At 63.9% G+C, this 53,685-nt stretch carries 46 protein-coding genes, 1 tRNA gene and 3 pseudogenes (1 of these 50 only partly in view); 21 read left to right on the forward strand and 29 right to left on the reverse strand.

Annotated elements, in window-relative coordinates; translation table 11 throughout:
• From ileS to murJ, 3 genes are all read right to left on the reverse strand, one after another.
• Positions 1–2,797, reverse strand: partial view of an isoleucine--tRNA ligase gene (ileS, locus tag BZL41_RS03620; protein ID WP_095598032.1) — the 5' portion only. Its footprint begins 35 nt before the window's first position; the window shows 2,797 of its 2,832 coding nt (coding positions 1–2,797); the start codon lies at positions 2,795–2,797; its stop codon lies beyond the left edge, outside the window.
• Between the two features lie 14 nt (positions 2,798–2,811).
• Complete coding sequence (ribF, locus tag BZL41_RS03625; RefSeq protein ID WP_095598033.1) at positions 2,812–3,753, reverse strand: bifunctional riboflavin kinase/FAD synthetase; 942 nt, start codon at positions 3,751–3,753, stop codon at positions 2,812–2,814.
• A gap of 100 nt (positions 3,754–3,853) precedes the next feature.
• Positions 3,854–5,392, reverse strand: a complete 1,539-nt coding sequence (gene murJ, locus BZL41_RS03630) for a murein biosynthesis integral membrane protein MurJ (RefSeq protein WP_095598034.1) — start codon at positions 5,390–5,392, stop codon at positions 3,854–3,856.
• 228 nt (positions 5,393–5,620) lie between these two features.
• On the opposite strand from murJ, the gene rpsT reads away from it, so the two are divergent.
• Positions 5,621–5,899 (forward strand): 30S ribosomal protein S20, encoded by a 279-nt coding sequence (gene rpsT / locus BZL41_RS03635; protein ID WP_084335540.1) that lies wholly within the window; start codon positions 5,621–5,623, stop codon positions 5,897–5,899.
• Positions 5,900–5,991: 92 nt separating this feature from the next.
• On the opposite strand, the gene BZL41_RS03640 is transcribed toward rpsT, so the two are convergent.
• The 5 genes from BZL41_RS03640 to rplU all read right to left on the reverse strand — a co-directional run bounded on the left by BZL41_RS03640 (position 5,992) and on the right by rplU (position 9,581).
• Positions 5,992–6,447, reverse strand: a complete 456-nt coding sequence (locus tag BZL41_RS03640) for a CreA family protein (protein ID WP_095598035.1) — start codon at positions 6,445–6,447, stop codon at positions 5,992–5,994.
• Between the two features lie 17 nt (positions 6,448–6,464).
• Complete coding sequence (gene proB / locus BZL41_RS03645; RefSeq protein WP_095598036.1) at positions 6,465–7,583, reverse strand: glutamate 5-kinase; 1,119 nt, start codon at positions 7,581–7,583, stop codon at positions 6,465–6,467.
• Between the two features lie 64 nt (positions 7,584–7,647).
• Positions 7,648–8,871, reverse strand: a complete 1,224-nt coding sequence (gene cgtA / locus BZL41_RS03650) for an Obg family GTPase CgtA (protein WP_095598037.1) — start codon at positions 8,869–8,871, stop codon at positions 7,648–7,650.
• A 105-nt stretch (positions 8,872–8,976) separates the two neighbouring features.
• Positions 8,977–9,234, reverse strand: coding sequence for a 50S ribosomal protein L27 (gene rpmA, locus BZL41_RS03655; protein WP_095598038.1), 258 nt, complete (start codon positions 9,232–9,234; stop codon positions 8,977–8,979).
• Positions 9,235–9,269: 35 nt separating this feature from the next.
• Positions 9,270–9,581: a 50S ribosomal protein L21 gene (rplU, locus tag BZL41_RS03660; RefSeq protein ID WP_084335535.1), complete on the reverse strand. Its 312-nt coding sequence runs from the start codon at positions 9,579–9,581 to the stop codon at positions 9,270–9,272.
• A 244-nt stretch (positions 9,582–9,825) separates the two neighbouring features.
• On the opposite strand from rplU, the gene BZL41_RS03665 reads away from it, so the two are divergent.
• Positions 9,826–10,794 (forward strand): polyprenyl synthetase family protein, encoded by a 969-nt coding sequence (locus BZL41_RS03665; RefSeq protein WP_095598039.1) that lies wholly within the window; start codon positions 9,826–9,828, stop codon positions 10,792–10,794.
• 190 nt (positions 10,795–10,984) lie between these two features.
• Entirely contained in the window at positions 10,985–11,230 is a 246-nt protein-coding gene (locus BZL41_RS03670; protein WP_095598040.1) for a hypothetical protein, read from the forward strand.
• A 129-nt stretch (positions 11,231–11,359) separates the two neighbouring features.
• Here the strand turns inward: BZL41_RS03670 and BZL41_RS03675 are convergent, their stop codons facing one another.
• The 6 genes from BZL41_RS03675 to BZL41_RS03700 form a co-directional block, all read right to left on the reverse strand.
• Positions 11,360–11,977: an FKBP-type peptidyl-prolyl cis-trans isomerase gene (locus BZL41_RS03675; RefSeq protein WP_095598041.1), complete on the reverse strand. Its 618-nt coding sequence runs from the start codon at positions 11,975–11,977 to the stop codon at positions 11,360–11,362.
• A gap of 86 nt (positions 11,978–12,063) precedes the next feature.
• Positions 12,064–12,369 (reverse strand): DUF6482 family protein, encoded by a 306-nt coding sequence (locus tag BZL41_RS03680; RefSeq protein WP_095598042.1) that lies wholly within the window; start codon positions 12,367–12,369, stop codon positions 12,064–12,066.
• A 125-nt stretch (positions 12,370–12,494) separates the two neighbouring features.
• Positions 12,495–12,983, reverse strand: coding sequence for a TIGR00645 family protein (locus tag BZL41_RS03685; protein ID WP_095598043.1), 489 nt, complete (start codon positions 12,981–12,983; stop codon positions 12,495–12,497).
• A gap of 215 nt (positions 12,984–13,198) precedes the next feature.
• Positions 13,199–13,540, reverse strand: a complete 342-nt coding sequence (locus BZL41_RS03690) for a hypothetical protein (RefSeq protein WP_084335529.1) — start codon at positions 13,538–13,540, stop codon at positions 13,199–13,201.
• 195 nt (positions 13,541–13,735) lie between these two features.
• A complete protein-coding gene (locus BZL41_RS03695; protein ID WP_095598044.1) occupies positions 13,736–16,237 on the reverse strand; it encodes a Lon protease family protein in 2,502 nt (833 codons plus the stop codon).
• 86 nt (positions 16,238–16,323) lie between these two features.
• Positions 16,324–16,647: a TraR/DksA family transcriptional regulator gene (locus BZL41_RS03700; RefSeq protein WP_095598045.1), complete on the reverse strand. Its 324-nt coding sequence runs from the start codon at positions 16,645–16,647 to the stop codon at positions 16,324–16,326.
• A 177-nt stretch (positions 16,648–16,824) separates the two neighbouring features.
• On the opposite strand from BZL41_RS03700, the pseudogene BZL41_RS03705 reads away from it, so the two are divergent.
• Positions 16,825–18,659 (forward strand): annotated as a pseudogene (locus BZL41_RS03705) (DUF4105 domain-containing protein).
• Between the two features lies 1 nt (position 18,660).
• Here the strand turns inward: BZL41_RS03705 and rtcR are convergent.
• Positions 18,661–20,280, reverse strand: a complete 1,620-nt coding sequence (rtcR, locus tag BZL41_RS03710; RefSeq protein WP_095598046.1) for an RNA repair transcriptional activator RtcR — start codon at positions 20,278–20,280, stop codon at positions 18,661–18,663.
• Between the two features lie 281 nt (positions 20,281–20,561).
• Between rtcR and BZL41_RS03715 the strand changes: the two genes are divergently transcribed.
• The 10 genes and pseudogenes from BZL41_RS03715 (at position 20,562) to BZL41_RS03760 (ending at position 29,125) form a co-directional block, all read left to right on the forward strand.
• Positions 20,562–20,630 (forward strand) — tRNA-Ser (locus tag BZL41_RS03715).
• Positions 20,631–20,929: 299 nt separating this feature from the next.
• Complete coding sequence (locus BZL41_RS03725; protein ID WP_095598047.1) at positions 20,930–22,075, forward strand: slipin family protein; 1,146 nt, start codon at positions 20,930–20,932, stop codon at positions 22,073–22,075.
• An 86-nt stretch (positions 22,076–22,161) separates the two neighbouring features.
• Positions 22,162–23,382 (forward strand): RtcB family protein, encoded by a 1,221-nt coding sequence (locus BZL41_RS03730; RefSeq protein WP_095598074.1) that lies wholly within the window; start codon positions 22,162–22,164, stop codon positions 23,380–23,382.
• 4 nt (positions 23,383–23,386) lie between these two features.
• Positions 23,387–24,730, forward strand: a complete 1,344-nt coding sequence (locus BZL41_RS03735; protein WP_095598048.1) for a HEAT repeat domain-containing protein — start codon at positions 23,387–23,389, stop codon at positions 24,728–24,730.
• 10 nt (positions 24,731–24,740) lie between these two features.
• Positions 24,741–25,358, forward strand: a complete 618-nt coding sequence (locus tag BZL41_RS03740) for a hypothetical protein (protein WP_095598049.1) — start codon at positions 24,741–24,743, stop codon at positions 25,356–25,358.
• A 50-nt stretch (positions 25,359–25,408) separates the two neighbouring features.
• Positions 25,409–25,486: pseudogene (locus tag BZL41_RS28965) on the forward strand (hypothetical protein); the annotation flags it as partial.
• A gap of 35 nt (positions 25,487–25,521) precedes the next feature.
• Positions 25,522–26,545, forward strand: a pseudogene (rtcA, locus tag BZL41_RS03745) (RNA 3'-terminal phosphate cyclase).
• 60 nt (positions 26,546–26,605) lie between these two features.
• Positions 26,606–26,962, forward strand: coding sequence for a hypothetical protein (locus tag BZL41_RS03750; RefSeq protein WP_095598050.1), 357 nt, complete (start codon positions 26,606–26,608; stop codon positions 26,960–26,962).
• Between the two features lie 132 nt (positions 26,963–27,094).
• Positions 27,095–28,021, forward strand: coding sequence for a D-alanyl-D-alanine endopeptidase (pbpG, locus tag BZL41_RS03755; RefSeq protein ID WP_095598051.1), 927 nt, complete (start codon positions 27,095–27,097; stop codon positions 28,019–28,021).
• 138 nt (positions 28,022–28,159) lie between these two features.
• Complete coding sequence (locus BZL41_RS03760; RefSeq protein ID WP_095598052.1) at positions 28,160–29,125, forward strand: SRPBCC family protein; 966 nt, start codon at positions 28,160–28,162, stop codon at positions 29,123–29,125.
• Positions 29,126–29,181: 56 nt separating this feature from the next.
• Here BZL41_RS03760 and ettA read toward each other — a convergent pair whose 3' ends face one another.
• Positions 29,182–30,846 (reverse strand): energy-dependent translational throttle protein EttA, encoded by a 1,665-nt coding sequence (ettA, locus tag BZL41_RS03765; RefSeq protein WP_095598053.1) that lies wholly within the window; start codon positions 30,844–30,846, stop codon positions 29,182–29,184.
• Positions 30,847–31,033: 187 nt separating this feature from the next.
• Between ettA and BZL41_RS03770 the strand changes: the two genes are divergently transcribed.
• Together BZL41_RS03770 and glyA are read left to right on the forward strand one after the other, a co-directional pair.
• Entirely contained in the window at positions 31,034–35,299 is a 4,266-nt protein-coding gene (locus tag BZL41_RS03770; RefSeq protein ID WP_095598054.1) for an EAL domain-containing protein, read from the forward strand.
• A gap of 151 nt (positions 35,300–35,450) precedes the next feature.
• The gene (gene glyA / locus BZL41_RS03775) at positions 35,451–36,707 is read left to right on the forward strand and encodes a serine hydroxymethyltransferase (RefSeq protein WP_095598055.1); all 1,257 of its coding nucleotides are present in this window, start codon (positions 35,451–35,453) and stop codon (positions 36,705–36,707) included.
• A 68-nt stretch (positions 36,708–36,775) separates the two neighbouring features.
• On the opposite strand, the gene BZL41_RS03780 is transcribed toward glyA, so the two are convergent.
• Positions 36,776–37,282 carry a DUF3015 domain-containing protein gene (locus tag BZL41_RS03780; RefSeq protein ID WP_084335514.1) on the reverse strand — a complete coding sequence of 169 codons (507 nt, stop codon included), beginning with the start codon at positions 37,280–37,282 and terminating at the stop codon, positions 36,776–36,778.
• Positions 37,283–37,404: 122 nt separating this feature from the next.
• On the opposite strand from BZL41_RS03780, the gene BZL41_RS03785 reads away from it, so the two are divergent.
• Both BZL41_RS03785 and BZL41_RS03790 read left to right on the forward strand, forming a co-directional pair.
• The gene (locus BZL41_RS03785; protein ID WP_095598056.1) at positions 37,405–37,866 is read left to right on the forward strand and encodes an isoprenylcysteine carboxylmethyltransferase family protein; all 462 of its coding nucleotides are present in this window, start codon (positions 37,405–37,407) and stop codon (positions 37,864–37,866) included.
• 106 nt (positions 37,867–37,972) lie between these two features.
• Positions 37,973–38,341, forward strand: a complete 369-nt coding sequence (locus BZL41_RS03790; RefSeq protein WP_084335512.1) for a PilZ domain-containing protein — start codon at positions 37,973–37,975, stop codon at positions 38,339–38,341.
• Positions 38,342–38,443: 102 nt separating this feature from the next.
• On the opposite strand, the gene radA is transcribed toward BZL41_RS03790, so the two are convergent.
• From radA to katB, 5 genes are all read right to left on the reverse strand, one after another.
• Entirely contained in the window at positions 38,444–39,802 is a 1,359-nt protein-coding gene (radA, locus tag BZL41_RS03795) for a DNA repair protein RadA (protein ID WP_084335511.1), read from the reverse strand.
• A gap of 57 nt (positions 39,803–39,859) precedes the next feature.
• Positions 39,860–40,132 carry a YdcH family protein gene (locus tag BZL41_RS03800; protein ID WP_095598057.1) on the reverse strand — a complete coding sequence of 91 codons (273 nt, stop codon included), beginning with the start codon at positions 40,130–40,132 and terminating at the stop codon, positions 39,860–39,862.
• Positions 40,133–40,199: 67 nt separating this feature from the next.
• Positions 40,200–40,457 carry a YdcH family protein gene (locus tag BZL41_RS03805; RefSeq protein WP_095598058.1) on the reverse strand — a complete coding sequence of 86 codons (258 nt, stop codon included), beginning with the start codon at positions 40,455–40,457 and terminating at the stop codon, positions 40,200–40,202.
• Between the two features lie 111 nt (positions 40,458–40,568).
• On the reverse strand, positions 40,569–41,114 hold the full coding sequence (locus tag BZL41_RS03810; protein WP_095598059.1) for an ankyrin repeat domain-containing protein: 546 nt from the start codon (positions 41,112–41,114) through the stop codon (positions 40,569–40,571).
• Between the two features lie 102 nt (positions 41,115–41,216).
• A complete protein-coding gene (katB, locus tag BZL41_RS03815) occupies positions 41,217–42,752 on the reverse strand; it encodes a catalase KatB (protein WP_095598060.1) in 1,536 nt (511 codons plus the stop codon).
• 299 nt (positions 42,753–43,051) lie between these two features.
• Here katB and mscL point away from each other — a divergent pair, with 299 nt between their 5' ends.
• Entirely contained in the window at positions 43,052–43,468 is a 417-nt protein-coding gene (gene mscL, locus BZL41_RS03820; protein WP_095598061.1) for a large-conductance mechanosensitive channel protein MscL, read from the forward strand.
• 18 nt (positions 43,469–43,486) lie between these two features.
• Here the strand turns inward: mscL and BZL41_RS03825 are convergent, their stop codons facing one another.
• Together BZL41_RS03825 and BZL41_RS03830 are read right to left on the reverse strand one after the other, a co-directional pair.
• A complete protein-coding gene (locus BZL41_RS03825; RefSeq protein WP_095598062.1) occupies positions 43,487–44,263 on the reverse strand; it encodes a ferredoxin--NADP reductase in 777 nt (258 codons plus the stop codon).
• A 122-nt stretch (positions 44,264–44,385) separates the two neighbouring features.
• Positions 44,386–45,375 carry a TRAP transporter substrate-binding protein gene (locus BZL41_RS03830; protein WP_095598063.1) on the reverse strand — a complete coding sequence of 330 codons (990 nt, stop codon included), beginning with the start codon at positions 45,373–45,375 and terminating at the stop codon, positions 44,386–44,388.
• 327 nt (positions 45,376–45,702) lie between these two features.
• Between BZL41_RS03830 and BZL41_RS03835 the strand changes: the two genes are divergently transcribed.
• Positions 45,703–46,833, forward strand: a complete 1,131-nt coding sequence (locus tag BZL41_RS03835; protein WP_095598064.1) for a class I SAM-dependent methyltransferase — start codon at positions 45,703–45,705, stop codon at positions 46,831–46,833.
• Here BZL41_RS03835 and BZL41_RS03840 read toward each other — a convergent pair whose 3' ends face one another.
• Entirely contained in the window at positions 46,834–47,406 is a 573-nt protein-coding gene (locus BZL41_RS03840) for an NTP transferase domain-containing protein (protein WP_095598065.1), read from the reverse strand. It abuts the gene before it with no gap.
• A gap of 344 nt (positions 47,407–47,750) precedes the next feature.
• On the opposite strand from BZL41_RS03840, the gene BZL41_RS03845 reads away from it, so the two are divergent.
• The gene (locus BZL41_RS03845) at positions 47,751–48,995 is read left to right on the forward strand and encodes an MFS transporter (RefSeq protein ID WP_095598066.1); all 1,245 of its coding nucleotides are present in this window, start codon (positions 47,751–47,753) and stop codon (positions 48,993–48,995) included.
• Here the strand turns inward: BZL41_RS03845 and BZL41_RS03850 are convergent.
• The 4 genes from BZL41_RS03850 to BZL41_RS03865 form a co-directional block, all read right to left on the reverse strand.
• On the reverse strand, positions 48,990–51,197 hold the full coding sequence (locus BZL41_RS03850; protein WP_095598067.1) for a xanthine dehydrogenase family protein molybdopterin-binding subunit: 2,208 nt from the start codon (positions 51,195–51,197) through the stop codon (positions 48,990–48,992). The two genes, BZL41_RS03845 and BZL41_RS03850, sit on opposite strands and share 6 nt — an antisense overlap.
• A complete protein-coding gene (locus BZL41_RS03855) occupies positions 51,194–52,180 on the reverse strand; it encodes a xanthine dehydrogenase family protein subunit M (RefSeq protein ID WP_095598068.1) in 987 nt (328 codons plus the stop codon). The genes BZL41_RS03850 and BZL41_RS03855 overlap by 4 nt, the downstream gene beginning before the upstream one ends.
• Complete coding sequence (locus BZL41_RS03860; protein ID WP_095598069.1) at positions 52,177–52,695, reverse strand: (2Fe-2S)-binding protein; 519 nt, start codon at positions 52,693–52,695, stop codon at positions 52,177–52,179. Before BZL41_RS03860 ends, BZL41_RS03855 begins: the two co-directional genes overlap by 4 nt.
• Before the next feature lie 173 nt (positions 52,696–52,868).
• Positions 52,869–53,420, reverse strand: coding sequence for a DJ-1 family glyoxalase III (locus BZL41_RS03865; protein ID WP_095598070.1), 552 nt, complete (start codon positions 53,418–53,420; stop codon positions 52,869–52,871).
• Positions 53,421–53,685 lie beyond the last annotated feature (265 nt).

The following is a 53,685-nucleotide window of genomic DNA, read 5'->3' on the forward strand; positions in this document are numbered from 1 at the left end:
TGTTCTCGACGCAACGGCCACAGATTTCCGGATGGGCCGGGTTGACCCCGACGTCCTCGCGGTGGTGCCAGCAGCGGCCGCATTTGGCGTGCTCGGACTTGCGCACCAGCAACTTGAGTCCAGCCAGCTCGCTGGCTACCGCATTGGCCGGCGCATCGGCCAGCGGCGCCAGGGTCGCCGTCGACGTAATCAAAACGAAGCGCAATTCATTGCCCAGTTTGGCCAGATTCGTAATGAGCGACTCTTCGGCGTAGAGAGTAACCTCCGCCTGCAGGTTGCCACCGATAGCCTTGGCGGTACGCTGATTCTCCAGCTCCTTGTTCACGGCGGCCTTGACTTCCATCACGCGCGCCCAGAAATCTCGGCCCAGCTCTGCATCGCTCGGCAGCGAGCCAAGCCCCTGGTACCAAGTATTCAGCATCACCGACTCGTTACGCTTGCCTGGCAGATACTGCCAGATTTCCTCGGCAGTGAACGCCAGGATCGGCGCGATCCAACGCACCAGCGCCTCGGCGATATGGAACAGGGCCGTCTGGCAGGAGCGCCGGGCGACGCTGTCGGCCGCCGTGGTGTATTGACGGTCCTTGATGATGTCGAGATAGAAGCCGCCCAACTCCTGAACGCAGAAGTTATGGACCTTCTGATAGACGTTCCAGAAACGGTAGCTACCGTAGGCCTCTTCGATCTCGCTCTGGAGCAACGCCGCACGGTCCACGGCCCAGCGGTCCAACGCCAGCATGTCATTGGCCGCGAGTAAATCCTTGGCCGGGTCGAAGCCGTTCAGGTTGGCCAACAGGAAACGCGCGGTATTACGGATACGCCGGTAGGCATCCGCACTGCGCTGCAGAATTTGCTGGGAAACCGCCATTTCGCCGGAGTAATCGGTTGCCGAGACCCACAGGCGCAGGATGTCCGCCCCCAGGCTATCGGTGACTTGTTGCGGGGCGATCACGTTGCCCAGCGACTTGGACATCTTGCGGCCGTTCTCATCCACGGTGAAACCGTGGGTCAGCAACGCCTTGTACGGAGGATGCCCGTCGATGGCGCAGCCGGTCAGCAATGAGGAATGGAACCATCCGCGATGTTGGTCGGAGCCTTCGAGGTAAAGGTCGGCACGCGGCCCCTGAGCATGACCGAGCGGGTGCGAACCACGCAGTACATGCCAATGCGTGGTGCCCGAATCGAACCAGACATCCAGGGTGTCGCTGATCTTGTCGTATTGCGCAGCCTCATCACCGAGCAACTCGGCGGCGTCGAGTTTGAACCAGGCTTCGATACCCTCTTTCTCGACACGTTGGGCTACCGCCTCCATCAGCTCCGGCGTGCGCGGATGCAGTTCGCCGCTGGCCTTATGCAGGAAGAAGGGGATCGGCACCCCCCAGTTGCGCTGACGCGAGATACACCAGTCCGGACGGCCGGCAATCATGCCCTGCAGACGCGCCTGGCCCCAGGAAGGAACGAACTCGGTCTGCTCGATGCCGGCCAATGCACGCTGACGCAGGGTATCGCCCTGGTTCGGCTGCTTGTCCATGCCGACGAACCACTGCGCCGTTGCGCGATAGATCAGCGGAGTCTTGTGGCGCCAGCAGTGCATATAGCTGTGGCTGATGCTTTCGTGTTTCAGCAGGCAACCGACCTCGGCGAGCTTCTCGACGATCTGCGGGTTGGCCTTCCAGATGAACTGCCCGCCGAAGAACGGCAGGGAATCGACATAGACACCGTTGCTCTGCACCGGATTGAGGATGTCGTCGTTATGCATCCCATAGCGCTTGCAGGTGACGAAGTCGTCCTCGCCATAGGCCGGCGCCGAGTGAACGATCCCCGTACCGGCATCCAGCGCCACGTATTCGGCCAGGTAAACCGGTGACAGACGCTCGTAGAGCGGATGACGGAAGTTCAGATTCTCCAGGCGCTCGCCCTTGGTCGTGGCGACGACCTGCCCCTCGAGGCCATAGCGTTTCAGGCTGGCCTCGACCAGCTCAGCCGCCAGCACCAACAACTTGTCGCCGATGTCCACCAGGGCATAGTCGAATTCGGGGTGCGCATTTAGCGCCTGGTTAGCCGGGATGGTCCAGGGTGTGGTGGTCCAGATCACGATGCAGGCGGGCTTGCCCAGGGAGTCGAGCCCGAATGCCTCTGCCAGAGCCTTGTCGTCGGCACTTGGGAACGCCACGTCGATGGCATCGGACTTCTTGTCCTGATATTCGACCTCGGCTTCCGCCAGTGCGGAACCGCAGTCGAAACACCAGTTGACCGGCTTCAAACCTTTGAACACGAACCCTTGCTTGACCATCTCAGCCAGCGCGCGGATTTCCCCCGCCTCGTTGGCGAAATCCATGGTCTTGTATGGATTATCCCAGTCGCCGAGCACACCGAGACGAATGAAGTCGGCCTTCTGCCCTTCGATCTGCTCGGTCGCGTAGGCACGGCAAAGTTCGCGGGTCTTGTCGGCGGGCAGGTGCTTGCCGTGGGTGGTTTCCACCTTGTGCTCAATGGGTAGGCCATGGCAGTCCCAACCCGGCACGTAGGGTGCATCGTAACCGGCCAGAGTCTTCGAACGGACAATGATGTCCTTGAGAATCTTGTTGACCGCATGACCGATGTGAATATTACCGTTGGCATACGGCGGGCCGTCGTGCAGGACGAACTTCGGGCGCCCCTCGCCGATCTGCCGCAGCTTCCGGTACAGGTCAATGCTGCTCCAGCGCTGCAGCATCTCCGGCTCGCGCTGGGGCAGGCCGGCCTTCATCGGAAACGCCGTTTCCGGCAGGTTGAGGGTCGCTTTGTAGTCGGTCATGTCGTTCAGGCTCTTTATTGAAGCGGTTGACCGAGCCAGTAGGCCCGGGCGGCGGCGATGTCCGCATCGATCGCCGTCTTCAGCGCCTCCAGGGAGGCGAAACGCTGCTCGTCTCGCAGCTTGTGGTGGAATGCCACCGTCAGGCGACGGCCATACAGGTCGCCGGCAAAATTCAGCAGATGTACTTCCAGGTGGGCCTGTCCGTCGCCCTTCACGCTCGGGCGGACACCGATATTGGCCACACCCTGCAGGCGCCGCCCATCGTCCACCCTGGCACTGACCAGATAGACGCCGGACAGCGGAACCCGGCAGCGCTTGAGCTGCACGTTCGCAGTCGGTGCGCCCAACTGACGACCGAGCTTCTGGCCATGCAACACCCGTCCAGTGATGCAATACGGCCGGCCCAGCAAGCGCTCGGCCAAGACGAAATCGCCCGCCGCCAGCGCTTGGCGGACACGTGTGCTGCTGACACGCTCGCCATCCAGTTCGACGGTTGCCGCCGCTTCGACCGTGAAACCCTCGCCAGCGCCGGCCTGTTGCAGAAACTCGAAATCGCCGGCACGATCGCAACCGAAGCGGAAATCGTCACCGACCTCCAGATGCTTCACTCCCAGCCCCTCCACCAGCACCGCATGCACGAACTCGGCCGCGCTGAGTTCACGCAAACGTCGGTTGAAAGCCAGACATAGCACCCGATCGACGCCCTCGGCAGCCAGCAGCTCGAGCTTGTCGCGCAGGCGCGTCAAACGGGCCGGAGCGCTATCCGGAGCGAAGTACTCCCGCGGCTGAGGCTCGAAGATCACCACGCAACTGGGCAAACGCAACTCCGCCGCACGTTCGCGCAGTCGCTTAAGGATCGCCTGGTGACCACGGTGCACCCCATCGAAATTACCGATGGTGGCAACACAGCCCCGATGCTGGGGAAGCAGGTTATGAAGACCTCGGACCAGCTGCATAACACGCATCTTGCTCACAAAGTGGCCGATTATACGCACACCCGAGGCCCGGTAACAGTTCGGCCGGACCTCGCATCAAGCAGGCGCTGCCGCGCGCAGGTCAGGAAACCGCTCGCCGGGAAAAATCCCTGAGCCGGAAGCCCAGTAGCAGCAACATACCGAAGTAGGCGAATACTCCGACCGTCACCAGTCCACCGAGACGCAACAGGCGTGTCAGCATCACACCCTCGTCCCAGGCCGGCATGACCTGCATTAACCCGAACAGTGCCGCAGCCATGACCAGCACCGCCACAACCAGCTTCGTCAGGAACAGAACCCACCCCGGCTGCGGCTGGAACAGCCGCTGCGCGCGCAGTTTCCAGTAAAGCAGGCCGGCATTCAGACAGGCACCCAGGCCAATGGCCAGAGCCAGACCGGCATGCTGCAAAGGAAAGATCAGCGCCAGGTTCAGCAATTGCGTTACAACCAGGGTGAATACAGCGATACGCACCGGTGTCCGGATGTTCTGCTGAGCATAGAAGCCCGGCGCCAGCACCTTGACCAGAATGATACCCAGCAGACCGACCGAATAGGCAATCAGGGCACGCTGGGTCATCAGGGCATCGTGGGCCGAGAACTTTCCATACTGGAACAACGAAACCGTCAGCGGCTCGGCGAGCAATGCCAGAGCGACCGCACAGGGCAACACCAACAGGAAGCACAGCCGCAGGCCCCAATCGAGCAGCCGCGAATATTCCTTGCGGTCCTGGCTGGCATAAGTCTTGGCCAATGACGGCAGCAGAATGGTGCCCAGCGCCACCCCCAGCACGCCGGATGGCAGCTCCATCAGGCGATCGGCGTAATACATCCAGGATACCGAGCCGGCCACCAGAAACGATGCGAAGATGGTATTGATGATCAGCGAAACCTGGCTGACCGAAACCCCCAGGATAGCTGGCAACATCTGCTTCAGAACACGCCAGACGCCCGTATCGCGCAGATTTAGTCGAGGCAGGACGAGCATGCCGATCTTCTTCAACGACGGCAGCTGATACAAAAGCTGGAGCAGCCCCCCGGCCAACGCAGCCCATCCCAGCACCATGACGGGAGGATCGAAATAGGGCGTTAGGAAGAGTGCGAAACCGATCATGCTGACATTCAGCAGTGTCGGTACGAACGCCGGCACGGAAAAACGGTTCCACGTGTTGAGGATAGCGCCGGCCAGCGACGACAGCGAAATCAGCAGAATGTAGGGAAAGGTTACCCGCAGCAGCGAGGTCGTCAGTTCGAACTTCTCCGGCTCGTCAGCGAACCCCGGCGCGCTGATCCAGATGATCCAGGGAGCCACAAGCACGCCTAGCAAGGTGACCAGAGCCAGCACGAGCGTGAGCAGGCCGGACACATAGGCGATGAACGTACGCGTCGCCTCCTCGCCCTGCTGGGTCTTGTATTCCGCCAGGATGGGCACGAATGCCTGGGAAAACGCCCCCTCGGCAAAGATGCGCCGCAACAGATTGGGCAACTTGAAGGCGACGAAGAAGGCATCCGTCGCCATGCCGGCACCAAAAATACGGGCGATGATGGTATCGCGCACGAAGCCCAACACCCGCGACAGCATGGTGATGGAGCTGACGGCTGCCAGCGACTTGAGTAGATTCATGGCATTGATCGCTACTGTATTTTCTGGCCACTCGGTCGACGGCAAAGATGGACGTCGGAGCGAAGCCGCCGAGTGTAGAGGCCGCCCGCGAATAAATCATCCAGCGCCAGCGGACACGCTCGTCGAACGGCGCCTGAGAAGAATGCCGCCACCCTTGACAAGCCAGGGGGAGGTCGGCATGATTCGCGGCCTTATTTGTTTGTATCCCTGTTTTCGAGGAGCTTGACGGTGGCCAATACACCTTCTGCCAAAAAACGCGCCAAACAGGCTGAGAAGCGTCGTAGCCATAACGCCAGCCTGCGCTCCATGGTTCGTACCTACATCAAGAACGTGGTCAAGGCGATCGACGCCAAGGACCTGGAAAAGGCTCAAGCCGCCTACACCCTGGCTGTGCCGGTAATCGACCGCATGGCCGACAAAGGCATCATCCACAAGAACAAGGCAGCTCGCCACAAAGGCCGTCTGAATGCCCACATCAAGGCACTCAGCGAAGCCGCTGCCGCCTAAGCGCAACGGATGCTGCACAAAAAACCGGCCAAATGGCCGGTTTTTTATTGCCTTCTTCTTTGCGGATCGTCAGCGACAACCCGCAAAGACCGTTACTTCCAAGGCAGGATCGGAATGGCCGTCACCGCGTTCTGCGGACTACCCTCTATTACCCGGTCGCTATAGACCAAATAAACCAGGGTATTGCGCTTTCGATCGAAGAATCGCACGACCTGCATGGTCTTGAAGACCAGCGAAGTGCGCTCCTTGAACACTTCCTCCCCTTCCTTCAGCTCGGCTCGAAAGCGGATAGGCCCCACCTGACGACACGCAATGGAGGCCTCCGCACGATCCTCGGCCAGCCCAAGCCCACCCTTGACACCACCCGTCTTGGCACGGGACAGATAGCAGGTCACGCCTTCCACCTTGGGATCATCGAACGCCTCGACGACGATTTTGTCGTTCGGCCCCACCCACTTGAATACGGTGGACACCTCACCTATCGGCTCGGCCGCCGCCACGAGCGGAAACAGTAGCACACCACACAGCAATCCTTTGAACGCCGGCATTACAAACTCCCGAGAAATCAGACCAGAATCAGATTGTCGCGATGAACCAGCTCCGGCTCATCCACATAACCCAGCAACTTCTCGATGGCATCGGAGGGCTGCCCGATAATTTTCTGAGCCTCGACGGCACTGTAGTTGGCGAGACCCCGCGCAACTTCGCGACCATCCGGCCCCACGCATACCACCATTTCGCCACGCCGGAAGTTACCCTGCACCCCCTTCACTCCGACCGGCAGCAGGCTCTTACGATCCTGCACCAGCGCCTTCACCGCGCCGGCATCCAGAGTCAGCGTGCCGCGAGTCTGCAGATGCCCCGCCAGCCACTGCTTGCGTGCCGCCAGCAGGCCCCGCTCGGGCGCCAGCAAGGTTCCCAGGCGCTCGCCCGATTTGAGCCGATCCAGCACTCGCTCGATCTGCCCACCGACGATAATGGTGTGCGCCCCGGAACGCGCCGCGAGGCGCGCCGCACGCAATTTGGTCTGCATCCCTCCCCGCCCGAGCGCACCACCGGTACCCCCCGCCACTGCATCCAGCGCCGGATCATCGGCACGCGCCTCATGGATCAGCTTCGCATCGGGATTGCTTCGCGGATCGGCATCGAACATGCCGTCACGATCAGTGAGGATGACCAACAGGTCCGCCTCCACCAGGTTGGCCACCAGCGCCGCGAGGGTATCGTTGTCGCCGAAGCGGATCTCGTCGGTGACGACGGTATCGTTTTCGTTGATCACCGGAACCACCCCCAGCTCCACCAGGGTGCGCAGGGTGCTGCGTGCGTTCAGGTAGCGCTTGCGATCGGACAGATCGTCATGGGTCAGCAGGATCTGGGCGGTATGCTTGCCGTGCTCGGCGAAACTGGATTCCCAGGCCCGGATAAGACCCATCTGGCCGATTGCGGCAGCAGCCTGCAATTCGTGCATCGCCTTCGGGCGAGCCGTCCAACCCAGCCGACTCATGCCCGCCGCCACGGCGCCGGAAGACACCAGCACCAGCTCGACGCCCGCTTCGCGCAGGGCCACCATCTGCCGGACCCAAACCGCCATGGCCGCCCGGTCCAACCCGCGCCCATCGGCGGTCAGCAGGGCACTACCGATCTTGACTACCCAGCGCCGCGCGCCGGTCACCTTGTCCCGCATTTCTCAACCCCAAGCCAGTCAGAACAACGCCGCTATGAAAGCGGCGCTGAACGATACCTCATTGTCAGTCACGGACGTAGATGATCTCGGGACCATCTTCGTCATCCTCGAAGTCGTCATCCCAATCGTCATCACCGATATCGTCGACACTCTTCAGGCCAGCGCGACGCAGGGCACGGCGATCATCCAACGCCTGTAGGCGTGCACGCGCCTCGTCTTCGATACGCCGATCCAGTTCGATCAACGCCTCGGCGTACGCAGGATCTTCAGCCTTGCGCAGTTCACGCTCATCGAGATAACGCATGATCGCCTGCGAGAGCGCTTCGGTCCCTTCGCTTTCCAGCGCCGAAATCACATGGACAGGGCCTTTCCAATCGAGCCGCTCGACCACGGAACGAACACGCTCTTCGCGCTCCTCCTCGAGCAGTTGATCAGCCTTGTTCAGTACCAACCAACGGTCCCGCTCAGCCAGCGCCGGGCTGAATTTCTCCAATTCGCGAATGATGACCTCCGCAGCCTCAGCCGGATCGCTGCCGTCCACCGGTGCCATATCCACCAGATGCAACAGCAAGCGGGTACGCGCCAGGTGCTTGAGAAAGCGGATTCCTAACCCAGCCCCCTCAGAAGCGCCTTCGATCAACCCTGGAATGTCGGCGACGACGAAACTCTTGTAGCGACCGACACTGACCACACCGAGGTTCGGCACCAGCGTAGTGAACGGATAATCAGCCACCTTGGGCTTGGCTGCGGAAACGGAACGAATGAACGTGCTCTTGCCGGCATTCGGCAAGCCAAGCAGGCCAACATCGGCGAGCACCTTCAATTCCAGCTTGAGATCACGCGCTTCGCCCGGCTTGCCAGGAGTGGTCTGCCGCGGCGCACGGTTGGTGCTGGACTTGAAGCGGGTATTACCCAACCCATGCCAACCACCCTGGGCGACCAGCAGGCGCTGACCCGGCCTGGTCAGGTCGCCGATGACTTCCTGAGTCCCCGCATCGATCACCGTCGTGCCAACCGGAACGGGCAGAATGAGGTCATCCCCTTTCGCACCGGTACAATCGGTACTGCCACCCTTTTCCCCGTTCTTGGCCGCAAACCGACGCGTATAGCGGTAATCGACCAGGGTATTGAGGTTCTCGTCGGCCTCCAGGTAGACGGAGCCACCATCGCCACCATCCCCACCGTTGGGGCCACCTTTCTCGATGAACTTCTCGCGACGGAAGCTCATCATGCCGTTACCGCCGTCGCCGGCCTTTACAAAAATCGATACTTCATCGACGAATTTCATGGAACGCCTCCCGCCCTAGGGCGGGCTGAGTAAAAACGAAGAACTATAGGATACAGAAACAAAAAAGCCCCGTCGCATGACGGGGCTTCTTCAGCAAGGCCGGACTCAGGCAGTCACGACGCTCACGTATTTGCGACCGAAAGCGCCCTTGGTCTCGAACTTGACCACGCCATCCACTTTCGCGAACAGGGTGTGATCCTTGCCCAGACCAACGCCGTAACCGGCATGGAACTGAGTACCGCGCTGACGCACGATGATGTTACCGGCCTTGATAGCCTGGCCACCGAACATTTTCACGCCAAGGCGTTTACTTTCTGAGTCGCGACCGTTGCGGGTAGAACCGCCAGCTTTTTTGTGTGCCATGAGTTCAATACTCCAAAAAGGGGATCAGGTAGTGCTTACGCCTGAATACCGGTGATTTTGATCTCAGTGAACCACTGACGGTGGCCCTGACGCTTCATGTGGTGCTTACGACGGCGGAACTTGATGATACGCACTTTGTCGTGACGGCCTTGGGAAACCACTTCGGCCACGACCTTGGCACCATCGACGACCGGAGCACCGATCTTCACGTCATCGCCATTGCCGACCAGCAGCACGCGGTCGAAAGTGACGGCTTCGCCGGTGGCAACTTCGAGCTTCTCGATCTTGAGGAACTCGCCTTCGGCGACTTTGTATTGCTTGCCACCGGTAACAATTACTGCGTACATGGAATATCTCCGTTGATCCTGCTCACCCAGCGCTTTATAGAAGGAGTGATCGGCTGGCATGGCTGCATGGGGCCGGATGGGACGCCCGTGCATTTGCGTAAGGCAGGGAAATGCCCAGGGAAGTTCAGGGGCCGCGATTGTACGCAAGGCGCCGCATCTCCGCAAGCGCCGCAGGGCTTTGCCTTGACAGCCCCTACCCTGCCCCCTAGCATGCCGCGCAACCTACGAGGAGCACGTAACGCTGATGCAACCCCAGGCCTTCTATAGCGTGGTGGCGGATGATTTTACCGCTGTCGATGGCATTATCCGCAAGCAGCTCGTTTCGCGCGTTCCCCTCGTGGAAAAGATCGGGGACTACATCATTTCCGCCGGCGGCAAGCGCCTTCGCCCCTTGCTGGTGCTGCTCTGCGGCAAGGCACTGGGACGTCAGGACGACGACCTGCGCCTGCTTGCCGCCACCATCGAGTTCCTGCATACCGCTACGCTGCTGCACGACGACGTAGTCGACATGTCCGGCATGCGCCGCGGTCGCTCCACTGCCAATGCGTTGTGGGGTAATGCCCCCAGCGTCCTGGTCGGCGATTTCCTCTATTCGCGCTCCTTCGAAATGATGGTGGAGCTCGGCTCCATGCCGGTGATGCGCATCCTTTCCAAGGCCACCCGGGTGATCGCCGAGGGCGAGGTCCTGCAGCTCTCCAAGGTGCGCGATGCCAGCACCACCGAAGAGACCTACATGGAAGTCATCCGCGGCAAGACCGCCATGCTTTTCGAGGCTTCGACCCACAGCGCCGCCGCCCTGGCCGGTGCCAGTCATGAGCAGAGCGAAGCGCTGCGCACCTTTGGCGATCATCTGGGCATTGCCTTCCAATTGGTCGACGATCTGCTCGACTACCGGGGAGATGCCGAGACACTGGGCAAGAACGTTGGCGACGATCTGGCAGAAGGCAAGCCCACCCTGCCGTTGATCCATTGCATGCGCGAGGGCACTCCTGAGCAAGCCGCCTTGGTTCGCCAGGCGATCCAGAAAGGTGGTATCGAGGATTTGGAAAGCATCCGTGCCGCAGTGGAGGCCGCCGGCGCGCTGGATTACACCGCCCGCCTGGCTCGCGATTACGCCGAACGCGCCATTGCCTGCCTCGACGCGCTACCCGCCAGCGAACACCGCGACGCCCTCGTCGAATTGAGCCGCTTCGCCGTCGCTCGCACCCACTGATTTTCCCTGCCTGAATGGCCCGCACTCGCGCGGGCCCTCTCCATAGTTCTTCGGATAACCGCAAGACGCCCGCTCATGCAGCGAGTGTAATGCCACACCTTTTCCCGTCGCCCGACGAAAGGTCAAATCAGAGCTTGCCATTTCACGAATAAGAATTATTCTCAACAAAACTTATTCAAGGAGATGCGCCATGACCTATCTGATTGACGCTTGGCTGGACCGCCCACACCCTTATCTACGCATCCTGAACCGGGACACCGGGGAGGTGTGCGCCATGCTGGAAGAAGATGCCATCGACGAGCTGCGCGACCTCGGCGAGCTCGATTTCGCCGGACTGAGTTCCAGCGAACCCGGTGTACTCAAGGAGCTGGTACGCAGCCTGTTCCTCTTCTGTTACGCGCGGGCATTGCGCCCAACCGGCCACGATCCGCACTGACCGAGCAAACGGCGCAAGGAAGCGCCAGGGCAGCCGTCGCCCGGGAGCCGGCTGCATGACGGGGGCAACGACGCTCTCGCGCCGGCCCTCGAGCGGAAACGGACTACCGTTCGAGGGCCACCCTTCGAATCAGAGGATTTCCAGCAGCTCGACGTCGAACACCAACACGCTGTGCGGCGGAATGCTGCCCACTGCCTGACCACCATAGGCCAGCTCGCTGGGCACATGCAGGCGCCACTTGCTGCCGGTATTCATCAGTTGCAGGGCTTCGACCCAGCCGGCGATCACACCGCCAACCGGGAATTCGGCCGGCTGGCCGCGCTCATAGGAGCTGTCGAACACACTGCCGTCGATCAGCGTGCCATGGTAATGGGTACGCACGTGATCCTCGCGGGACGGCTTGGCACCCTCGCCGGCCACCAGCACTTCATATTGCAAACCGGACGGTAGCACCGTGACGCCTTCACGCTTGGCGTTCTGCTCCAGGTACGCCCGTCCCGCACCGGCTGCGGCGTCAGCCTTGGCCTGAGCCTCGACTTGCATGCGTTCGCGGATCACACGGAAGCTGGCTGCCAGGGCGGTTTGCTCGACCCGGCTCGGCTGGCCGGCGAAAGCATCGGCCAACCCCGCCAGTACGGCGTCCAGGCTGACGCCCGGAGGTGGGTTGTCGCGCAACTGGTCGCCGAGCTGACGGCCGATACCGTAACTGACACGGGTTTCGTCGGTGGAAAGGTTGAGTTCGGACATCGTCTCGGCTCCGCAGGACAAAAAAGGGCCGCCAGACTAGCACAGTCCTCCGCCAGCCATGGCCGGCACACGCGCCGAGGCCGAAATCAGCCAGGCAACGAAAGCGAAATGGGGACGCAAACGATCTCGCCGTTATCCTCGCGGATGCCGCACATCTCGTCGTGCACCATGGTGTGGACCAGATTGCAGGGCAGCGTCGGCAGTGCATGCAGCAGTTCCCTGGCATGCTCGACGGAGCGCAGATGCATCGTGTGTCCCTGGTTATCGCTGAGCGGATGGGCGCCATCGTCCATCCGCGCCTCCAGGATGTATATGCCGCCTTCCAGGGAAATCAGATTCAATTCCTGGACATGCCCGGCGCGGGCATGGCTGGACAGATCATGCAGGTTCATAGCATCACCTCGCACCGATCCTCGTCGGTTTCTACAGTCTTCGTAGAAAACCCTGGGAAGTACAAGGCCAAGGGACAATCGCCCGTCCATTTCCGGACGGGCGGACCTGAAGGATGCGAAGCGGGTCAGTGCTTGGTCAGCTTGTCCAGATAGCCCATTGCGAACGCCGAGGCCACGAACGTCATGTGAATAATCACGTACCACATCAGCTTGGTGTCATTGATGTTTTGCGCATCCATGAACACCTTGAGCAGGTGGATCGAGGAAATCGCCACAATGGAAGCGGCCACCTTCATCTTCAGGGAGCCGGAGTCCATCTTGCCCAACCAGTTGAGCTTCTCCTTGCCTTCGTCGATATCCAGTTGGGAGACGAAGTTCTCGTAACCGGAAATCATCACCATCACCAGCAGACCGCCTACCAGCGCCATGTCGATAAGAGACAAAAGGACGAGGATCAGGTCGGCTTCGGCCATCGAGAAGATCGCCGGCAGCACATGGAAGATTTCCTGGAAGAATTTGATCGCCAGCGCCAGCAGGGCGAGAGACAGACCGAAATAGATCGGTGCCAGCAACCAACGGGAGGCATACATCGCGTTTTCGATAAAACGTTCCATGGGATCTCGCAGTTGAGTCGAACCGGCGCGGGAGTATACCAGCGTGTCGTGCAGGACCAAGACCGGACAGGGCGTTGGAAATACGCGTTAAAGATTGCGAATCGAGTTATCCCCGTGGACTGTGGATAAAGCTGTGAATCAGCACGGGAAGAATCTCTGCCACCGTGCAACCACGCAGTCTTCCTCGGGTTGCACAAAAGCTGAGCAGCCTCGTTTCAGCTCTCGGGCCGGAACTGGTAGTCGCCCAGATGCCGGCAGCGCTCGCCGTTCAGGCGGCGCAGCTCGGCCTGCAGATGCAGGCGCCAGATCATGGGTTCGGAGCAAGCTTCATAGCCTTGAACGGCCAGGCTTTCGGCTATCGCATCGAGTACGCCTTCGGCCACGAAAGGCCCGTGGAATGGGCCTTGGGACTTGATTGCGGAAGGTTGGGAGCCGGACATGCCAGCCGCGCAGAGAAGGGTCCAGAGCCCTCGCTCGCCGGCCAGAGGCAACACCACACATTCGATGCGCGTCACCAGTCCCAGGCATTGGCGGGTAAGACAGAGGCTGCGCGGCATGGCGGCGTTCCTCACAGGGTCCGGTCTCCAGCCTACACCCCGACAGGCTGCCGAGGGAAGGCTCGGGTTATCCCCGGCAGCTGTGGATAACACTGTGGACGACGCGGGGGTAGATCGCCACGCGCGCCGCCCAGCGTGGCCGTCTTGCCACTGCTCACTGGCTGACCAGCTAGCAGCGGCATCGCAACCCGTGGTTCACGCCGCCCCGGAGCCCTTCGGCTTGGGCGTACCCGGTTCCTTGGCCGGGCCTTTGCGGGTGGGCTTCTTCGCCGCCACCGCCGTGTTGATTTCCTCGGCGAGGGCCTTGGCCGGCCCCTTGTCTTCCTCTTCCATGCCCATCTCGGCGATTTCACGCAGGCGCTGCACCACCCGGGCATTCACACTGCCCTCGGGGAACTGCCCCTTCTCATCCGGAGTGCCGGCCGCTTCGCCCACCAGCAGCCCGAGCGCCTCGTCGACCTGGCGCACCGCGTAGACGTGGAAACGCCCTTCGCGCACAGCCTGCAGTACGCGATCGTCGAGCATCAGGTTGGTGACGTTGGCATAGGGAATGATCACCCCCTGTTCGCCCGTCAATCCTCGCGCCTCACAGAGGCGGAAGAAGCCTTCGATCTTCTCGTTGACCCCACCGACTGCCTGCACCTCGCCGAACTGGTTGATCGAGCCGGTGATGGCGAAGCACTGCTTGAGCGGTGTGCGCGACAGCGCGGAAATCAGTGTGCAGACTTCGCCCAGCGAGGCACTGTCGCCGTCGACGTAACCGTAGGACTGCTCCAGGGCGATGCTGGCGGAAATCTCCAGGGGAAACTCCTGGGCGTAGCGGCTGCCAAGGTAGCCGGTCAGGATCATCACCCCCTTCGAGTGGATCGGCTGACCGAGATTGACCTCGCGCTCGATGTCGACGATGCCGCTACCGCCCGGATAGACAGTGGCGGAAATCCGCGCCGGCACGCCGAACGCCGAATCACCCACCTCCAGCACTGTCAGGCCGTTGCATTTGCCGATGGCGGCGCCTTCGGTGTCGATCAGAATGATGCCTGCCAGCATGTCGTCGAGAATCCGCGCCGACACACGCCCCGTCCGGGTGGCCTTGGCCTTGAGCGCACGCTCGATATGGCCGACGTCGGTCACCGTGTCGCTGGCCAGTTGGCGGACGAAATCGGCTTCGCTGACCAGCTGGAAGAGATCGCCGATGCGTGCCGACAAGCGCCCCTGGTGCTCGGCCAGACGCGCGCTGTAGGTCGCCAGCCGGGCAACGGCGGCGGACGTCAGCGGTGCCATCCCTTCCTCCGAAGTGCGCGTCTTCAGCAATTGGGCGAATTGCTCCAGGCTGTCTTCGGCCAGCGGGATTTCCTCATCGAAGTCCACCAGGACGCGGAACATCTCCTGGAAGTCCGGATCGAGGTCCTGCAGCGTGTAATAAAGCTGGCGGGAGCCAATGATGATCACCTTGATCTGCAACGGGATCACCTGCGGCGTGAGCGTCACTGTCGCCAGGCGCCCCAACTCGGCCAGCGGCGATTCCATTTTCAACTGCCGCGAATGCAGGGCACGCTTGAGGGCATCCCAGACGAACGGCTCGCCGAAGAGTTTCTCCGCTTCCAGCACCAGGTATCCGCCGTTGGCGCGATGCAGCGCCCCCGGACGCAATTGCCGGTAGCTGGTATACAGCGCGCCCTGGTCGGTGCTGTATTCGATGCGGCCGAACAGGTTGTCGTAGGTCGGGTGCGACTCGAACACCACCGGAGCCCCACCGCTGGCATGGTGACCGACGATCAGGCTCGGGCTGTACTGGTCTTCCAGCATCTCGCGGCGCTGGGCATCCAGCTTATCGTCCAGCAACTGATCGACCACCGTTTTCAGCAGATTCACCTGCATGGCCTGGAGGTAGGCGCAAACTCCAGCGCACTCGGCATACTTTTCCGACAGAGGGGCCAGCAACGGCTGAAGCGCCAGGGTGATGGTCTCCTCGTTGAGCTGGCGCAACTGGTTGCTCGACTCGCGCTTCCATTGCGGCAGGCTGGCCAGCTCTTCGTTCAAGCGCTCTTCCAGCACCGCGATATCGCTATGGAATCGTTCGCGTTCGGCCTCCGGCAACTGAGCGAATTCGGCCTCGTCTAGCGCCTTGCCGTCCTTCATTGGCGTAAAAGCGATATTCGCGCTGTCGCGGTAAAGAGCGATGCCCTTCTCCAGCGACAACCGTTCGATCACGTCCAAAGCGCGGTCGTAGCGCTGGTTGAAGGCGCGATCGATGGCATTCTTGCGCTGCTGGTAGGTGGGATGTTCGAACACCGCCGGGAAGGTGGACAGCAGGTTGTCGATCAACTGGTTGACGTCGGCGATGAAATCGCTCGCGGTGCCGGCCGGAAGCTCCAGCACCTTGGGCTCCCGGGGCTCGTCGAAATTGTTCACATAGACCCAGTCGACCGGGGTCTCCAGACGCTTGGCTTCCGCCTTCAGGTAGCGCTGGACGAAGGAAAAGCGGCCGGTTCCCGGCTCACCCATGACGAACACGTTGTAGCCGGGGCGCGGCATCGCCACGCCGAACTGCAGCGCCTCGACCGCACGCTCCTGGCCAAGCACGCCACGGAAGGGCTCCAGATCATCGGTGGTGGTGAAGGCGAACTGGGAGGGATCGAAGGGGCGGGTCAGGGCGTCGGGTGCCAGGCGCAAGCCGGCAGCGAAAGGATCGGGCATCGGACATCCTTGAATCGGGCGGCAACAGCCGCGGGGGTGTTGCCTGCATTCTGGCGCTGCCCGTGCGCTCCTGGCAAGGCGTTCACTCAGCCGGCCCGATCCGCGCATTGCAGGCAGAATTCGGCCACCGGAAGCGCCGCCAGCCGCCGCTCGTCGATTGGTTCGCCGCAACGCTGGCAGTATCCGTAGCGTCCTTCGGCAAGGCGCAGCCTGGCCAGACCGACCTGACGCAAACCGGACTCGGCCTCCGCCAGCAGGGCCTCCAACACCTCGTCGTTCTCCCGCTGCGTCGCCTGCTCGGCGAAGTCGGGCGAGTGGCTGCACGCCAAGTCGCGGCGGATCGCCGCGGCGCGGGCCGCATACTCGGCAGCCAGGTTATCCAGGGCGGATCGGGGGTCGAACGAGGTCATGACGGACTCCTGGGAACGATGGCCCGGCCGGCCGGGCTCTTCGGTAACCAGTGTGTCGCCTTCGCCGCAATGGGCACTGATCCACATCAAGGAGGACGCAGGCCATCTGCCACTCGCTTGACAGCCCCGTCGACCTATCCAAAGCTCGACCGGACCAAGAGAAGAAGAAGAGTGACCTTGAAACGGATTTTGCCGTACCTCGCACTGAGTCTCTGCTCCCCGCTGCCTGCCGCTTCCCTGCCCTCCGGCGACCATCTCGACACACTCGCCGAAGCGCCCTATTGGCTCGCCCTCGGCCATTACGAACGCGGCAAGCTGGGCGGCTGGCGCAGTTATGTGGACGACGCCGGTTTCTTCCTCGCCGCCGAGGGCGACAGCGATCCCGCCGCCGAACTGCGCGCCACCGTCGAGGCGTTGTATGCCCCTGCCAGCCTCGGCGACAAACACGCGCAGTGCGTCTATCCGGCCCGCACCCGCTGGCTGCGCGAACAGTTGCGACTGGCTGACCTGCCCGAAGCGGCATGCCAGGAATACCGCACCTGGTATCAAGACGTGAATCCGCACAGTACGGTGCTGGTGTTCCCCGCTGCCTACCTGAACAGCCCGTCATCGATGTTCGGCCACACCCTGCTGCGCATCGACCAGGCTGACGTCGACAGCCATGGCACCGCCCTGCTCAGCTACGCACTGAACTTCGGCGCCTACATCGAGGGCATGGACAACAGCCTGCTCTATGCCTGGAAAGGCCTGATGGGTGGCTATCCCGGCCTGTTCGCCCTGGTGCCCTACCGCGACAAGCTGGGCGAATACAGCCGCCTGGAAAACCGCGATCTCTGGGAATACCGCCTGAACCTGACGCCCGAAGAGACCGGGCGCATGGTGGAGCACGTCTGGGAACTCAAGCAGGTCCGCTTCGATTACTACTTTTTCGACGAGAACTGTTCCTACCGCCTGCTGGAACTGCTGGAGGTCGCCCGCCCCGGCATCGAACTGACCGACGACTTTCCTCTGACCGCCATTCCCACCGACACCGTCCGGGCCGTGGTGGACGCCGGGCTGGTCGAGCGAATCGACTATCGCCCCTCGCGCGAACGCGAACTGTTGGCACGCGCCGAGCCGCTCGAACGCGACGAGCAGAACTGGGTCCTGCGCCTCGCCGACGACGAATCGCTACTGGGCGACCCCGCGTTCCTGGCGCCCTGGCCCAGGACGCCGCCTTCCGCCTGGTGCGCTACCGAGCGACCGGCGAAGAGCGCAACCGTACCATCGCCACGCGCAGTTTCCGCCTGTTACAGGGCATCAACCGTAACCCACCGCCAACGCTGGACATCGAACGCCCCGGCCTGCCCGAACAAGGTCATCGATCACGGACCTGGCAGCTCGGCCTCGGCAGCCGCGACGAGCGGGCCTTCGCCGAGTATGGCCTGCGCATGGCCTATCACGACCTCAACGACAACCTGCACGGCTTCCCGCTGGGCGCGCAGATCGAAATCCTTCAGCTCAAGATGCGCCAGTACGAAGGCAATCACTGGCAGCTACAGCGTCTGGATCTCGCCACCATCCGCTCGCTGACGCCACGCAATCACCTGCTCCAGCCCTGGTCCTGGCAGGTCGCCGGCGGGCTCGAGCGCGTGCCCGGCGAAAACGGCGACGAGCGTCTGGTCGGCCACTTCAATGGAGGCGTGGGCGGCACCTGGAAACTGAGAGAAGACCTGCTCGGCTTTGCCCTCGCCACCGCGCGCATCGAGCACAACCCGGACTTCGCCGCCGCCATCGCTCCGGCGCTCGGCTTCGATACCGGCGTGCTCTGGCGCAACCCCGTTGGCAACCTGACCCTGGAAGCCAAGGGCGACTACTTCCACAACGGCGAAGTCCGTCGCAGTCTCGGCCTGACCCAGCAATGGGAAGCCTCCCCCCGCCTGGGCTTGCGGCTGAGCGCCGAACGCCAGTTCAGCAGCCTGACGCCCCCGGAGAACGAGCTGATGCTGCAACTGCGCTGGTATCACTACTAGCTCAGCCCTCAGGATGCGAAACCACGGCGCCCCACTCCAGCCCGAACCGCGCCAGGTACTTGCGCAACCGGTCGGCGTCGTTGGGATTGGCCTTGCCTTGGCGCGACACAGCGAACAGCCGCCGACCGGCATCCGACAGGCTGCGCGCCTCGCGGCAAACGCCGATCACGGACTCCAGTTGCAGCCGGTCGAAGAGGTCCAGCCCAGCCAGTGTCTCGTCGCCCAGTAACGCACGCAGCGGGGTCGCGTCGGGTCCATCGCTTTGCCAGGCGCGCCGCAACCGTTGCAGTTCCTCCTCCACCAGTGTTTCGTCGATCCGGCCGCTGTCGGCCAACGTCGCCATTCGCGTGACGGAGGCCGACAGTTCGCGGAAATTGCCGGCCCAGCGCGCCTCCGCCGAAGTGGCGAACGCCAGGTAGCGGCGCCGCGCCTCGACGTTGAAACGCACCTGCCGACCCAGCTCGCGAGCATGCCGTTCCAGCTCGAAATCGATGTTCGGCTCGATGTCCTCGCGCCGCCCGGCGAGACCGGGCAGCTCGAACGTCCATAGATTGATACGGGCAAACAGGTCCTCGCGGAACAGCCCGTCCGTCACCCGACCGCGCAGGTCTCGGTGCGTGCCGGCGATCAGGAGGAAGTCGCTTTCCACCTCCCGGTCGCTGCCCAACGGGAAGAAGCGCCGTTCCTCGATGGCCTTGAGCAGCATGGCTTGCTCGTCCAGGCCCAGTTCGCCGATCTCGTCGAGAAACAGCATGCCGCCGTCGGCCGCCCGCAACAGGCCATCGCGCGCATTCTGCGCTCCGGTGAAAGCACCTTTGACATGGCCGAACAACGCGGACATGGCACCATCGCCGCGCAAGGTCGCGCAGTTCACTTCGACGAAGCGGCCTTGGATCTGATGCCGTGCACGCTTCAGCTCGTAGATTCGCCGTGCCAGGAACGACTTGCCCGCCCCCGTGGGCCCCACCAGCAGCATGGGCGCCCTGGAGCGAATGGCGACCCGCTCGATCTGCTCGACGGAACGGTTGAACGCCGCGTTGCGCGTGGCGATACCCGACTTGAGAAAGGCCAGCGTCTCTTGGCGCTCGCGGCGAAAACGCGAGGCGATGCGGTCGTAGCGCGACAGGTCGAGATCGATCAGGGTGTGGATGCCACTGGCCTTCCGCTCGGTATCCAGGCGCCGGGCCGGTGACGTCTGGACCAGCCGCGCAGGCAGATAACGCGCCTCGGTGAGCAGAAACCAGCAAATCTGCGCCACATGGGTCCCGGTGGTGATGTGCACCAGATAATCCTCATGCTCGGTATCGAAGGCGTAGCCCGAGGTGAAGTCGTGCAGAGCCCCGTAGACCTCTTCGAAATCCCAAGGATCGCGCAGTTGCATCGCATGCAGACGCACCTCGGTTTCCGGCGATACCTGGGCGATGTCATCGCGGATGCGCTCGGCCAGCCCCCGGTCGCGGGCATCCTCGCAGTGGATCAGCTCCAGGCGATGGATCAGCAGGTCGGGCTGCTGGCATAAGCCGACCGTGGGGCGCCATTTTCTCCAGCGTTCCGCGCCCTTGCCCACCCGGTCGAGAGTCGTTCCGAGAAAGCCGATGGCCACGGTTTGCCTTTCCGTCATAGCGATACCTAAAGATAAATAGCGATACAAAAATATAGCGTTTATCGTCATTCTCGATACAGCCGGATTACTTCCATCTCGCCTCACCCAGAAATAATTTCTTTAATTTCAAATAGATAAGAAATAAAGCGAAGCGACAGAGCACTCCTGGCACGCCACTCGCTATATCCCTTCCGACCGCATCGCCATGCAGGCCGACGGGCCGGGAGTTCCTCCCGCCGGTGCGCGGGCCCACCCTGGTGTTGGCGCCGCGTATGCCGCCGCAGCAATGATCGGTCGATGCCTGGTGGCTCAGTCGGTAGAGCAGTCGCCCGAGGCGGCCGTCGCAGGTTCGAGTCCTGCCCAGGCCTTCGATAGCTCAGTCGGGTAGAGCAGCCCTCGCAGAGGGCCTGTCGCGGGTTCGAGTCCCGCTCGAATACCTGCCCTTCCAAGGCAGTTCACACATGAGCAGTACCCGCTGGCGTGGCAAAGGGAAGGACCCGATGCCACCGCCGATCCGCCCGGCACCGAAGCCGCGCGACGGGCAGGACACGCATTGCAGCCGCAGGACGCGGCGCCGGATCAGGATGATCGCGATGCGGGCCGCCCCGACGTGCCGCGATGGACGCCCGGCGGATCGGCGAACGCCAGCACTGAAAGGAGAAGAAGAATGAAAATGCTGAAGCGCTTTGTAGTGAAGAAGAACGAACGCGGCCTGTTGTTTTCCGAGGGCGACTTCCAGTCCGTCCTGGAGCCTGGCCTGTACCTGCGCTTCGACCCGTTCAACCGGCTGGCGGTAGAAACCTGCAGCCTCAATGCCCCGTTGTTCGAGCACCGCATCGCCGGTTACCTGCGCAAGAACGAGCCCGCCCTGATCGAGCGCCACTTCGCGCGCATGGATCTGGGCGAGCACGAAGCCGGCCTGCGCTACGAAGACGATGTACTGGTGGAAATTCTTGCGCCGGGCGCCCGTCGTCTGTACTGGAAAGGCCAAGCCGACCAACGCCTGGAGCGCATCGGCCTGCGCCACGGCTACCGGCTGGATGCGGCGCTGGTCTCTGTGCTGACCCAACCCAGCCTGCGTAGCCAGGGCCTGGTGGGCCTCGACGCGATACTACTGGTGCAGGTACCGGCGTTCCAGGTCGGCGTGCTCAAGGTCAACGGCGATGTGGCAGAGCTGCTCCCGTCCGGTCAGTACGGCTTCTGGCGCTTCAACCGGCAGATCGGCGTGGAATTGGTGGATACACGGCTCCAGACACTGGAAGTCGGCGGCCAGGAAATCCTCACCCGCGACAAAGTCAGCCTGCGCCTGAACTTGGCCGCCAACTGGCGCTACAGCGATGTGCTGCTGGCTCATGCACGACTGGCGAAGCCGCAGGAACACCTGTATCGCGAGCTGCAGTTCGGTCTGCGTGCAGCGGTGGGTACCCGGACGCTCGACGAATTGCTGGAGAACAAACAGATCATCGACGAGACCGTGAGTGCTCACCTTGCTCGCAAACTGGCGGATACCGGCCTGGAAGTCAGCAGCCTCGGCGTGCGTGACATCATCCTGCCCGGCGAGATGAAGGCCCTGCTGGCCCAGGTGGTGGAAGCCGAGAAAGCGGCCCAGGCCAACGTGATCCGCCGGCGCGAGGAAACCTCGGCGACCCGTTCGCTGCTGAACACCGCCAAGGTGATGGAAGAAAACCCGACGGCACTGCGCCTGAAGGAACTGGAAACTCTCGAGCGGGTAGCCGAGCGGATCGACCGGATTTCCGTTTTCGGCGGCCTGGACCAGGTGCTGAACGGTCTGGTGAATATCGCACCGCGCTGATCAAAGTCTGTAAGGAGCGACGCCATCCGCTCACCCGAACATCCGACGGGCTGGTCGATCCAGACCGCGCAAAGAAGGACATGAACATGAAAGAACACAGCTACCAACTGCTGGAAGTCGCCAACGGCAAGCCGATCAAGCTTTGGACCCAGGGTGTACCGGTGGAAGAGGACGCCAAGCAGCAACTGACCAACACCGCGAAGATGCCGTTCATCTTCAGTCACCTGGCAGTCATGCCGGACGTACACCTGGGCAAGGGATCGACCATCGGCAGCGTGATTCCCACCGTCGGTGCGATCATTCCGGCCGCCGTCGGCGTGGACATCGGTTGCGGCATGATCGCCGCGCGCACCTCGCTGGTGGCCGCCGACCTGCCGGACAACCTGCACGGCCTGCGCAGCGCCATCGAGAAAGCCGTACCCCACGGCAAGACCTTCGGCAAGCGCGACCAGGGCGCCTGGGCCAATGTGCCGGACCAGGCCGATCACGCCTGGAAGGCCCTGGCCGGCCGCTTCAAGGCGATCACCGACAAGTACCCGAAGCTGGAGAAAACCAACAACCGTAACCACCTGGGAACCCTGGGCACCGGCAACCACTTCATCGAGGTCTGCCTGGACGAGGCGCAGCGCGTCTGGGTCATGCTGCACAGCGGTTCGCGCGGTGTGGGTAACGCCATCGGCAACACCTTCATCGAACTGGCCCAGGCCGACATGCGCCAGCACATCGCCAACCTGCCGGACCGCGACCTCGCCTACTTCGAAGAAGGCAGCAAGCACTTCGACGACTACGTGGAAGCGGTCGGCTGGGCGCAGGACTTCGCCAAGCAGAACCGAGCCTTGATGATGCATGCGGTGATCGAGGCGGCGCGCAAGGTCATCGGCAAGCCGTTCGAGGCCAACCTGGAAGCGGTGAACTGTCACCACAACTACGTGCAGAAGGAGCGCCACTTCGGCCAGGAGGTCCTGGTGACCCGCAAGGGCGCGGTGTCGGCGCAGAAGGGCGAGCTGGGCATCATCCCCGGCTCCATGGGAGCCAAGAGCTACATCGTGCGCGGCCTCGGCAACGAGGAGGCGTTCTGCTCCTGCAGCCACGGCGCCGGCCGGACCATGAGCCGGACCAAGGCGAAGAAGCAGTTCACCGTGGAAGACCAGATCCGCGCCACCGCTCACGTCGAATGCCGCAAGGACAAGGACGTGATCGACGAAATCCCGATGGCTTACAAGGACATCGACGCGGTGATGGAGGCCCAGCGCGAGCTGGTGGAAGTGGTGCACACCCTGCGGCAAGTGGTGTGTGTGAAGGGATAGGCAAATGACGAATCCAAAGGACTGGCTGGAGCGGCTGAAAAGCCGCCCCGCCACGGGCAACTACTGGCAAGACTATCGCCAGCGTGAAGCCGTGGCGGTTCTGGAGGCCAATGAAAACAATGGCGACTGGGTCGCCCTGAGCGCCTATGGGAACGGTTTCGTACGTGAAGCGGCCGTGCGCAGGCTGCTCGAAAGCCCCTCGCCGCAGGCCCTGGCGGCACTGTTGGAGCGCCTCAATGACTGGGTTCCACAGGTTCGTGAGCTAGCCATTGAAGGCGTACGGCCGTATCTGGTGCAGACACAGGCGGAAGCGCTGCTGTACGCCCTGAAACCCTTGATGGCCTTGGCCAAGCGCCAGCGTACCGATCACGCCCCGATCCTGGCGGCAGCCCGTGCCGCGCTGCTAGCGCCGGAGGTGCGCGTCACCCTGGAGAACGCCTGGCGGGACTCGCGTGGCTCGGAAGCACGCTTTTTGTTCGAATTGCTAGTGGAAGATCTCGAACACCGCCCGCAATTGCTTCGATGTGCCGTGTCCCACGCTGATATGAGCGTACGACGGATGGCCGTTCAGACCTGTGGCGAACTGCCGGCCGAGCAAGCCGTGCCACCTCTGGTCCGAGCGCTGGAGACACCCGGCGCCAGTGTACGCGTCATGGCCTTGCGCGCCCTACTGGGCCACTCCACCGAGCCGCACCCCTATCTGCAAAAGGCTCTGCTGGATGCATCCACAGCCGTGCGCGCTCTGGCGCTCTGGGCGGCACCGCGCTGGAACCTGGATCCCCGCTCAGTGCTACGCGAACGCCTGCGACTGGCGCCACCACAGACCAAGCGAGCTTGGCTCGGCATACTCGGCCTGGCGCATGACCTGAAAGAGACGCTGGATGAAGCCTGGCTAACTGCAGCCCAAAACGCCGGCCCGGCAGCCGTACGTCTGGCTTCGCTCGAGTGGCAGGCGGATAACATCCCAATGCTGGTCACGGCACTGAACGACGGCTCGAAAAGAGTCTTTCTGCGAGCAACGGAACTGCTGCGAAAACAATCTTGGGCGGAAGTGCAAACATCGCTGGACGAACGGCTGGTCGAGGCCATGGACAGCGGTCGCCGGGATGCCCTGGTTCGCCTGAGACCGGGCTGGCAGCAACTCGCCTACCTGTTGCGCCGTCTGGATGCCGCTTCTCCGGAGGAGCGTGCAAGCACGCTGGAGCGTTTGAGCGACTGGTGCCTGGGGCAGTATCTGATCGTTGATCCGATGACACCGAAACCCCAACGCGATGCCCTACTTGCACGTGTCAGGGAGTTGGAAATGAGCGGCACCCTGCCTACCGGTTGCACCGAACGACTGAAGTAAGGAGAGACCTATGCTAGTCGTCACGGAACAAGCACGCAGCGAAGCGCTGCGCGTACGGATGGATGCAAGCGGTTGTGTATTCCAGTTCGTCGTGCTCGCCCTCGAGGGCGACGCGACAGTGGACGAGACCCTGCACCGCCAGGCTCTGTGGGCCATGCACGAACAGTTGATGGCCGAATTGCACGCCTGGCACCGACAACTCGTGGCGAACCCTGCCTACGTCAACCAGCCGGCCCCGAGCATCGACTGGCACCCGGAGCGCGCCCTTGCGCGCCGACTGGCTGATGATGAAGTCGCTGGCCTGAGACGGACCGAGCAGCCCTTCTATCGTGCCTTTCGCAAACCGCCCTACGACACGCGGTTCCTGGGTGGGGAGGCCGAAGCCCAGGCCTTGTTCCATGAATGGCTGGACCTGCTCGGGCTTGTGGATGGCGAGCAACCGGAAGTCATCGACTGGACTTCGAACCTGTCCGCCGACGGGACAAGCGAGGCCCTCGATGCCGCATCAAGCGAACCCTGGAGCGACTATTTCGATGCAGGCCTGGAGTGGTGGGGTGTTTGGTGCCTGACCATCTGGAATCCACAGCGCAGAACCCTGAGCGTCGTGGGAGCCAGTACGACCGACTGATGGAAGCCACCTGATGCATCAAGAACAAACGATTTGGATTGGACGAGGAAATGAATAAGGAAGAACGACATCCACTCCCCGCCCCGATGCGGGCACGGGTGCTGGAAGAACTGGCGCGCCTGGAACGCATCGAGCGGCAACTGGCCCATTCGGGAGAACAACCATGATGGGCGACTACCTGGAAATCGACGGTTCCATCGGCGGCGGCCAGATCCTGCGCAGCGCCTTGAGCCTGTCGATGGTCAGCGGGCGGCCGTTCCGCATCCACAATATCCGCTCCGGTCGCAGCCGGCCCGGCCTGCTGCGCCAGCATCTCACCGCCGTGCTGGCAGCAGCGGAGGTGTGTGGAGCGGAGGTGGCAGGCGCCCAGCTCGGCTCGCAGACGCTGGACTTCCAGCCCGGCGAGATTCAGGCAGGCGACTATCGCTTCAATATCGGTAGCGCCGGAAGCGCCACCCTGGTGTTGCAGACGTTGTTCCCGGCGCTGCTGGACGGGCCGGCGGCCAGCCGGGTACGCATCTTCGGCGGTACCCATAACCCGGCCGCGCCACCGGCCGATTTCATCGAGCGCAGTTGGTTGCCGCTGTTACGCCGGATGGGCGCTCAGGTGGACTTCCGCCTGCTGCGCCATGGCTTCGCGCCAGCGGGTGGCGGTGAGATCGAGTGCGAGGTGGTGCCGGCCCGGGACGCCGCTGCATCTCGAAGCACGCGGCGAAGTACTGGAGCAGCGTGCCCTAGCCCTGATCGGCAATCTGCCCGGCCATATCGCCGAGCGTGAGCTGCAACGGGTAGCGCGCCGACTGCGCTGGCCGCAAGAGCAGTTGCACCAGCGCGCGGTGGCGAGCGCCGGGCCGGGCAATATCCTCCTGCTGGAGATCGCCTGCACCGATGTCTGCGAGCTGTTCAGCGCCATCGCCCAGACCGGCGTCCGTGCCGAGCGGGTGGCCGACCAGGCCATCGACGAAGCCCGCGCCTGGCTGCTCAGCGAAGCCGCGGTGGGCGAGCACCTGGCCGATCAGTTGCTGCTGCCCCTGGCGCTCGCCGGTGGCGGCAGTTTCACCACGCACCGGAGCAGCGCGCATCTGGAGAGCAACATCCAAGTCATCCGTCAGTTCCTGCAGACGGATATCCGCGTGGAGCCGTTGAGCGATGCCCGGCTGCGGGTGACGATCGGTAGCAGCGCTTGACGAATTTCTCACATTCGCTGACCTAGAGTACGCGGTATCCCGTCTCCCGGACGATGCCGCATGCCACGCTTGTTTTTCTCCCTGGTCCCCCTTCTCGCCCTGCTCGGCGGATGCCAGTCCTACCATGACTACCTACTTGCCCAAGGCTATCCGCCCGCGTACGCCGACGGCTTCCAGGACGGTTGCGGCAGCGGCAAGCAGGCCGTGGAGGGCATCGGCCGTTTCCGCAAGGATGTGCCGCGCTACCTGCGCGACCCGCTCTACGCGGAAGGCTGGGGCGATGCGTTCCACCAGTGCCAGACGGAAGCCGAAGCGGCCGAACGGCGCACCTATCTGGAACAGCGGAGCGAACGCGACGAAGCGTGGGAGGAGCACGAACGCAACGCCTTCGCCCACGCGCTTACCGGGAGGAGGTAAGCCGTTCGACCATGCCGACACAGACAGCGCAGACGACGTGTCCGGCCATCGAAAGAACTGCGCCTTACACCATCCAGCCCTCTTATACTGTCAACTACGCCACAACTCACCAAAGAGGCGACAGACATCGCTGTGAAAAACTTTCGTTCGGCTTCCCGCCTGCTGGCCTTATGCGCAGGCTTAGCCCTTTCGCTGCACGTCCAGGCAGCGGACCCGGTAAAAAAACCCAAAGCCCTCGAACTGGCCTCCGGCAGTGCCCTGGTGGTCGATTTGCAAAGCAATGAGATTCGCTTCGCGCAGAACCCTGATCTGGTGATGCCGATCGCCTCGATCACCAAGCTGATGACCGCCGTGGTGACGCTGGATGGCAAGCAGCCGCTGGACGAACAGCTCAGCGTTTCCAACCACGAAGCGGCGGCATTGCGCAGTGTGTTCTCGCGGGTACGGGTCAACAGTCAGTTGAGCCGCCGCGAGTTGCTGCAACTGACTCTGATGGCCTCGGAAAACCGCGCCGCCGCGACCCTGGCCCATCACTATCCGGGCGGCACCGCCGCTTTCGTCACGGCGATGAACGCCAAAGCCAAGGCCCTGGGCATGGCCAGCAGCCATTTCGTCGAACCCTCCGGGCTGGACAGCGGGAACGTATCCACCGCACGCGACCTGTTGGCACTGCTGAAGGCCGCCCGCCAGTATCCGCTGATTCTGCAGATGAGTACCACGCGCCAGCAGCAGGTCACGTTCAGCCACCCCCGCTACAGCCTCGGTTTCTCCAATACCAATCCGCTGGTCAGGAACGGCACTTGGGACGTCCAGTTGAGCAAGACTGGCTTCCACAGCGAGGCGGGACGCTGCCTGGTGATGATCACGACCATGGCCAACCGGCAGGTGGCCATGGTCCTGCTCGATGCCTTCGGCAAGTACACCCACGTAGCCGACGCCAACCGCCTGCGCCGCTGGCTGGAAACCGGCGTGAGCACTCCGGTACCGGCGGCAGCCAGGAACTATCGGCAGCAGCGCGACCTGTTGATCAGGCAGCAGACGGCCCAGGCGCCCGAGTAAGGGCGCCCTTTCAGCGCTCGCCACGGAAAGGCGATTCTGTGAAGCGCAGCTCAGAAAGAGATCTCCCGTCGGCGGGCCGAACGCTGCGTTCGAGCCCTCCAGCCGCTATGCTCGCGGCTCCCTGCCCCGAGCGTGCATATGGATATCCGACGCGAAAAACCCCTGCCCTTTTCCGCCTGGCTACCGTTCCTGGTTGGCGGAGCCTATGGCTTGCTGCTACGACTGCTGTTTTCCGGTCACGGCCCGATGCCTGATGCGATGGCCGGCGCCTTCGTCTATGGCATGCCGTTCGCCGTGGGAGCCGTCACCGTCTACCTGGCGGAGCGACAAAGCCGTCGCGGCTGGCTGTATTACTTCTTCGCCCCCTGGCTGTCGGTGACCCTGTGCGTCGTCGGCGCCGGCCTGACGCTGATCGAGGGGCTGATCTGTATCGCCATGGCCCTGCCGCTATTCGTCATGATCGGCTCGGTAGCCGGCCTGGTGACGGGCCTGCTGTGCCGCCAGCTCAATCGTCCACTGCGCTCCGTGCAGGGGCTGACCCTGCTACCACTGTTGCTGGTGCTGGGCGAAGGACTGATTCCCGGCGGCAATGGCCTCGACCGTATCGAGCGCAGCGTGCATATCGACGCTTCGCCTGATGCGGTCTGGAAACTGCTGCTCAACCCCAGCGACATCCGTCCGGAAGAAGTACGAAGCGGTCTGGCCTATCGCATCGGCGTTCCCGTCCCGGTACAGGCCCGGACCCTGGATGAGCGAATAGGTGGCATACGCCGTTCGACTTGGGCACGCGGCGTATATTTCGACGAAGTCATCACCGACTGGCAGCCCGGACGGCAGATCGCCTGGCGCTATGCGTTCCACCCGGACTCCTTCCCGCCCGGAACCATGGATGATCATGTGGTGATCGGCGGTCAGTATTTCGACCTGCTGGACACGACCTACCGGCTCACCCAGGAGAAAGGCGGCACCCGGCTGGATATCGAAGTCGGCTTCCGTACCAGCACCAAATTCAATTGGTACGCGATGCCAGTAGCCAAGCTGATGATCGGAGACACCGCGGAAACCCTGCTGGGCTTCTACAAAGGACGCCTGGAAACGAAGTGAATCACGGATAGACACGCCCCTTTCCCGCCAGGGAAAGGGGCTGTCCGAAGCGGCGGTTACGCCAGCTTCTTGTAGCGCACCCGGTGCGGTTGCGCGGCGGCGTCGCCCAGGCGCTTCTTCCGGTCCGCCTCGAACTCGGTGTAGTTGCCTTCGAAGAAGTACACCTTGGAGTCGTCCTCGTAGGAGAGGATGTGGGTGGCGATACGGTCGAGGAACCAGCGGTCGTGGGAGATCACGATGGCCGAGCCGGGGAAGTCCAGCAGGGCTTCTTCCAGCGCGCGCAGGGTTTCCACATCGAGGTCGTTGGACGGTTCGTCGAGCAGCAGCACGTTGGCGCCCTGCTTCAGGGTCAGGGCCAGGTGCAGGCGGCCACGTTCACCGCCGGAGAGGTCCTTGACGAACTTCTGCTGGTCGGCGCCCTTGAAGTTGAAGCGGCCGACGTAGCCACGCGACGGCACCTCGTAGTTGCCCACCTTGATCATGTCGAAGCCGTCGGAAATCTGCTCCCACACGGTCTTGTTGCCGTCCAGGCTGTCGCGGCTCTGGTCGACGCTGGCGATCTGCACGGTCTCGCCGATCTCGATGGTGCCGGAGTCCGGCTGCTCCTTGCCGGTGATCATGCGGAACAGGGTCGACTTGCCCGCGCCGTTGCCGCCGATCACGCCGATGATGGCGCCCTTCGGCACGCTGAAGCTGAGGTTGTCGATCAGCACGCGATCGCCGTAGCCCTTGGTGACGTTGTGGAACTCGATCACCTTGTCGCCCAGGCGCGGGCCGGCCGGGATGTAGATTTCGTTGGTCTCGCTGCGCTTCTGGAATTCCTGCGATTGCAGTTCCTCGAAGCGCTGCAGGCGGGCCTTGGACTTGGCCTGGCGGCCCTTGGCACCCTGGCGTACCCACTCCAGCTCGGCCTTCATGGCCTTGGCATGGGAGGCTTCCTGCTTGGCTTCCTGCGCCAGACGGGCGGACTTGGATTCCAGCCAGCCGGAGTAGTTGCCCTCGTAGGGAATGCCGTGGCCGCGGTCGAGTTCGAGAATCCAGCCGGCGACATTGTCGAGGAAGTAGCGGTCGTGGGTGATCGCCACCACGGTGCCGGGGAAGTCGTGGAGGAAGTGTTCCAGCCAGGCGACCGAGTCGGCGTCCAGGTGGTTGGTCGGTTCGTCCAGCAGCAGCATGTCCGGTGCCGACAGCAGCAGGCGGCACAGCGCCACGCGGCGCTTCTCGCCACCGGAGAGGTGTTCGATCTTCGCCTCCCACGGCGGTAGACGCAGGGCGTCGGCGGCGACTTCCAGCTGGCGTTCCAGGTTATGGCCATCAGCGGCCTGGAGGATGGCCTCCAGCTTGGCCTGCTCGGCGGCCAGGGCGTCGAAGTCGGCGTCCGGCTCGGCGTAGGCCGCGTAGACCTCGTCCAGGCGGGCCTGGGCTTGCTTGATCTCGCCTACCGCCTCTTCGACGATGTCGCGTACCGTTTTGCTCGGGTCGAGCTGCGGTTCCTGGGGCAGATAACCGACCTTGATGCCGGGCATTGCCCGGGCTTCGCCGTCGATCTCGGTGTCGACGCCGGCCATGATGCGCAGCAGGGTGGACTTGCCCGCGCCGTTCAGGCCGAGCACGCCGATCTTGGCGCCGGGGAAGAAGGAGAGGGAAATATCCTTGAGGATTTCACGCTTCGGGGGCACGACCTTGCTGACCCGATGCATGGTGTAGACGTATTGAGCCATGGATGACCTTGGTTCTGTGACGAAAACATGAAACGGAGGGCGGGGACGCTGGCGGCGCTCCCGCGCGCGTGCGGCAAAGCTACCGGAATGCGCCCCGGAGGGCAAACGACGCTCGTCGGCAGAGCTGGCACTTTGCCAGTTTTCTAGGCATGCTAACTTCCCCGCGCGTGATCCAGGCACGTGCGTCATGCCGTTACGCAGGACTCTGTTTCCCGTGCCGAAGTCTCCGTCCACACCGCCGCGAACCTCCGACGAGACTCCGCTCCCTGCGCGCGGCTCGGTCAAGGGTGTGCTGGTGGTCCTGCTGCTGCTCATGCTGGGCCTGTTGCTCTGGCAACTGCAGCAGGAATTCGGCCAGCAACGCGAAAGCCGACGCCAGCGCAGCCTGGAGTACAGCAGCCAACTGGCCGGTCATCTGACGCTCACCCTGGAACTGAAAGCCCACGCGGCCCTCGCCCTGCTGCGCCAGAGCGCCTTGCTCCCACCCCCTCGGGGTGAGAACCGCGAAGCCCTGATCCGCAGCCTCCGTCACCTGTTTCCAGGGCTGCGCAGCCTGGCCTGGCTGGATGCCCAAGGGCGGTCTTTCGTCGATAGCGCAGCCGGGGGCGACGACGCCGCGTTCCTCGCCGCGCTGGTCGAGCGCAACCGGGATCATCCCTACCACTTCGCCTTCGATAACCGCGGCGACGGGCAGTTCTACCTGCTCCTGCGCCAGTCCTCGAAGAACGGCGCCAGCGACTACTGGGTGCTGCGCCTGCCCGCACGCTCGATGGCCGACTGGCTGCGCGACCTGCACAGCCAGGAGCACCGCTGGCTGATCGAGGACCGCCTGAGCCAGCTCGTCATCGCTCGCCGCCCGCAGGCGCCGGGGCAGCCAACGCTCGCCACGCTGACCGCCGAAGAGCAAGCCCAGAGCATCCTGGTATCGCCGCTGGACGGCAGCGACTGGCAACTGCGCGCCCTGTTCGATGAACGCAAGCTCGGCAGCGAAGTCCTGCCGGGCCTGGCCGGCAAGCTGCTGCTGTTCCTGTTCTGCAGCGCCCTCGCCTGCGTCGCCCTGTTCGGACTGCAACGCGAACAACGCATCCTGCATGAACTGAACGCCGCCTCGCGACGCTCGTTGCGCTATGCCGCCAGCGCCCTGCGGGCCATCGAGGAGCGGGTCCTGGTCACCCGTGTCGATGGCCAGCTCATCTACCTCAATCCGCAGGCCGAGCAGCTGTTCGGCCTGAGCGGCGGCGAAATCCAGGGACACCACCTGCTCGACCTGCTGCCCGATCTCGACCCGTTGCTCCTGCACGGCGCCACCTTCCACAGCGATCTCGACCCGGACCTGGTGGAAGTGACCCAGCACGGCATGCGCCGGCTGTTCGCCGTGACCCGCAGCGATCTCGGCGACGACCATGCCCGCTCGGGCTACGTCTGGGTGCTGCGCGACGTCACGGAAAAACAGCAGGCCATGCGCGTGCTGCACGAAACCCGCCGCCGCTACCAGGACATCTTCGAAGGCACCGGCATCGCCCTCTGCGTGCTCGACCTGGCCGGCCTGCGGCGCTTCCTGCTGCAACAGGACCTGCGTGGCAGCGAAGCACTGGCCGACTGGCTGGCCGCCCATCCGCAGCGCCATCAGGAACTGCTCCAGCACCTGCGCTTCACCGAGGCCAACCAGGTGGCGCTGCGCCTGCTCGGCGTCTCCACCACCGAACAGGTCTGGCACCATCTGGTGGACAGCGGCCCGCTGCGCCCCGGCGGTATCCGCTTCCAGTTGATCGCCGCCGTGCTCGGCGAACAGAACCATCTGGAGATGGAAACCCGGATCGTCACGCCGCAGGGCGTGGAGCGCCACCTCTGGCTGGTCCTGCGCCTGCCGGAAATGATCCAGGACTACCACGCGGTTACCCTGAGCATCAGCGACATCACCAGCCGCAAGCGCATCGAGCTGTCGCTGATCGAGCGCGAGCGTTTCTGGTCGGAAGTCGTCCGCGCCGTTCCGGACACGCTCTACGTGCACGACATGAGCAGCAAGCGGGTGATGTTCAGCAACCACCACCTGGGCCTGCGCCTCGGCTACGACAAGGACGAGCTGAAGGAAATGGGCGAGCACTTCTGGGAGCGCATCCTGCACCCGGACGATTTCGAGTACTACCGGCGCATCCGCAACCTGCAGCAGGTGGTCGGCCAGAACGTGCTGCTCGAATCCATCCTGCGCTGGCGCCACAAGGACGGAAGTTGGCACTGGTTCAGCATCCGCGAACAGGCGCTGTCGCGCGACGAGGCAGGCCGGGTCAGCCGCCTGATCGGCGTGGCCAAGGACATCACCGAGCAGATCGAGGCCAGCGACTCGCTACGCGAAAGCGAGCGCCGCTATCGCCTGCTGGCGGAGAGCATCAGCGACGTGATCTTCTCCACCGACAGCGAGCTGGAACTGAACTACGTCAGCCCCTCGGTGCAACCGGTCCTCGGCTACAGTGCCGACTGGGTGCTGGCCAACAGCTTCCAGCGGCTGGCCGCCAATCCGCGCCAGTTGGCGGAACTCTACGCCATGCTCAACCGCGTGCGCGGTGCCCTGGGCGATCCGCAACGGCTGGCCGAGCTGCGCAACCAGTTGCCGACCCAGCCGCACCTGTTCGACTGCCTGCGCGCCGACGGCCGCAAGATCCCCGTGGAGCTGCGCCTGGTACCGATGTGGGACGAGCACGGCCGCTTCGAGGGCATGCTCGGCGTCGGCCGCGACGTCAGCCAGCAGCGCCGCGCGGAAAAGGAACTACGCATGGCGGCCACCGTATTCGCCCACTCTACGGCGGCGATCCTGATCACCGATCCGGCCGGCTACATCGTGCAGGTCAACGAGGCGTTCTGCCGGATCACCGGCTACGACAGCGCCGAAGTCCTCGACCAGTTGCCGAACCTGCTCACCGCCGACCGCCAGCAGGCCAACCACCTGCGCTACATCGTCAAACAGCTCGACCAGCGTGGCAGTTGGGAGGGCGAGATCTGGCTCAAGCGGCGCACCGGCGAAAGCTATCCGGCCTGGGTCGGCATCACCGCCGTGCAGGACGGCGAAGGCGATCTGGTCAGCTACGTGTGCTTCTTCAGCGACATCAGCGAGCGCAAGGCCAGCGAGCAGCGCATCCACCGCCTGGCCTACTACGACGCCCTCACCCACCTGCCCAACCGCACGCTGTTCCAGGACCGCCTGCACACCGCCCTGCAACATGCCGAGCGGCATGACGAATGGGTGGTGCTGATGTTCCTCGACCTCGACCGCTTCAAGCCGATCAACGACTCCCTCGGCCACGCCGCCGGCGACCGCATGCTCAAGGACGTGGCACTACGCCTGGCCGCCTGCGTCGATGAGGACGACACCGTGGCACGCATGGGCGGCGACGAATTCACCCTGTTGCTGCAACCGCGTGCCACCCGCGAAGGCGCACTGAACCGGGCCATCCACGTCGCCGAGCAGATTCTCGCCAGTCTGGCGCGGCCGTTCATCCTCGAGGGCCGCGAATTCTTCGTCACCGCCAGCATCGGCATCGCCCTCGGCCCGCAGGACGGGCAGGAGCTGAGCCATCTGATGAAGAACGCCGACACCGCGATGTATCACGCCAAGGAACGCGGCAAGAACAACTTCCAGTTCTATCAGGCGGAAATGAACGCCAGCGCGCTGGAGCGTCTGGAACTGGAAAGCGATCTGCGCCATGCCCTGGACCTGGGCGAATTCCAGCTCTATTACCAGCCGCAGTTCTCCGGCGACGGCAAACGCCTCACCGGCGTCGAGGCGTTGCTGCGCTGGTACCACCCACGGCGCGGCCATGTGCCACCGATCGACTTCATCCCGGTGCTGGAAGAGCTCGGCCTGGTGGTCCAGGTGGGCGATTGGGTGCTGAGCGAAGCCTGCCGCCAACTCAAACGCTGGCACATGGCGCGGGTCCGGGTGCCGAAGATTTCGGTGAACATCTCCGCCCGGCAGTTCGCCGATGGCCAGTTGGGCACCCGCATCGCCCACATCCTCCAGGAGAGCGGCATTCCGCCGGCCTGCCTGGAGCTGGAGCTGACCGAGAGCATTCTGATGCGCGACGTCGGCGAAGCCATGCAGATCCTCGCTGGCCTCAAGCGCCTGGGCCTGTGCATCGCGGTGGACGACTTCGGCACCGGTTACTCGTCGCTGAACTACCTCAAGCAGTTCCCCATCGATGTGCTGAAAATCGACCGCAGCTTCGTCGACGGCCTGCCCTACGGCGAACAGGACGCGCAGATCGCCCGGGCCATCATCGCCATGTCCCACAGCCTGAACCTGGCGGTGATCGCCGAAGGCGTGGAAACCCAGGAACAGCTCGACTTCCTTCGCGAACACGGCTGCGACGAGGTGCAGGGCTATCTATTCGGCCGGCCGATGCTCGCCGAACAGTTCCAGCACCACTTCGGCGGCGCCGCCCTGTTCGTTCTCAACTGATCGCTTTCTGCTCGCTTGCCGCTTGAAGCCGCTTTTTTCTGATGAACCCCGCTTGTCTGTCACATGACCGACCTTCATATGCCTGCCAGCGACGGATGGGGTAGAATCTGCGCCCTCTCACTACCGCCCAGCTGATTCTCAGGGGATTGCCATGTTCAGCCGTGATTTGACCCTCGCCCGCTACGATGCCGACCTGTTCGCCGCGATGGAGCAAGAAGCCCAGCGCCAGGAAGAGCACATCGAGCTGATCGCCTCCGAGAACTACACCAGCCCGGCGGTGATGGAAGCCCAGGGCTCCGTCCTGACCAACAAGTACGCCGAAGGCTATCCGCACAAGCGCTACTACGGCGGTTGCGAGTACGTCGACATCGTCGAGCAACTGGCCATCGACCGTGCCAAGGAGCTGTTCGGCGCCGACTACGCCAACGTCCAGCCGCACTCCGGCTCCCAGGCCAACAGCGCGGTGTTCCAGGCGCTGGTCAAGCCGGGCGAAACCGTCCTCGGCATGAGCCTGGCCCACGGCGGCCACCTGACCCACGGCGCCAGCGTCAACTTCTCCGGCAAGATCTACAACGCCGTGCAGTACGGCCTGAACCCGGAAACCGGCCTGATCGACTACGACGAAGTCGAGCGCCTGGCCGTCGAACACAAGCCGAAAATGATCATCGCCGGCTTCTCCGCCTACTCCCAAGTCCTGGATTTCCCGCGTTTCCGCGAGATCGCCGATAAGGTCGGCGCCTACCTGTTCGTCGACATGGCCCACGTGGCCGGCCTGGTCGCCGCCGGTGTGTACCCGAACCCGGTGCCGTTCGCCGACGTGGTCACCACCACCACCCACAAGACCCTGCGCGGCCCGCGCGGCGGCCTGATCCTGGCCAAGGCCAACGAAGAAATCGAGAAGAAACTGAACTCCGCCGTGTTCCCCGGCGGCCAGGGCGGCCCGCTGATGCATGTGATCGCGGCCAAGGCGGTGTGCTTCAAGGAAGCCCTGTCCCCCGAGTTCAAGACCTACCAGGAGCAGGTGGTGAAAAACGCCCAGGCCATGGCCCAAGTGTTCGTCGACCGCGGCTTCGACGTGGTCTCCGGCGGCACCCGGAACCATTTGTTCCTGCTCAGCCTGATCAAGCAGGACATCACCGGCAAGGATGCGGACGCCGCCCTCGGCCGCGCCTTCATCACCGTGAACAAGAACGCCGTACCGAACGACCCGCGCTCGCCGTTCGTCACCTCGGGCCTGCGTATCGGCACCCCGGCCGTGACCACCCGCGGCTTCAAGGAAGTCGAGTGCCGCGAACTGGCCAACTGGATCTGCGACATCCTCGACCACATGGGCGATGAGTCCGTGGTCGACCGCGTACGCGAGCAGGTTCGCGCCGTCTGCGCCAAGTTCCCGGTGTACGGCAAGTAAGCGAAGCGTTGACGAAAAAAGCCCGGCCATGAGTGCCGGGCTTTTTCATTCGCGATCGGTGGATACCCTCAGGCAGGCTGCCTGGCGTAACGCGCCAACTGCTTGTCGCGGCTCATCACGTCCAGCGTCGCGGCCAGCACCTGCTCTCCGGTGACGTCGGGGGACGAGAAAATCCGGTCGAAATTCTCCTGGGTCACCTTGGCGAAGTGAGCCCGGTCGGCCTGCTCGATTCCCAGCAGCGTGGCATAGGCATCCAGCGCTTCGCCCTGCCCCAACGCCATGTCTTCGGCAATGTTGTCGAGCATGCCGTTCATGGCCAGGATCGAACGTCCGCCGTAGCCCAGCTTGACGTTGGTGTCGCAGCCATTGGTGCCGGAGGTCATGCCGAAGGTGGCATTGCCCGAGGTGCCGTTGGTGGTGGTGGCCAGCAAGTGGGGGATCAGGCCGCGCTGGCCCTCGAACAGCATGTTGCCCCAGCCGCAGCCGTTGCCACCGGCCGCATCCGCGTGAGCTGCCACGCTGGCCATGCTCATCAGACCGAAGATCAGACCCTTGCCTAACAGTCGCTTGTCCATATTGCGCTCCGTCATTTTTAGGAAACAAAACCGCCTAAGGAGCTTTGGCGACACTCCCCTCCCTGTCAAACCGAAGCCGGAAAGCCCTACACTGCGCCTCATGTCATCGCCAGGAGGCCCCCATGGCTGCCCGCTCCTCCGGAGTCACCCTCGCTCCGCCGCTGATCTACCTGATTTTCATCCTCTTCGCCTGGGCCCTGAGCCGCCAGTTGCCGATCCCGCTGCCGGACAACGACTGGACACGGTACGCCGGCTGGGGCCTGATCGATGCGGGGCTGTTGCTGATGATCTGGGCCGCCTTGCTGATGGCCCGCCACAAGACCACCATCAACCCGTTCCGCAAGCCGCAGCAATTGCTGGAAAAAGGCCCTTTCCGCTTCTCGCGCAACCCCATCTACCTGGGCGATACGCTGATCTATTGCGGCATCGGCCTACTGCTCGCCAGCCTCTGGCCCTGGCTGTTGCTGCCCTTGCTGATTGTCTGCATGAATCGTGGGGTCATCCGCTACGAGGAAAGCCTGCTGACCCGGCTGTTTGGCGACACCTATCGGGCCTATCAGGCCCGCGTTCGCCGCTGGCTTTAAGCCAAACCTTGCCGCCAAGAAAAGGTCCCATGTTTTGCGGAGCACGCGCCGGGTGGGTCTCGACCAGCTTGGCTATAGTGGATAGAACCCGCAGAGGAACCCCGTGATGAACGAGCCTGCCAATGAGCGTCGACGTTTCCACCGCGTCGAGTTCGATGCCGATACCGAACTGAGCCAGGGCGACCGGCGCTGGAAGGTCGTCTTGCACGACCTGTCGCTGAAAGGCCTGCTGGTGGAACGCCCGCAGGGCTGGAACGGCGACCCGAACCAGCCCTTCCTGGCGGACATCCGCCTGAGCTCCGATATCCACGTACGGATGGAAGTGGTCCTGACCCGGACCCAGAACGAGCAGCTCGGCTTCGTCTGTCGCCACATCGATCTCGACTCCATCAGCCACCTGCGCCGGCTGATCGAACTCAACCTGGGCGACGAAGACCTGTTGGAGCGCGACCTCGCCGCCCTGGGAGAAACCTAGAAGCGGCGGCAAGCCGCAAGAAAAAGCAGCATGATCGAAGCCTTACCCCAGCGTCAGGCACCACTCGACCTCCTCTTGCCGCTTGATGCTTGTGGCTGCTTTTTACTCAAAAAGCGCATCCAATGCCTGTTCCAGGCGTGTCACCGCGATCACCTGTAAACCGGCCGGGGCTTCCTTGGGGGCGTTGCCCTTGGGCACGATGGCGCGCTTGAAGCCATGTTTGGCGGCCTCCTTGAGGCGCTCCTGGCCACTCGGCACCGGGCGGATTTCGCCGGACAGGCCGATCTCGCCGAAGACCAGCAGGTCGTGCGGCAACGGCCGGTTGCGCAAGCTGGAGATCACTGCGGCCATCAGCGCCAGGTCCGATGCGGTTTCCAGCACCTTCACCCCGCCGACGACGTTGAGGAACACGTCCTGATCGTAAGTGGGAATGCCGCCATGCCGGTGCAGCACGGCCAGGAGCATGGCCAGGCGGTTCTGGTCCAGGCCCAGGGTCACCCGGCGCGGGTTGGCCAGGTGACTGGTGTCCACCAGCGCCTGTACTTCCACCAGCATCGGCCGCGAACCTTCCCAGGTGGCCATGACCACGCTGCCGGGCACCGACTCCTGGGCACGGGTGAGGAAGATCGCCGACGGGTTGGAAACTTCCTTGAGACCCTTGTCGGTCATGCCGAACACACCCAGCTCGTTGACCGCGCCGAAACGGTTCTTCACTGCCCGCAGCAGGCGCAGGCGGCCATCGGACTCGCCTTCGAAATACAGCACCGTGTCCACCATGTGCTCCAGCACGCGCGGCCCGGCCAAGGCGCCTTCCTTGGTCACGTGGCCGACCAGGAACACCGCGGTGCCGCTCTGCTTGGCGAAGCGCACCAGCAACGCAGCGCTTTCGCGCACCTGGGCGACGCCGCCGGGGGCGGACTGGAGCTGTTCGGTGAAGATGGTCTGGATCGAGTCGATCACCATCACCTTGGGCTGCTCGCGCCGGGCGGTGGCGATGATGGTTTCGATGCAGGTCTCGGTCATTACCTTCAACCGATCCTGCGGCAGGTCCAGGCGGCGGGCGCGCATCGCCACCTGCTGCTGGGATTCCTCGCCGGTGACGTAGAGCGCCGGGAAGCGCTGGGCGATGTTGCAGAGGGTCTGCAGGAGGATGGTGGATTTGCCGATGCCGGGGTCGCCGCCAATCAGCACCACCGAGCCATCGACCAAGCCGCCGCCGAGCACACGGTCCAGCTCACCGGACGCGGTGGAAAACCGCGGCACCTCTTCGACGCTGACTTCCGCCAGGGTCTTGATCTGCGCCTGATCGCCGGCCCAGCCGGTGCGCCCGGAGGGGGTCGCCCCCTCCACTACGGTTTCTACCAGGGTGTTCCACGCGCCGCACTCGCCGCACTGACCGGCCCATTTGGGGAAGGTGGCGCCGCACTCGGTGCAGCCGTACATGCGCTTGGCCTTAGCCATCGCGAACTCCTGTCGGAAAGACGAAAGCTCGCATGATAGCTGCAGGCGGCGCGGGGATCAGCCTCCGCAGCAACCGCAGCAGGCGCCGCCGGCCTTTTTCTTCAGTTTGCGCGCCAGTTCGTCCTTGAGCAGCACGCGCTGCTGCTTGAGCGCGGACAAGCCGGCATCGTCGAGCGTTTCGGTGCCCTCCTCGATGCGGCAGATGCGCTTGTCCAGCGCTTCGTATTCGTCGGCCTGCTGGGCGAAGTGGCTGTCGGATTCACGCAGGCTGTGCAGTTGCTCGCGCAGCTCGGGGAAATCCTTGATCAGCGGATGGTGTTCGACGTGCATGGAAAAGCTCCTCAAGCGAAAGAGCCTCCAGCCTAGCCGCGCCCTCCGCCACCCCCATTGACGCCGATCAAGCGTCCTTCACGCCACCGACCTGCTTGAGACAGGCGGCGATCTCGTCCTTGAGGATCACCCGCTGCAGCTTCAGCCCCTGCAGCGACAGGTCGTCCAGGGTCTCTCGACCGTCCTCGATCAGGTAGATGCGCCGGTCCAGCACCTGGTACTCCTCCGCCAAGCGGGAGAAGTTGACCGATGTCTGCAGCAACTGCCGCATTTCGCTGTGGTACTCCGGAAATTCGCGCGACAAAGGATGATGCTCGAGTGGCATTGGCTGTCCCTCCGGTCCATTGCAGTACTCAGCCTAGCGCAGCGACGGCGAGATGGCCTGCGGCCATCGATTCGGCCCCCGGTTTTCCGCCGCGCGGCCGGCACACCGGTTTCAAGGTTGCGGTCGGGTACGAATTTCTCCTTCGGCCAGGCTTCGCGCGCTGTTCCCGAAGGCGTCGTGTGCCTGCAGGTCGGCGCCTCGCGCCTGGAGTGCGGCAAGTAGCTCCTCGCGCTGGAACAACGCCGCGTACATGGCGGCGGTCTGGCCGCTGGCGTTGCGCTGGTCCGGGGCGCAACCGGCATCCAGCAGGCGTTTGGCGATGGCCAGCTCACCCTTGAAGATCGCCCCCATCAGCGCCGTGTTGCCGCGCTTGTCCTGGACACAGGGATCGGCTCCGGCTGCCAGCAGCCGGTCGACCAGCTCGCCGTGGCCGTGGTAAGCCGCCAGGATCAGTCCGGTATAGCCCTTATCGTCCCGGACGTTCAGGTCGAAGCCGGCCTTGACGAACGCCTCCATCATTTCGTCATCGCCGCTGCGGGCCGCCTCGAAGTAGTAGCGGCGCAGCTCGGCCTGCACGCCGGCAGGGTCCGATGGCGGCTCGGCAGCCACCGTCCAGCCCGAGAAAAACAGCAGGCAGATCAATCCCCGGAGACGCATACCACCTCCATGTCACGAATAAAGGAAGGATGAAGAGCGTCGCTGCCGGGCAGCACGGGGAGTTGGAAACCCGCACCGCCCGGCAACGACGAACCCGGTGGATCAATCGGCCAGCTTGGCGGCCAGCGCCTGGACACGCTTCAGGTCGCCCTTGGCTACCTTGGTCAGCCCCGCGCCGTACTCGGCATCCGCCTTGTAGAAGAACGACAGCATGATGTGCTTGCTCTCGTCATCGACATCGGCCAGGGCGCCGCCCAGGCTGGCGATCAGGTCCTGGCGGTCCTTCTGGCTGTAGGAGCGGTATAGCTCGCCGGCCTGCTTGAAGTTCTGCTCGCGTTGGATCTTCGCCTGCTGGGTGGTGCCGGTCAGCGGCAACCGGCTGTAGCGCGCATGGGCAGTTTCCTCACGCGGCATCAGGCGGCTCGGCTGGTAGTTGACGCCGCTGGTGCTGTGGCCGCTGTTCATCGCGCCATCCTGGTTACCGTTGTTCACCTCCACCTTCGGCCTGTTCACCGGCAATTGCAGGCCATTAGCGCCGAGGCGATACATCTGGGTATCGGCATAGGAGAACACCCGGCCCTGGAGCAGGCGATCCTCGGAGGGTTCTATGCCCGGCACCAAGTTGGCCGGCGCCATGGCGACCTGCTCGGTTTCCTGGAACACGTTGTCCGGATTCTTGTTCAGCACCATCTGGCCGATCTTCCGCTCGGGCACGTTCGGCCAGATCTTGGTGGCGTCCAGCGGATCGAAGTCGAAAGTGGGCAGGTCCTCCGGCTTCAGGATCTGGATGTACAGGTCCCATTTCGGGAAGTCGCCCTTGTCGATAGCGGCGATCAGGTCGCGGGTCATGTGGCTGTAATCCTGCGACTGGACCTGGGCCACTTCACGCGGATCGAGGTTCTTCTGGCCTTGCAGGCTCTTCCAGTGGAACTTGACGTAGTGCACCTCACCCTTGGCATTAACCAGCTTGTAGGCATGCACGCCGTTGCCGTCCATCTGCCGGTAGCTGGCCGGGGTGCCTTCATTGGAGAAGAGCTGGGTCAGGGTGCGGGTAGCTTCCGGGATGTGCGAGAAGAAATCGAAGGTCCGTGCGTTGTCGTCCAGGTTGGTCTGCGGGTTCGGCTTGAACGCATGGACCATGTCAGGGAACTTGATGGCGTCGCGGATGAAGAAAGTCGGGAAGTTGTTGCCGACCAAGTCCCAGTTGCCTTCGGCGGTGTAGAACTTGGTGGCGAAGCCGCGCGGATCGCGCAGGGTTTCCGGCGAATGGTTGCCGTGCACCACGCTGGAGAAACGTACGAAGACCGGTGTCTTGCTGCCTTTCTCGAAGACCTTGGCGACGGTCAGATCGGAGATGTCGGCGGTGGCGACGAATTCGCCGCGGGCCCCGGTACCACGGGCGTGTACCACGCGTTCTGGAATGCGTTCGCGGTCGAAGCGTTGCAGCTTCTGGATCAATTGCACGTCCTGCAACAGGGTCGGACCGCTGGCACCGGCGGTCTGCGAGTTCTGGTTGTCCCCCACCGGGGCGCCGTTGTCACGGGTCAGCGGGGCGGCCTGGATGGCGCAGGCCAGGAGGCCGGCCGCCACGCCCGTCAGCAGACGGCTGGGCATGAAGGCACGCAAGGCAATGGTCATGGTTTTCCCTCTTTATTGGTCTCGAATGGCGCGTTCCAGAGCCGTTGGATCTCTCTGGCAGGCGCTACGCAAGGCTAGGCGCGGCCGGACTGGTTTCTAAATTGAAAAAGCCCAAGGCGGCCATAGGGAGATTCCATGGGAAAACGGGAGGTACGACACGGCGAGACGCGACCAATTCGGGAACCACGCCAAGGCGGCCGGGTCATTAACTCGGGCCGACGTGCCGGCAGCGAGCCGGCAGACCGCGTCCGGCTGGATTAAACTGCCCGGCATCTTCAGTCAAAACAGGGAGTCCCCGCATGAGTCTGCTCAGCGAATTCAAGGCCTTCGCCGTACGCGGCAACGTGGTCGACATGGCGGTAGGTATCATCATCGGCGCAGCCTTTGGGAAGATCGTGTCGTCCTTCGTCGGCGACGTGATCATGCCGCCACTGGGCATTCTCATCGGCGGAGTGGACTTCTCCGACCTGGCCATCGTGCTCAAGGCCGCCGAAGGCGACGCCCCCGCCGTGACCCTCGCCTATGGCAAGTTCATCCAGACGGTGGTGGACTTCATCATCATCGCCTTCGCTATCTTTATGGGCGTTAAGGCGATCAACCACCTCAAGCGCAAGGAAGCCGAAGCCCCTAGCGCCCCGCCTGCGCCGAGCAAGGAAGAACTCCTGCTGACGGAAATCCGCGATCTGCTGAAGGCGCAGAACGACCGCCAAGGCTGACGGCCCTACTCCACGCGTCTACCAGTAGTTTTCCACCGCCACCTGCCCGGGCCGCCGGGTCAGGCTGAGTTGCATGCCGCGGGTCTTCAACAATGCGCGGCAGTCCTCGATCATCTGCGGGTTGCCGCACAGCATCAGCCGCGAATGCTGCGGGTCCAGCGACAGGCCTGCGGCGCGCTCCAGCTCGCCGCTCTCGATCAGCGTGGTGATACGTCCGCGCAGCGCACCGGGCACTTCTTCCCGGGTGACCACCGGCAGGTAGGCCAGCTTGCGGCCCGCGCCTTCCAAGTAGTCGCGCGTGGGTATCTCCCGGATCAGCGCCTGATAGGCCAGCTCGCTGGCAGTGCGAGCGCTGTAGACCAGCAGGATGCGCTCGAAGCGCCTCCAGACCTCCATGTCCTGCAGGATCGAGAGGAACGGCGCCAGCCCGGTGCCGGTGGCCAGCAACCAGAGGTCGCGCCCGTCGGGGAAGCGGTCCAGGGTGAGGAAGCCGAAGGCCTGCTTGTCCACCAGCAGCGGATCGCCGGCGCGCAGACGGCTCAGTTCGCTGGTGAACTCACCGCCCGGGACCACGATGGAAAAGAACTCGAGGTAGTCGTCATGGGGTGCCGAGACCATCGAGTAGGCACGCCAGACCACATTGCCGTCGGCCTTGCGCACGCCCAGGCGGGCGAACTGGCCGGCACGGAAGCGAAATCCGGAGGCCCGCGTACAGCGCAGGCTGAACAGGTTCGGCGACCAGGTATGGACGTCCAGTAGCGTCTCGCGGGTGTACTTGTCTTCGCTGGCTGTCATGTCCGCCCCCAGGGGATTCGACTCGACGGTGGCACGACCGGCAACGCTGCCGGCCCTGCCGAGCCCATCCAGTGTCCCCCAAAGCGCGCGCAGCAAACACCCTCGGACAGCAGGGCCTTATATCAGCGGCGGTTGACGATCCGGGCCGCACGTAGCACGTCGGGGCCGATATCCGCCTCGTACTTCTGCCAGATCGGCTCCATGACCTGGCGCCAGGCGGCGCGCTCCTGCTCGGTTAGCGGGATCACCTTGGCGTGTCCGGCGGTGATCACCTGCTCGCGGCTCTTTTGGTTCAGCGCCTCGGCTTCCTTATTCACGGCAAAGGTCACTTCGTCGATGATCGCGTCAAGCTCCACGCGGGTCTGATAGGGAATGCTGGCCCAGAACTTGGAGTTGCTGATCAGCATGTAGTTGAGCGTGCCGTGGTCGCTTTCGGTGATGTAGGGCTGCACGGTATCGAACTTCTGGCTGCTGATGTTCGACCAGGGATTCTCGGTGCCCTGTACCACCCCCGTCTGCAAGGCTTTGAAGGTTTCGGCGAAGGCCATCTTCTGCGACTTGGCACCGACCGCGGCGAACTGCGCTTCCAGCACGCTGGACGGCTGGATACGGAAGTTCAGGCCACGGGCATCGGCCGGCAGGCGCAGTGGCCGATTGGCCGAAAGCTGCTTCATGCCGTTGTTCCAGAACGCCAGCCCCTGGATGCCGTGCTTGCCCATGGAGCGCAGCAGCTCGCGGCTCTTGTCGCGCTTCATGAAGCGTTTCACCGCATCCAGGTCATCGAACAGGAACGGCAGGTCGAACACCTGCAACTGCTTGGTGTAGGGCTCGAACTTCGACAGCGACGGCGCCAGCAGCTGGACCTTGTTCTCCAGCAAAGCCTTCATTTCGTCGGCATCGCCATAAAGCGTGGAGTTCGGGTAGACCTCCACCTTGACCTTGCCGGCCAGGCGCTCGTCCACCAGTTTCTTGAACAGCAACGCGCCCTTGCCCTTGGGCGTATCATCCGCCACCACGTGGGAAAACTTGATCAGAATCGGACCATCGTCAGCCAGCGCCGGTCCAGCGGCCAGCACGGCAGCGATAGCCGCCGTGGCGATAAGCTTCAGCATTGGGTATCCCCTTTTTCGCAAGGCCGACCCACAGGCTTGTGGCCCCGAGTCGGAAGAAAAACGAAAATGACCCGCGGCGGAGCGTTGCGCTGCCGGCCCGGGACTCATCAAACCGGCACGGTGTTTCTGTCCTTGTTTATTATTGGTGCCTTGATCCGGCAGGACCGTCCGGGCGCCATCCGGCACCTGAACGATCGGTCGGATTCTTCGGCATGCCTCATCGATGCACAAGCGTGCAGGCTTGAAGTGTTTCTCAGTTCGGAACATTGGTCATGCCAGTTCTAACCTTTCGTCGGAAAACCCCGATCCAGACGCACAGAGCCCTCGATGTCCCTACTCACCTCGCCGTTCGCCCAGCTCGACCTGATCCGCCAGCCCGAGCAACCGAACGATCCGTTGCAAGCCTTCGACGCCGCCGACGAATACCTGCTGAGCCAGCTCCATGCCCAGGCGCTGCCCGCCGACATCCGCATCCTGGTGTTGAATGACAGCTTCGGCGCCCTGGCCGCGTCCCTCGCCACACAGATGCAGGTGACCAGCAGCGGCGACTCGCACCTGGCGCACCTGGCATTGGCCAAGAACCTCACGCGCAACGGCCTGCCCGTCGATGCGGTGCGTTTCGTCCCGGCCAACGAAATCCTCGCCGGCCCCTTCGACCGGGTGTTGGTCCGGGTGCCGAAGACCCTGGCGTTGCTGGAGGAGCAACTGATCCGCCTGCACGGCCAGTTGGCGCCAGGCGCGCAAGTGGTAGCCGGTGCCATGATCAAGCACCTGCCACGTGCGGCAGGCGATCTACTGGAAAAGTACATCGGCCCGGTCCAGGCCTCGCTGGCGGTGAAGAAAGCGCGCCTGTTACAGGCCATGCCAGAGGCAAGGCCGACGCCGGTCTCGCCCTACCCCAGCCGCTACCGCCTGGAACAACCGCGCCTCGAACTGCTCAACCACGCCAACCTGTTCTGCCGCGAAGGCCTGGACATCGGCACCCGAGCCTTCCTGCCGCATCTGCCGACCGATCTGGGCGATGCCCGGGTGGCCGACCTCGGCTGCGGCAACGGGGTGATCGGCATCGTCTGTGCGCTGGCCAATCCGAACGCACACCTGACCCTGGTGGACGAGTCCTACATGGCGGTGCAGTCGGCCAGGGAAAACTGGCAGGCCGCGTTGGGCGACCGCCCGGCGGATATCCGCGCCGACGACGGGCTGGCCAGCCAAGCGGAGGATTCGCTGGACCTGGTGCTGTGCAATCCACCGTTCCATCAGCAGCAGGTGGTAGGAGACTTCCTTGCCTGGCGCATGTTCCAGCAGGCCAAGGCGGCGCTGGCGAAAGGCGGCGAGCTACGTATCGTCGGCAACCGCCACCTGGGCTATCACCTCAAGCTCAAGCGCCTCTTCGGCAACGTCGAGCAGATCGCCGCGACGCCCAAGTTCGTCATCCTCGGCGCGCGCAAGCGCACCTGATCAGGCGAGCGCCGCCGGCGTGTCCGCATCGCGCAGCACGCCGTGGTCATCCACCTCGAGCCCGAGCCAGGCTTCCTCATGGTCCTCCAGCACCCGGCGCGCGCCCTGGCCGGTGAGGGTCATCATTTCCTGCCAGTAGCGACGGCCGAACAGCACCGGATGGCCGCGCTGGCCGTCATGCAGCGGAAAAACGATGCGGTCGACGTCGGCCGACTCGGCCAGATGGCGCAGGCTGGCGTCGGCGATCCAAGGCATGTCGCCCAGCATGACCGCAATGGCACGGAAGCGCTCCTCGACCAGCGCCGCCACCCCCGCCGCCAGGCTGTGACCCATGCCGAGATCGGCATCGGCGCAGCGGATCACCCGCACGCCAGACGGCACACCCAACGCCTCGGCCTCGTCGTCGGAGCGCAGCACCACCGCCACCTCGGGAAAATTGCGCTGGGCTAGCGCCAGGGTAGCTGCCAGCAGCGGCAGGCCGTCCGGCAACCGGGCGGCGCGCTTGTCGCTGCCGAAACGGCGCGAACGACCGGCGGCCAGGACCAGGGCGATGACCTGCGGCAAGGCATGCATATCGAATCTCCGAAACGTGAAAACGCTAATAGAGCCTAGCCGAACGCGAGATGTCGATGTCTTGATGCCGGGCCTGGCTTATAGGGTCGAATTCGTTCGACCAAACCCATCATCGCCGGGCGGATGAATTCGCCCCGGCGCGCACTGGCTTTTCGTAGGAGCCAGCTCTGCTGACGAAGCTTTTGCGCGCCCCATCGCGAGCAGAACTCGCTCCTGCACGGGGACCAAATCGATTCAAAAAGCTTGACCATTCGATCAGCGAACGCTCTGTTGCACCGATGCAACCACTCCCCCTATTCAGGCGTGCTAACCTCGCCCGCTTCTCTCCTGTCTATCGAATCCGCATGTCCACCCACGGCAAACTGCTGCTGCGTCATCACCGTCCGTTCCTCGCATTCTGGCTCGCCCGCGTCTGCACGGCGAGCGGCTTCCAGATGCTCACCGTGGCCATCGGCTGGCATCTGTACGCATTGACCGGCAGCGTGCTCGACCTCGGCCTGGTTGGGCTGGTGGAGTTCCTGCCGCGTGTGCTGTTCATGCTACACACCGGCCATGTGGCGGATCGCTACGACCGGCGTCGGATCGCCGCGCTCTGCCAGAGCGCCCAGGCGCTGATCGCCATTGCGCTGGTGCTGGGCAGCGCCAGCGACGCGGTGACCCGCGAGATGATCTTCGTCCTTGCCTTTCTCCTCGGCGCGGCCCGTGCCTTCGAGATGCCGACCACCCAGGCGCTGCTGCCAAGCCTGGTGCCGGCGGCCCTGTTTCCCGCCGCCGTAGCCGCATCGGCCTCGGCGATACAGGCGGCGACCATCGTCGCCCCGGCCCTCGGCGGCCTGCTCTACGCCTTCGGCGCCTTTTGGGTGTATGTACCGACGGCGCTGCTCTACATCCTCGCCTGCGCCCTGATGCTCGGGCTGCCTAACCATCACGTGCCGCGCAAGGCCGAACCCGCCACGCTGCACAACCTGCTCGGCGGCATCCGCTTCATCCGCAGCCGGCCGGACATCTTCGGCGCCATCTCCCTGGACATGTTCGCCGTGCTGCTCGGCGGCGCCACCGCGCTGCTGCCGGTGTTCGCCAAGGACATCCTGCTCACCGGTCCCTGGGGCCTCGGCCTGCTGCGCTCGGCGCCGGCGGTGGGCGCGTTGCTGATGTCGTTCTGGCTGGCGCGCTTCCCTATCGAGCGCCAGGTCGGGCGGACCATGTTCATTTCGGTGGGTATCTTCGGCGTCGCGACTATCGCCTTCGGCCTGTCCACCAGTTTCTGGTTCAGTCTGCTGGTGCTGGCCATCCTCGGCGCGGCGGACATGATCAGCATGGTCATCCGCGGCGCCTTCGTGCAATTGGAGACACCGGACGAGATGCGCGGCCGGGTCAGCGCGGTGAATGGCCTGTTCATCGGCGCATCCAACCAGCTCGGCGAGTTCGAGTCGGGCGTCACCGCCGCCTGGTTCGGCACCGTGCCGGCGGTGGTGCTGGGCGGAGTCGGCACGCTGCTGGTGACCGGCCTGTGGATCAAGCTGTTCCCGACCCTGGCGCAGCGGGATCACATGCAGCGCCCCGAGGCGGGGCGAGCCACTGAGTCATAGGAGTTTGTCCAGGGTGATCGGCAGCTCCCGCACCCTTCGCCCGGTAGCGTGGTAGACGGCATTGGCCACCGCCGCGGCGACTCCGACGATACCGATCTCGCCGACGCCCTTGGAGCCCAGGGCGTTGACCACCGGGTCCTCTTCCTCGACGAAGAGCACCTCGATCTCGCCAATGTCGGCATGCACCGGCACGTGATACTCGGCGAGGTCGTGGTTCATGTAGCGACCGAGCCGGTGGTCGATCAGGGTTTCCTCCTGCAGCGCCATGCCGATGCCCCACACCACGCCACCGAGGATCTGGCTGCGCGCGGTCTTCGGGTTCACCACACGGCCGGCGGCGACCGCGCTGACCACCCGGCTGACCCGCACCCGGCCGAGCGCCTCGTCCACCCGTACCTCGACGAACACCGCCGAGTGGGTGGCGCTGGAGAACGCCTCGCGGCGAGGATCGGGCTTGGCGTCCACACGCGCCTCCAGCGGGGCGCCGCTGCCGATCAGATCGCTCAGTTCGATGGCCTGGTCAGGATCGTCGCGCCGGTTCAACCGGCCTCCGGCGAAGCACACCTGCTCCAACGTCAGCCCAGTGAAGGCCGAACCGGGTCGCTGGCGGGCGATGTCGAACAGCTTGTTCTTCAGCGCCGCGCACGCCTGCTGCACCGCCGTACCCACCGACGACACCGTGGCGGAGCCGCCTTGCAGTGGCGCGGTGGGCAGGCTGGAGTCGCCCAGGCGGAACGCCACGCGCTCCACCGGCAGGCCGAATTCGGCGGCGGCAATCTGGGTCATCGCCGTGTAGGTGCCAGTGCCGATATCGGTGGTCGCACTACTCACCCGCAGGATGCCGTCGCCCCCCAGGCTGGCCTTGGCGCTGGCCGGCATCTGCAAGGCCTCCCAGACGCCACCGGCCATGCCCCAGCCGATCAGTTCATGGCCGTCACGCAGACTGCGCGGCTCCAGCGGGCGCCGGCTCCAGCCGAAGCGCTCGGCGCCCTGCCGGTAGCAATCGCGCAGAGCCTTGCTGGAGAACGGTTTGCCTTCGTTCTGGTTGGTTTCCGCGTAATTCAACAGGCGCAGTTGCAGCGGGTCGATGGCCACCGCGCAGGCCAGTTCGTCCATCGCGCATTCGAGGGCATACAGGCCCAACGCGGCACCGGGGGCGCGCATGTCCAGCGGGGTATGCACGTCCAGCGGCACCAGGCGGTAGTCGAGGCGGACGTTGTCGCACTGGTAGAGCATGCCGGACCACTCCACCACATGCTCGGTGAAATCCTCGAAGCGCGAGGTCTGCCCGATCGCCAAGTGTTCGATCCCCTGTAGCCGCCCGTTGGCAGCCGCTCCCAGACGCAAGCGCTGGATGGTGCGCGGCCGGTAACCGAAGGTGAACATCTGCGAGCGGCTGAGCACCACTCGCACCGAGCGGCCGAGCTTGAGCGCAGCCATCACCGCCAGCGTCAACTGGTACTGCGGCCGCAGCCCGGAGCCGAACGCACCACCGACGAAGGCGGCACAGACCCGGACGCGCTTCGGGTCCAGGCCGAACACCTGGCAGATGTAGCCCTGGCTGTTCTGCGTGCCCTGGGTCTTGTCGTGTATCAGCAGGCTGCCGTCGGGCTGCACCAGCACCGTCGAAGCATGGGGTTCGAGCGGGTTGTGATGCTCCACCGGCGACAGGTACTCCACCTCAATGCACAGCGCCGAGCCGGCCAGCGCGGCGTCCGCATCACCGCGTGCCGGCGGCAGCTTGGCCGGTGCGGCGTGGGCATGCTCGAGCAAGCTGCACAGGTCGGTCTCGTGCGCCTCTTCTTCATACTCCACATGCACCAGGGAAGCGGCGTAGCGCGCCAGCTCCGGGGTGTCCGCCACCACCAGGGCGACCGGTTGCCCGCTGTAGAGAATGCGTTCGTCATACAGCGGGCGGAACGGCGAGCCCTCGGCGGCATCGGCATCCTCGTAGCTTTCATCGTCGGCGGCCATCCGTGGGCGGTTGCGGTGGCTGAGCACCAGGTGCACCCCGGCGACGTCCATGGCGTCCTCGGCGTCGATGGCTAGGATGCGTCCCCGGGCGATGCGACTGCCCAGCACACAGCCATGCAGCAGACCGGGTTCCGTGAACTCGGCGGCATAGCGCGCCTGGCCGGTCACCTTGCTCACTCCATCGACACGATCGAGGGGCTGCCCCAGGGGCGAACGGACGACAGTCATGGGCGGCCACCTCCAATGGCATCGCTCAGGGCGCGGACGATGCAGCGCCGCGCCAGTTCGATCTTGAAGCCGTTGTGCGTCAGCGGCTGCGCGTCGCGCAACAGGATGTCGGCGGCAGCATGGAAACTCGCCTCGACCGGCGGCTGGCCGATCAGCGCGACCTCCGCCGCGCTGTCACGCCAGGGCTTATGGGCCACCCCGCCGACAGCGATGCGTGCCTCGCGAATGAGCCCGCCGTCCAGCTCCAGCAACGCCGCCACCGAGACCAAGGCGAAGGCATAGGACGCCCGGTCACGCACCTTGAGGTAGGTGCAATGCGAGGCGAAACCGGCCGGGGGCATCTCGACCGCAGTGATCAGCTCCCCCTCCTCCAGGTTGTTGTCCTGGTGTGGTGTGTCGCCGGGCAGGCGGTGGAAATCGGCGAACGGGATACGCCGCTCGCCCTCCGGCCCGGCCACTATCACCCGCGCCTCCAATGCCGCCAGGGCCACGCACATGTCCGAGGGATGAGTGGCCACGCAGTGCTCGCTGGCACCGAGAATCGCATGGGTGCGGTTGAGCCCGTCGCGGGCCGCGCAGCCGCTGCCGGGCTCGCGTTTGTTGCAGGGTGTGGCGGTGTCGTAGAAGTAGTAGCAGCGGGTGCGTTGCAGCAGGTTGCCGCCTGTGCTGGCCATGTTGCGCAGTTGCGGCGAGGCACCGGCCAGGATCGCCCGGGACAACAGCGGATAACGCCGCAGCACTTCGGGGTGCCGGGCCAGTTCGGCGTTGCTCACCAGCGCGCCGATCAGCAAGCCGCCATCGCCGGTAGGGGCGATGCCTCGCAACGGCAGGCCGGTGATGTCGATCAGCAGCTTCGGACGCAGCACGTCCTGCTTCATCAGGTCGAGCAGGTTGGTGCCGCCGGCAATGAAACGCGCGCCGGGCCCGGCCAGCGCCAGGGCTTCGTCCAGCGCGGCGGGCTTGCGGTAGGCGAACGGGCTCATTCCGGCCTCCGTTCGTCGTCGGCCAGCACCTGCTCGATGGCGGCGAGGATGTTGGGATAAGCGCCGCAGCGACACAAGTTGCCGCTCATGGCCTCGCGGATCTGGTCGGACGTGCGCGCCTCGCCTTCGACAATCAGGCCGAGCGCCGAACAGATCTGGCCTGGCGTACAGTAACCGCACTGAAACGCATCATGTTCGATGAACGCTGCCTGCAACGGGTGCAGGGCATCGCCCTCGGCCAGCCCTTCGACGGTGATCACCTCGGCGCTTTCGTGCATCACCGCCAGGGTCAGGCAGGCATTGATCCGGTGGCCATTCACTAGCACCGTGCAGGCGCCGCATTGGCCGTGGTCGCAGCCCTTCTTGCTGCCGGTCAGGCCGAGCCGGTCACGCAACAGATCGAGCAACGTGACCCAGGGCTGAACCTCGACCCGCCGGCGCTGGCCGTTGACGGTCAAGGTGACGGGATGAGCGGCGAAGCGGCCTTCGTCCTCGTCCGTGGCGGTCGCGTTCATAGGCACCTCGGCAGAAGGCATCGGTACGGCGACAAACCAACCAAGCGCCGGCAATCGCCCCTAAGGTACGACTGCCCGAGGAAAACAAACGTTCAGCTCAGGGAGTAACAAGACGGCAGCCCCCAAGATAGAGAGGCTGCGAGAAAAAACGGAGTGGGACGATAGTACCCGTACTACGCCAACAGCCCCTTGGCGACCTCGTGGCGCTTGCCCTTGCCGGCCAGCCGCTCGACCAGGGCGAGGGCGAAGGCCATGGCGGTTGCCGGGCCCTGGCTGGTGATGCAGTTGCCGTCCACCACCACCGGCTCGTCGACGAATACGCAGCCGGACAGGCGGTCGCTGAACGACGGGTAGCAAGTCATCCGCCGCCCTTTGAGCACGCCGTAGGTCTGCAGGGCCAGCACCGGCGCCGCGCAGAGGGCGGCGTAATCCTTGCCGGCGGCGGCCTGCTGGCGCACCCGCTCGGCCAGCGGCTGATGGCCGCCGAGGCGTTCGGCGCCGGTTCCGCCGCCGGGCAGGACGATCAGGTCGAAGTCCTGGGCCAGCACGTCGAGCAGCATGGCATCGGCGGTCAGGCGCGTCCCCCGGGCGCAGGTGATCATGCGCCGGTCCTCGATACTGGCCACCAGCACCTCGACCTCGGCCCGGCGCAGCACGTCGAGGATGGTCACGGTTTCGATATCTTCCACGCCGTCGGCGACGGCGAGCAGGGCTCGGGCGGTCATGGCAATTCCTCCATCGGTAAACGTTTGCTGCTCGTCCGGTCAGAAATTCTCCGCCACCGGGCAAGCTGGTATCATGCGCCGCTTTTCGCAGCCCAGAAGAAGATTGGCACTCGCTGTGCTTTGCTAGGGTCTGTACGAAAAGTCGTCGAGCGAAGGTCAGGCTAGGCAAAAATCGGTGAGGAAGCGGAGTTTACGAGTTGTAAATGAGCATTCCGAACCGATTTTTAACGACGCATCACCGAGCGCAGGCACTTTTCGTACAGAG

This window comes from Pseudomonas sp. PIC25 (assembly GCF_002286785.1).
GTDB lineage: Bacteria > Pseudomonadota > Gammaproteobacteria > Pseudomonadales > Pseudomonadaceae > Pseudomonas_M.

Excerpts from the sequence above, each read along its gene's own strand:
- BZL41_RS03770 (WP_095598054.1), top strand. The coding sequence starts at position 31,034 with ATGCCGTTACGCAGGACTCTGTTTCCCGTGCCGAAGTCTCCGTCCACA.
- BZL41_RS03805 (WP_095598058.1), bottom strand. The coding sequence starts at position 40,457 with ATGCCACTCGAGCATCATCCTTTGTCGCGCGAATTTCCGGAGTACCAC.
- rtcR (WP_095598046.1), bottom strand. The coding sequence starts at position 20,280 with ATGACGGAAAGGCAAACCGTGGCCATCGGCTTTCTCGGAACGACTCTC.
- BZL41_RS03850 (WP_095598067.1), bottom strand. The coding sequence starts at position 51,197 with ATGACTGTCGTCCGTTCGCCCCTGGGGCAGCCCCTCGATCGTGTCGAT.
- BZL41_RS03665 (WP_095598039.1), top strand. The coding sequence starts at position 9,826 with ATGCAACCCCAGGCCTTCTATAGCGTGGTGGCGGATGATTTTACCGCT.
- BZL41_RS03690 (WP_084335529.1), bottom strand. The coding sequence starts at position 13,540 with ATGCCGCGCAGCCTCTGTCTTACCCGCCAATGCCTGGGACTGGTGACG.
- cgtA (WP_095598037.1), bottom strand. The coding sequence starts at position 8,871 with ATGAAATTCGTCGATGAAGTATCGATTTTTGTAAAGGCCGGCGACGGC.
- katB (WP_095598060.1), bottom strand. The coding sequence starts at position 42,752 with ATGACCATTGCCTTGCGTGCCTTCATGCCCAGCCGTCTGCTGACGGGC.
- BZL41_RS03825 (WP_095598062.1), bottom strand. The coding sequence starts at position 44,263 with ATGACAGCCAGCGAAGACAAGTACACCCGCGAGACGCTACTGGACGTC.
- rplU (WP_084335535.1), bottom strand. The coding sequence starts at position 9,581 with ATGTACGCAGTAATTGTTACCGGTGGCAAGCAATACAAAGTCGCCGAA.
- BZL41_RS03865 (WP_095598070.1), bottom strand. The coding sequence starts at position 53,420 with ATGACCGCCCGAGCCCTGCTCGCCGTCGCCGACGGCGTGGAAGATATC.
- BZL41_RS03790 (WP_084335512.1), top strand. The coding sequence starts at position 37,973 with ATGAACGAGCCTGCCAATGAGCGTCGACGTTTCCACCGCGTCGAGTTC.
- BZL41_RS03800 (WP_095598057.1), bottom strand. The coding sequence starts at position 40,132 with ATGCACGTCGAACACCATCCGCTGATCAAGGATTTCCCCGAGCTGCGC.
- BZL41_RS03640 (WP_095598035.1), bottom strand. The coding sequence starts at position 6,447 with ATGCCGGCGTTCAAAGGATTGCTGTGTGGTGTGCTACTGTTTCCGCTC.
- ettA (WP_095598053.1), bottom strand. The coding sequence starts at position 30,846 with ATGGCTCAATACGTCTACACCATGCATCGGGTCAGCAAGGTCGTGCCC.
- BZL41_RS03855 (WP_095598068.1), bottom strand. The coding sequence starts at position 52,180 with ATGAGCCCGTTCGCCTACCGCAAGCCCGCCGCGCTGGACGAAGCCCTG.
- glyA (WP_095598055.1), top strand. The coding sequence starts at position 35,451 with ATGTTCAGCCGTGATTTGACCCTCGCCCGCTACGATGCCGACCTGTTC.
- BZL41_RS03735 (WP_095598048.1), top strand. The coding sequence starts at position 23,387 with ATGACGAATCCAAAGGACTGGCTGGAGCGGCTGAAAAGCCGCCCCGCC.
- BZL41_RS03760 (WP_095598052.1), top strand. The coding sequence starts at position 28,160 with ATGGATATCCGACGCGAAAAACCCCTGCCCTTTTCCGCCTGGCTACCG.
- BZL41_RS03780 (WP_084335514.1), bottom strand. The coding sequence starts at position 37,282 with ATGGACAAGCGACTGTTAGGCAAGGGTCTGATCTTCGGTCTGATGAGC.
- radA (WP_084335511.1), bottom strand. The coding sequence starts at position 39,802 with ATGGCTAAGGCCAAGCGCATGTACGGCTGCACCGAGTGCGGCGCCACC.
- BZL41_RS03750 (WP_095598050.1), top strand. The coding sequence starts at position 26,606 with ATGCCACGCTTGTTTTTCTCCCTGGTCCCCCTTCTCGCCCTGCTCGGC.
- BZL41_RS03835 (WP_095598064.1), top strand. The coding sequence starts at position 45,703 with ATGTCCCTACTCACCTCGCCGTTCGCCCAGCTCGACCTGATCCGCCAG.
- BZL41_RS03725 (WP_095598047.1), top strand. The coding sequence starts at position 20,930 with ATGAAAATGCTGAAGCGCTTTGTAGTGAAGAAGAACGAACGCGGCCTG.
- proB (WP_095598036.1), bottom strand. The coding sequence starts at position 7,583 with ATGCGGGACAAGGTGACCGGCGCGCGGCGCTGGGTAGTCAAGATCGGT.
- BZL41_RS03845 (WP_095598066.1), top strand. The coding sequence starts at position 47,751 with ATGTCCACCCACGGCAAACTGCTGCTGCGTCATCACCGTCCGTTCCTC.
- BZL41_RS03700 (WP_095598045.1), bottom strand. The coding sequence starts at position 16,647 with ATGACCTCGTTCGACCCCCGATCCGCCCTGGATAACCTGGCTGCCGAG.
- ribF (WP_095598033.1), bottom strand. The coding sequence starts at position 3,753 with ATGCAGCTGGTCCGAGGTCTTCATAACCTGCTTCCCCAGCATCGGGGC.
- BZL41_RS03670 (WP_095598040.1), top strand. The coding sequence starts at position 10,985 with ATGACCTATCTGATTGACGCTTGGCTGGACCGCCCACACCCTTATCTA.
- BZL41_RS03730 (WP_095598074.1), top strand. The coding sequence starts at position 22,162 with ATGAAAGAACACAGCTACCAACTGCTGGAAGTCGCCAACGGCAAGCCG.
- murJ (WP_095598034.1), bottom strand. The coding sequence starts at position 5,392 with ATGAATCTACTCAAGTCGCTGGCAGCCGTCAGCTCCATCACCATGCTG.
- BZL41_RS03785 (WP_095598056.1), top strand. The coding sequence starts at position 37,405 with ATGGCTGCCCGCTCCTCCGGAGTCACCCTCGCTCCGCCGCTGATCTAC.
- BZL41_RS03675 (WP_095598041.1), bottom strand. The coding sequence starts at position 11,977 with ATGTCCGAACTCAACCTTTCCACCGACGAAACCCGTGTCAGTTACGGT.
- BZL41_RS03810 (WP_095598059.1), bottom strand. The coding sequence starts at position 41,114 with ATGCGTCTCCGGGGATTGATCTGCCTGCTGTTTTTCTCGGGCTGGACG.
- BZL41_RS03685 (WP_095598043.1), bottom strand. The coding sequence starts at position 12,983 with ATGGAACGTTTTATCGAAAACGCGATGTATGCCTCCCGTTGGTTGCTG.
- BZL41_RS03830 (WP_095598063.1), bottom strand. The coding sequence starts at position 45,375 with ATGCTGAAGCTTATCGCCACGGCGGCTATCGCTGCCGTGCTGGCCGCT.
- mscL (WP_095598061.1), top strand. The coding sequence starts at position 43,052 with ATGAGTCTGCTCAGCGAATTCAAGGCCTTCGCCGTACGCGGCAACGTG.
- BZL41_RS03695 (WP_095598044.1), bottom strand. The coding sequence starts at position 16,237 with ATGCCCGATCCTTTCGCTGCCGGCTTGCGCCTGGCACCCGACGCCCTG.
- BZL41_RS03840 (WP_095598065.1), bottom strand. The coding sequence starts at position 47,406 with ATGCATGCCTTGCCGCAGGTCATCGCCCTGGTCCTGGCCGCCGGTCGT.
- BZL41_RS03740 (WP_095598049.1), top strand. The coding sequence starts at position 24,741 with ATGCTAGTCGTCACGGAACAAGCACGCAGCGAAGCGCTGCGCGTACGG.
- BZL41_RS03860 (WP_095598069.1), bottom strand. The coding sequence starts at position 52,695 with ATGAACGCGACCGCCACGGACGAGGACGAAGGCCGCTTCGCCGCTCAT.
- rpmA (WP_095598038.1), bottom strand. The coding sequence starts at position 9,234 with ATGGCACACAAAAAAGCTGGCGGTTCTACCCGCAACGGTCGCGACTCA.
- BZL41_RS03680 (WP_095598042.1), bottom strand. The coding sequence starts at position 12,369 with ATGAACCTGCATGATCTGTCCAGCCATGCCCGCGCCGGGCATGTCCAG.